Here is a 52568-nt window from a genome sequence, read left to right on the forward strand (position 1 = left end):
GTGGCGCCTTTACGGCGATCCTGAAGTGGCGCCATTACGGCGATCATCCGCTGGCTCCTTTACGCCGATCCTGAGGTGGCTCCAATACGCCGATCCCGGTTTGGCTCCATAGCGGCGATCATTGACAGCGGTCGCCCCACAGTACGCGGAGCCAACAAGTGGCGATACCGCCTCGCTAACCTTCGCGAAGAGCGACCATTTCTTAGTTTTGCCCAGCATTTTCGGCAATGCATCGGAATGCACGGACCGAAATCGCCTGCCGGCGATACCTGACGACGGTGAGTTGACTCGAAAGGTGGTCGCAGGGCAGCCGCTCTCGATTTCACTTTTACGCGCCCGGGATTACTTCTCCGAAGCCTGTACTCGCATCGTGACGTTTACGCCGGTGTCGGGCCATCACTATACCGCTCTGATAAAAGGACACCGAAACGAGTGCCATGTCGAACTGTCGGATGGGGGAAGTTCCAGCGATGGATTAATGCACCAGCCCGTCCAGCATGTCGATCGAAAAGTTCTCCGACCATTCCTCGAAAATGGCGCGTTCTGCACAGAGTGACGCGAGGGCAGCCGTTTCCCTTTGCGCACTTAATATGCCGTGGCTAGATGGTCGGGCACCGCCCGGCCATCTAGCATTTTCACGCTGCTTCGATTCGACTCGCGCGATGCGCGCCCCACCAAGATTCAACGCGCAGCCGTGCACTCATCGAACCGGGTCCAACGCATAGACGTGCGGGAGTCGGTTAGGATAGCCCCGATGCAAGACGTAGCCGGAATGGGAGTGAACGGTATGTACTCCAGGGAGAATCCGGTTGAACAGCCCGGCCTCCTCTATCAATTCGGGCTTGCCGTAGGACAAGACCCAGGTCCACTCTTCGGAGTCCTCGCATACAACCTCGTGAACCGAGTCTTGGCTGCTGTCATTCCCAAGCATGTTGCTTTCATTTGCCACCCGCGACCTGCAGTCATACAAGTCGAAGGACCTGCCTCCAACTATAGAGATCACTAGCTGACCCGCGGCCGGCGAAGCAATTTCTAACGTGCGTCCTCGCACTCCACTATAGCCGGAGACCTCCGTCACAAGGAAGCGTCCCAGGAATTCGCCGGAAAAGTCGACGCCCGGGGTTGTATTTGTTACGCAGCCGCATAAGGATATAGTTGCTGCAAAACAAGTCGCTGCTAACGGCTGGCGCAGAAAGGACAGCTGCTTAGAATTCATCGCTTTTCGATTCCTAGACCGGATTTCATTACTGGCAAGCTGCTTCTCCTCTCTCTATTGTGGAAGTTTGTGCCCGGCGCCGACCGTGGTATCCGGCTGCTTCCAGATTCACATGTAGCGGTAGCATTCTTGCTGCGGCAATCACCGCTGAGCGTGATATCGGCGGCCCAGGGCGAAAATTGAGAGGCACTTGATGAGAAGCGCCATCGATCCGCGGCTCCTTTCATTGCGAACCACGATTTCCGTTGCAAGAAGGCTCAACCGTATGTGGCGAAGTGGTGACTGATGGACCTTGAAGGCGGTCGCTGACGTCGCCGCGACCTGAACGACGGCAACGGGTCGAGGCCGTGTGGAAACTCCATTTTTTACGGTAGAAGGTTGAACTACCCCGCGAGGTCGAACGACTTCAGTCGATCGACCGGCGCAAATCGAGAATCAGGATCAACTGGAGGCCAGTGCCCGGAATGGCTACGGGAGTGCCTAATGTTTGATCTGCCGCCCAAGCAAAACTTGAAATTGCGAGCAGCGACAGCAAAACGATTCGGATACCTTTGATAGTCACCCGTGACGCAAATCGGCTGCGGGCTTCTCCCTCCGCGTGGCCGATCCGCAATCCTTTCCATAAATTGCCCTTCATATTCCTCCGCCTTGCGCGAATTTTGTTCAGCTCCACTAAAGTTTCGCGCGAATTTGCCGTTAAAAGTTTACCCAAGCCTTTCACTGCACCACACCATGACGAACCAACCGCAGAATACGGAGGCGTTGAAAAAACCAGCCTTCATAACAGGGATCGCGTACGTCTACGCGCTAACGCTATGGAGCATGATAAAGACGTTCGACACGCCGCTCGTCAACCGAGCGCCGCTATATCTAGGTTCCTGGGCATCGCCCCATCTCCAATGGGACTACTACACCATCGCGACGCTGATCGTCGCCTTCGTCACAATCGGCTTGTTTCTCGGGCACGGTTGGCCGCGCTGGCTCGCTTTGGCGGGAACCGTCGCGGGTTGGGCCGTTTCGCTACCGCTGCACGATACGCGGGGCATCGGCCTATACACGGTGTCCGTCGCGGCTGGCGCAATCGTCTTGGGCTTACTCTTTCTGGCCCCCTCGGCCAGAGCGTATTTTTCTCGAAAGAGCCAAGCTAACGTTTCGCCGTCAATGCGACTGCGCGCACGAGCGTTCGTGGCGACACTCTTTTACGTGGTCGGGGCGCTGGCTATTTACAGCGCCGTGCTCGACGGCTTCATCCATACAGGTAAGCTTTGGCTAACCTTCGCGGCGATATTGGTGATCTCGCTGCCCTGTCTCCTATTGGGAATGGTTGCGCGCTGGAACATCGCCTCGGCATACCGCGACAGCGCCACCGTACTCGTTGCTACAGCGCTCGCTTCGCTGCTTGCACTTTTCGCCAGCGTCGTCTTCATTCACTCGACGCGACCCGCGTCGCTCGCGCTCGTAGACTTTAGTCAGCCGATCGTTGCAGCGGGCATCGCCTTGATCGGATACGTCTTGGCACGCATGTCGAAACGCCGAACCTCGAGCGTCGCCGCAACCGTCAGTTAACCACCGCATCGCCACACCCTATAGCGCTTTCGCCTGCTCCGCGATAAAACCCCGAAGCCACTGCTGAGCCGGATTGGCATCGCTACGGCGATGCCAAATCAAGTCGAGTTCCACTGCCGCGAGCGCGACCGGCGGATCGAACAACACAAGCTTCCGGCTCACAGCCGACTTGAGCGCGATGCGTTTCAACACGGTTGCCGTCGCCTGTGTTCGCGCAACGATATCAGGCACTGCGAACATATGCGGCAGCGCGACCGCAACCGTGCGGCGCAGCCCCTGCTGCATGAGCGCTTGATCGACGAGCCCATACCGATCTCCCTCGGGCGAGACCAAAACGTGCTTGAGCGCCAGATAAGTCTTCATACTCATCCCCCGTCGCGCTGCCGCATTGTCCTTCGATACGATCGTCACGAATTCGTCGCTGAGAATATGGCGCGTGAAAATGCGCTGATCCATCTGCGTCGGCGCGATACCGATGGCCGCATCGATTTCGCCCGAGTCGAGCAGATCCACCGCCGCGTCGCGATCGGTGAACGCGCGCACCCCGATCGAAATACCCGGCGCCTCGCGCTCGAGCGCGGCGAGCAACGCAGGCAACAGCACGAAAGCCGGGTAATCCGATAGCCCAAGATTGAACGTCACCGCGGCCTCGCCGGGCTCGAAGCGAGGCTCGGCCACCAGGGTTCGTTCGAGTTGACGCAACGCCTGCCCGATAGGGCCCGCCAATTCACGCGCACGCGGCGTCGGCAACAGCCCTTCCGCGCTACGCAGAAACAGCGGGTCGCCCAGCAAATTGCGCAAACGCGACAGCGCCGCGCTCATCGCAGGCTGGCTCACGCCGACCTGCGCGGCGGCCCGTGTGACGTTTCGTTCGCTCATCAAGGCGTCGAAGGCCACGAGCAGGTTCAAGTCGATTCCATGAAAATCCATGATTCGAATAATCGTTCATATCGGTTATTTGTTGGACGGATTTTAGGTCGATCGACACAATCACGCCATGTTCATCGCAACGAGGCGACCCTCACCATGTATGCATCCGACGTTCAATCCTCCCCGGCGCTCGCTGCCGAGCTCGAAGCGGTCAAAACGCTTTATCGCGCGTTCAGCGAGAAAAACCCCGATCTAGTCGACTCGATTCTTGCCGACGACTGGGACGACATTCCGCTCGGGCCCGGCCAGGAGCCCGGACCCCAAGGCATCAAGCCAATCATCTCGAGCTTCGGCGAAGCGTTTCCCGACCTTCACATCGCCATCCACGACGTCGTGCAGACGCCGGGCAAAGTAGCCGTGCGTGCCGAGATCACCGGCACCCATCGAGGGGAATTGTTCGGCATTGCGGCCACGGGCAAGCGAGTCAGCGTACGCATGCATGAATTCCACGAGATCGCGGACGGCCGCATCAAAACGACCTGGCACATGGAAGACTGGTTCGGTCTGTTCATGCAACTCGGTCAATTTCCCGCTCAAGCGTAACGAGTACGCATAAGAGAAACGAATGAGAGCATCGATTATCAATACGTTTGGAAGTGCAGACGTCATCTCCGAGGCCGATATCCCGTCGCGTTCCATCGCAGCCGATGAGGCCAGTGTGCGGGTTGAAGCGGTAGGTTTGAACCCACTCGACCTCAAGATCATGTCGGGTGTCATGCAGCAAGTGTTCCCCATCGAATTCCCTTACGTGCCGGGCACCGACTTCAGCGGCGTGGTGACGGCGGTCGGCGATGCGGTAACCGGTCTTCGCCCCGGCGACCGCGTGGTCGGACGCGCCGCACCCACTGCCGGCGGCGCAATCGCCCAACACCTAGCGATCGCGGCCGGCGATCTCTCCGTGATCCCGCAACAGATGAGCTTCGAGCAAGCGGCGGCGCTTCCCACTGCCTTCGGCACGGCGTGGCAAAGCCTGTTCGACGCAGGCGGCTTGCAACGCGATGAGCGCGTCCTGATCCACGCGGCAGCGGGCGGCGTCGGCTTAATGGCGGTGCAACTGGCCCGGCAGGCCGGCGCGCATGTCGTTGCCACCGCGTCGGCACGCAACCACGACTTGCTCAAAAGCCTGGGCGCGCACGAGGTCATCGATTACCGCGTCGAAGACTTCACGCAAGCTCGCGATATCGACCTCGTACTCGACACCGTCGGCGGCGAGACGCTCGAGAAGTCATGGTCTGTCTTGCGCACCGGCGGTCGCATCGCAAGCATCGCGGAGTTCGGCATCGAGCCTCGGAACGGCAACGGCGGGCAATTCGTGTTCTTCGCTGAGGCCAAGCAGTATCTACCGGATGCCATCCGCCTGTTCGAGGCCGGACAACTCCAGATCGTCATCGACGGAATCTACGCACAGGACGAAACGCGCGCAGCGTTCGAAAAACTGGCCACAGGACATGCGCGGGGAAAAATCGTCGTTCGACTGAACAGCGGACACACCGCTCGAGTCGACGCCATCGCATAACACGCGAAGCGTTGGACGTTACTGAGGCCGCGCATCGGCATGCGCGGCCTCGAGGCATGACTGAAATAGCAATGCCGCGCGCGACGGCCTAGGCGAGCGGCGCGTAAGCCCCACGTACCGGCATTCGTAATGAAAACGCTGCGGCACCACGACGCGCAGCAATCCCTTTTGCTCGAAGCTCTCCGCGTAGTGATCGGGCAGAAAACCGAGAAACCGCCCCGACAGAATCAACGTCGCGATCGCCTCCTGATCGAACGCCGTCGCTCGCCGCGTGAGTTTCGCCCGGTGGCTCAATTCCATATTCGGCGAGTGAAAGCCGAGCCCGGCGAACGCATGCTTGCGGATGGCGCTCCAAGTCAAACGTGCATGCGACGCATCGTAAAGCGGATGCTCGCGCCCGCAGTAGAGCAGCATCTGTTCGTCGAACAGGTTCGTGTAGACAAGGCTCTTGGACGCACGATGCGCCGGGATGATGCCTACTTGATAGCTGCCGTCGATCACGCCGCGCTCCACCTCGTTGATGGAAGCCACGTGTACGTTCAAGGCGACGTCGGGGGCGTGATCGACGAATTGCCGGATCGCATCGCCGATTTTGGCGTGCGGGTTCGTGGCGGTTTTGTCGAACACGGCGAGGTGAAGCTCTCCGCCCATCTTGTCGTGGATGCCGTCGATTCGGCTGCGGAATGCCTCGATCGAGGCGAGCACCACGAGCGTTTCCTCATAAACCGTGTGCCCCTCCGCGGTCAGCGTAAACCCGGCCCGCCCACGCCGGCACAGCACGAGACCAAGCCGTGTTTCCAGGTCTTTCACATGCCGGCTGATCGTCGAAATGCCAATATTGAGCTCGAGTTCGGCCGCAGCCATGCCCCCGCATTGGACGACGGCCTTGAACACGCGCAGCAGGCGCAAATCCATGTCGCTGAGCTGGCCCAGCAGCGCGCGGCTCTTCGCTTTGTTTACTTGCACGGATTGGAAAGTAAAGATTGATATTGCGATATCGAAGAGACTAATCGTCCGGCCGAAAATACGCAACGTACCGACACCGAGGGGCGCGCCGCGCCGAACGACATGACCGATATGACTGACATCAAGACCGGATTGAAGGCTAGCGAGGACGCTGTCCGAACGGATCGCGCCTGGCTGGAGGCGCATTGGATGCCGTTCACCGCGAACCGGCAGTTCAAGGCCGACCCGCGCATGATCGTCGGCGGCAAAGGCGCCTACTACACCGACGCCGACGGCCGCCAAATCTTCGACGGCCTCTCGGGCCTATGGTGCTGCGGCCTCGGTCACGGGCGCAGCGAAATCACCGAAGCGGTGAGCCGGCAAGCCGCCCAGCTCGACTATGCACCGGCATTCCAATTCGGCCACCCGAAGTCGTTCGAACTCGCCAATAAGATCAAGGCGCTCACACCCAACGGCCTCGACTACGTCTTCTTCACGGGCTCGGGCTCCGAATCGGCCGACACGTCCCTCAAAATGGCGCGTGCTTACTGGCGCGCGAAGGGCAAGGGAACGAAAACCCGATTGATCGGCCGCGAAAAGGGTTACCACGGCGTGAACTTCGGCGGCATCTCGGTAGGCGGGATCGGCCCGAATCGCAAGCTGTTCGGTCAAGGGATCGAGGCCGACTTCCTGCCCCACACGCAATTGCCGGAAAACAAGTTCTCGCGCGGTCTGCCTGAACACGGCGCGCATTTGGCGGACCGGCTGCTCGAACTCATCGCCTTGCACGATGCGTCGAACATCGCGGCGGTCATCGTGGAGCCGTTCTCCGGCTCGGGGGGTGTCGTTGTCCCACCGAAAGGCTATTTGCAGCGGCTCCGGGAAATCTGCACGGCGCACGACATTCTGCTGATTTTCGACGAAGTCATCACGGGCTTCGGCCGCACGGGCGCGATGACGAGCGCGGAGTTCTTCGGCGTCACGCCCGATATCGCGAACTTCGCGAAGCAAGTCACGAACGGCGTTCAGCCGCTCGGCGCGGTGGTGGCGAGCAAGGAAATCTACGACACGTTCATGGCGGCCGGCGGGCCCGACTACATGCTCGAATTTCCGCACGGCTACACGTATTCGGCGCACCCGGTAGCCTGCGCGGCCGGCGTGGCCGCGCTCGACCTGCTGGAAAAAGAGGCAGCGGTCAGCCGTGTGCGCGATCTGGCGCCGCGTTTCGAAGCGGCCGTGCACGGGCTGAAAGGACAACGCCATATCGCCGATATCCGCAATTGCGGCCTAGCGGCCGGTATCACGATCGAGCCCAAGCCGGGCGAGCCCGCCCGCCGTCCGTTCGAGATTGCGATGCACTGCTGGAAAAACGGCTTCTATGTGCGCTTCGGAGGCGACACGATTCAACTTGCGCCGCCGTTCATCTCCGAGCCGCGCGAAATCGACGACCTCGTCAACGCGCTCTCCGATGCGTTGAACGCCGTCGATTGAACGGCGTGTCCGGCGGACGGTTACGCCGCCCGCCGGTTACTCCTCGAATTTCTCGCTCGCGTCGGCGCGCCCTTTGATCCAATACCCCGACGCCTTCACCGACGTGGGCGGATACTTCAGTTCACCACGCACGTAGTCGCGTACCGAACGCGTGACGTGCGCCTCCGCCGCAATCCACACGAAACCGTCGCCCTCGGGCAGCACCAGCTTCGCGAGCGCGTCGAGCACCGGTTGCGGATCGTCGGCGCGCTCGGCCGGGCGATACACCCACTGGGCTTCGTGTTGCGCGCGCGTCTCGAAGCGTTGCTCGTTCGCCTCGTTCGTGACGGCAACGAGGCTAATCACCCGCGCGTCCGCCGGCGCTTCCTCGATACACCGGCCGATCGCCGGCAACGCGGTTTCGTCGCCGATCAAAAGCCGCCAGGCGGGCTCGCCTTCCATCACCCTCGAGCCTCGCGGGCCACCTATTTCGAGCATGTCGCCCGGCTTCGCGCCGAGTGCCCAGCGCGTGGCCGGACCGGCGTCATGCAAGGCGAAATCGATATCGAGCGTACCCGCGTTCGTATCGAAGCGGCGCGGCGTGTAATCCCGCGACACCACCTCGCCCGTCTCATCGACGACAAACAGTTTGATATGGTCGTCGGGCGCGGCGCTGGCGAAGTCACGCAGGTCATCGCTCGCGAACGTGACGCGCAACATCTCCGGCGTCACACGTTGCGTTGCGCGAACCGTCAGCTTACGCCTGCGCAACTCATGCATGACTCGTTTGAATGTGAAACTCATATTAGGCTCCTGGTTTCAATCCCGCTCCATTTCGGATCGCCCCTTCACGTCGAACGCCAATCCACTCACATCAGCGGATGCGCCAATAGATAGTGGAGCAGCGCCGATGCCAAAAGTCCTGCCGCGCCGACGACAGAAAGGGTCTTCAAGATAGTCATGTGATTTTCGTACGATGCATTTTTCGGGTATCGTCGTTGCTCGGATCGAGATTGGAATACCCGTCGGTATCTCAATACTATCACGGATGCCGTTAGCGATTATTCGCCTTCCCGGCGTTTTGGAACCTTGCTAGCATTCGGCAGATCTCTCTGTCTAGGAGGAGTACGAATGACGAGGATGACCCGCGAGCAGAGCCGAGCGCACACACGGGCTCGGCTGCTGACGGTGGCTCGGCAGCATTTCACGCGCTATGGCTATGCCGCCTCCTCGCTAGACCGGATCGCGGATGAAGCAGGCTTCAGTAAGGGCGCGGTCTATTCGAACTTCGCCGGAAAAGACGCGTTGTTTCTAGGCGTACTGGAGGAGCACGCGCGCGTCACATTGGCCGAAGTCCTCGCCGAAGTCGAAGACGCCCCGGATATCGAAGAGGCGATCGAACGTATCGCGGCATGGGCAACCCGCAGTTCGCGCCTCGGCAACTGGCCCATGCTGGTGCTCGAATATGCACGAGTCGCCGAGACCGAAGACACATTCCGAAAACAGCAGGAAAAAATCTTGCGCGCGCAGTGGAAAGCGCTGGGGCGGCTCTTGCTTGCGCTCGACGACGCGCCGGACGTCAAACCGGAAGTGCTCGGCGCTCTCATCTTCGAACTCACCTACGCCCCTGCGATGAGCTTCGTCAGCAAGCCGAGATCGGGCGATCTCGTGCGCATCGCGCTGCGCGCTCTGTTCGGCAAATGAGTCATCAAGCTTGCCGAGTGCCCGGATAAGCCGAGCCTTTGGTCGTTGTCTCCGTTTCGATACAGATGTCGCGAAACGGAGACGAACCTCAACCTCATTGGGCCACCCAGCCTCCGTCCATGTTCCAGATGGCGCCGCGCACTTGCCTAGCCGCATCGCCGCAAAGAAAGGCGACGAGCGCGGCAAGCTCGTCCGCGGCAACGAATTGCCCCGATGGCTGCTTCTCGCGCAGCATCATCTGCGTCGCCTCATCGATGCCGATCCCATCGGCGGCCGCTCTCGCTTCGATTTGCTTTTCGACGAGCGGCGTCAAAACCCAGCCGGGGCATATCGCGTTGCAGGTAATGGGCTGACCGGCCGTTTCGAGCGCGACGGTTTTCGTGAAGCCAACCAAGCCGTGCTTGGCCGCCACATAGGCCGACTTATGCGCCGATGCCACGAGGCCATGGACCGAAGCGACGTTGACGATACGCCCCCAACCGCGCTCGCGCATCGATGGCAAGGCCAGCCTTGTCGTGTGAAAGGCCGAAGTCAAATTGATCGCGAGTATGTCGTCCCACTTGTCGACGGGAAATGCCTCGACCGGCGCCGTGTGTTGAATGCCCGCGTTGTTGACCACGATATCGACGCCGCCGTAGCGCTGCGCGGCCGCCGCCATCATGGCGCCGATCTCCTCGGGCCGGCGCATGTCGGCGGCCGAATGCATCGTGTCCGCGCCCAACGCGCTCACTTGCGCAACGGCGCTCGCGTGATCGCCGAAACCGTTGAGGACGAGATTGGCCCCTTCGCGCGCAAGCGCGCAGGCGATGGCGAGGCCGATGCCGCTGGTGGATCCCGTGACGAGGGCGGTCTTCCCGCTAAGTCGCATTGCTGCTCTCCTGTGTTCGTTCGCGATGGCACGGCGTGTGCCAAGCGGGGCCACAGGAAAGCAAGTCACATACCATGAGGCGTCGATATACCGAGGCCGAGCATCTTCTTGTAAAGCGTGGCGCGCCCGATGCAAAGCCGCTTGGCGGCTTCGGCCACGCGTCCCCCGCATTCGGCCAGGGTGTTTTCGATGAGCGTGCGTTCGAACCCGGCCAACGCCTCGTCGTAACGAGCCGGCCCGAAACGCTGCTTCTCGCGCCGGTCGGCGGCGGGGCTCGTGTGCATGCCGGCCATGATGGCGGTTCGGATGGTGTCGGCATCGAGCGTCGAGCCTTCCACGGCGAGCAGCGCGCGCTCGAGCACATTGCGCAGCTCGCGCACGTTGCCCGGCCAATCGTGGCGGCGCAATGCGGCCAGTGCCTCGGGAGAGAGCGTGGCGTGCTCGTAGCAACCGTGCGTGCACAGTTCGTCGAATATCGCCTCGCAGATCACTTCCATATCGTCGAGGCGGGCACGCAGCGGCGGAACGCTGACGTTCAACACGTTGAGCCGATAAAACAGGTCGGAGCGGAAATGACCGTTGAGCACCGCTTCATGCAGGTTGTGCGACGTCGCGGCGATGACGCGCACATCGGCATGAATGACCTTGTTCGAGCCGAGGGGCTCGAACTCCTTTTCTTGAAGCACGCGCAGCAGTTTCGACTGCAACGCGAGCGGCATGTCGCCGATCTCGTCGAGAAAGAGCGTCCCGCCTTGCGCGGCTTGAAACTTACCCGCTCGGCCCTTCGGACCCGCACCGGTATAGGCGCCCGCGGCCGTACCGAAGAACTCGGCTTCGAGCAACGTATCGGGCAACGCCGCGACGTTCACGCTGACGAACGGTTTGCCCGCGCGCGGCGACGCGGCATGAATCGCATGAGCGAGCAACTCCTTGCCCGTGCCGGTCTCGCCCAAAAGCAGCACGGGCGATTCCGTTGCGGCGGTGCGGCGCGCGTGGCGCTTCAGTTCGAGCGTGGCGGCGCTCGTTCCGGCGAAGTTGGCGAACGAATACTTGGGACGCCGCTCGTTGCGCAGCGATTCGCGGGCCGAGGCGAGTTGCTCTTGCATCAGCCGATAGCGGGCGAGCAACGGCGCAAGCGAATTGAGCCGCTGATGAAGCGCGAACCCGATCGCGCCGATGGTTTCGCCATGCTCGTCCTTGATCGGCAAGCGCATCACGACGAGCGGGCTCGCCTCGCCCTCGAGGATATCGAGCAGCAGCGGTTCGCCGCTTTCCACGACCTCGCGCATCCGGCTGTTCGGGATCACCTCTTCGCATGGCATGCCGATCACCTCATCGGCGCGCTTCGCGCCGAACCTGCGCAGGTATTGCTCATTGACCCATACCACGCGCGCCTGGTCATCGACGATCAGCGTGCCCTCGCTCGAACGCTCCAACACGTCGAGCAGCGATTGCATCGCCGAGAGCCGCATATGGCCGTAGTCGCTGAGATTGCGCGTCGCCTTTTGCTCGCCGCCTTTGTTTACCCGCGCTCGCCCGCCGCTTGCTTTCGTCCTCGCGGCTTTCTTGTTCTCGCTGTCTATCGGCGCGTTCGTCGCGCCCTTTTGTCCTTCGTCGGTCGTTACCGCCATCGAATTTCTCCTGCCCATGCCGGGATGCATGCTGCTCGCGCCGCGCAAGGGTAGCCGAGCGTGAACGCGCCGGCCATCGGTGAAGTCACGAATACGCCGCGCGCCCGAGGCGCGGCGCCGCGCGCGCCTTTCCCGGCGTCGCCCTTGGAACCTGGAGTAGACTTCGCCATATCGATGACGCCAGCGGTTCAAGCGGTAAGCCCAATCGGCACTTGCCCCAGCCGTCTTGTTTTCACGCCCTTTAACCAATAGGTTCAACGCAATGGAAAATGTGCCGGTGCGACTGCGCAGCGACGTTCCGGGTCTCGACGAAATTTGCGGCGGCGGCCTGATCGCGGGTTCGTCGTACATCATCCAGGGCCGCCCGGGAGCGGGCAAGACGATCCTCGCCAATCAGATCGCCTTCGCACAGGCCACGCAGGGTCGTAAAGTCCTTTATGTCACGCTGCTCGCCGAATCCCATGATCGCCTGTTTCAGTCGCTGTCCACACTCGCATTTTTCGACGGCGCGAAGGTCGGCAAGGACATCACGTTCATTAGCCTATTGCGGACGCTGCGCGAAGAAGGCCTGCGCGCGCTCGTCGAAATGCTGCGCGGCGAACTCGCTCGCCAAGGCGCGAGCATTCTCGTGCTCGACGGGCTGCTGACGGCGCGCGAAACGGCGCATAACAATCTCGACGTGAAAACGTTCGTGGCCGAATTGCAAGGCCACGCCGCGTTTACGGGCTGCACCGTGCTCTTTCTGACGAGTGCCCGCATCGACGAGTCGAGCCCCGAACACACCATGGTCGACGGTGTGCTGCAACTCGAGGAAGCCGTGGCGGGCTCGCGCACGGTCCGGCAGATCCGGGTGGCCAAATCGCGCGGCAGCCGCGCGCTGGGCGGCTTCCATCTGTTCGAGATCTCGGGCCGCGGCATCGACGTCTATCCGCGCCTCGAAGCCGCCCTCGCCTCGCCCTCCGGAAAAGACACCGCACCGCCCGAGCGATTGAGCACGGGCGTGCTAGGGCTGGACGAACGTCTCGGCGGCGGCCTGCCCGCCCATTCGGTGTCGGTCGTCGTCGGCCCGGCGGGTAGCGGCAAGACAACGTTCGGTCTCGGCTTTCTTCACGCAGCCACGCCGCAGCAGCCCGCCGTGCATTTCGGTTTTTACGAAACGCCCCAACGGCTCGCGGCCAAGGCTTGCGCACTCGGCATCGACTTGCAGGCAATGATCGAATCGAAGGCGCTCACGATCATGTGGCGGCCGTTGACCGAAAACCTATTGGACAAGCTCGCGCACGAACTGCTGCAAACCGTGCGCGCCACCGGCGCTCGGCGGCTATTTCTCGACGGGCTGGCGGGCTTCGAGCGCGCAACGATCGATCCGCATCGCATGGTGGAATTTTTCGCGGCACTGTCGAATGAATTGCGGGCAATCGGTACGACGACCGTGTGCACGTGGGAGGTCAAGGAACTGTCAGGGCCATGGCTCACGAATCCGTCCCCCGAAATCTTGAGTCAAATCGACAACGTCATTGCCCTGCATCACACACTGACCGACGACACCTTGCGCCGCGGCATGAAAGTGCTCAAGGTGCGCGACAGCATCTTCGACTCGGCCGTTGCCGAATTCGAGATCGCCGGCGGCGGCATGGGGCTCCGGGTGACGGGCTCCGTCCCCGTCACCGCGTCGGTGCGAACCGGGGTGGACGGCCGATAGGCGACGGATCAACGCATGACTACCCTGCTTGTCGTCGACGACGAGTCGCTCGTGACCGATTTCCTTTCGTTTCTTTTATGGCGCGAAGGGTATGTGGTGCACGCGGCCCGAACCGGCAGCGAGGCACTCGAGGCGACCGAACGAGTGCGGCCGGATTTGATCGTGACCGATTTGATGATGCCCGTGATGTCGGGCGTGGAGCTTGCGACAGCACTCCAGCGCGACGAAACGCGGGCGAGTGTACCGATCGTTCTATGTACCGCCGCACCGGGTGCGCTGACGGACGAGGAGCGGCAGCGATTCGTTGCGGTGCTTCGCAAGCCATACTCGCCCGGAACGCTGCTCGACATCATCGCTCGGCACGTCGGTCCGGGGCGGCATCGGGAATAACCGGACCGCCGCGAGCCGGTCGCGCGGGTCGAGCCTGTGCATTTCCGGCGGATGAACACTCGGGTCTTGAGCCAAGTAATGAAGCGTGTCCTCCTAGTTGATGACGAATACGAGTTGCTCGAGGCCCTGAGCTTTGCCCTGCAGTACTCGGGCTACGAGGTCGACTGCGCGCGCGACGGATGCGATGCCCTCGCCCGCATGCAACGCCAAGTGCCCGATTTGGTCGTGACCGATTTGATGATGCCCGATATGGACGGCATATCGTTGTGCCGTTCGTTGCGCGCGCATCCGGATTGGGCGCATATCCCGATCGCGCTGCACACGTCCGCGCACGTGAACGCGAGCATCGCCGGCGCGCCGCTCTGGGACGCATTTTTACGCAAGCCGGCCCGCATGGACGATTTTCTTTCAACGGTGGCGCGGCTGGTGCGATCGCGAGGGACCGATGCAAGCGAAGCCGAACACGAATAGCCGACAGCGTGTCGAGCCGGGCCGCCCATGAGCGACGCTAGAGCGCTAACCGCCGGCGAGCGCGAGACCGGTGCGACCGACGCCGATCTCGCCGCCGCGGGGCTCGGCATCTGGCAGGTCGAGCTCGCCGGCGCCGCCGTGACATGCAGCGAGCAATGCGCAGCCCATTTGGCGGCAGCCGGTACGGCGGCGGTCACGCCCGAGATGGTCTTGGGCGAGGATAGCGCCAGCTTTGCCACGCGCCATGGCTCGACGAACGACACTGCGCCGTTCGAGTTCGAGCGCCTCATCGAGTCGCCCGCAGGCGAGCGTTGGGTGTTGATCCAAGGGGCCCGGCGCTATGACCGGGACGGCCGCCTCCACGCCGTCGCCGGATTCACGATGGATATCACCGTCCGCAAACAGCGCGAGCTTGCATGGCGGGCACGCGCGGACGCCGAACGCGATGCCCGCGAGCGAAGCGAAGCGCTGGCGGCGGCGATGGACCAATTCGTGTCGAGCGTCAGTCACGAGTTGCGCTCTCCGCTCAACGCGATCGTTACCTGGGCCGAAGTGCTGCGTTTCGCGAAGGCACCCGCCGACCTGGAACGCGCGGCCGATGCGATCAAACGCAACGGGCGGCAACTGTCGCATATGGTGGACGACCTCCTCGACAGCGGCGCGATCACGACCGGCAAGCTGTCGGTCCATCGGCATCCGATCGATTTTCGAGCCCTAGTTCTAGCGGTCGCGGAAGATATGCACAAGCAGGCTCAGCACAAGCAGATCGAGTTGCGCATCGGCGAATTGGCGGCTTGCTCGATCTCCGGCGATGAAAGCCGTATGAAGCAAGTCGTTTGGAATTTACTGTCGAATGCGCTGAAATTTACCGATGCGGGCAGCGTCGAAATCGGCTTGAGCGTCGTCGATGGTCAGGCTCGACTCACGGTACGCGATACAGGCCGGGGTATTTCAGCCGAGGCATTGCCGCTCGTATTCGAACGTTTCCATCAAGTCGCCCCGCACGCGAGCGGCCGCATCGGCGGACTCGGCTTAGGGTTATGGCTCGTCAAACACATCGTGGGCTTACACGATGGTGTGGTGAGCGCGAGCAGCGATGGGCCCGGGTGCGGCTCGACCTTCGTCGTGCGCATTCCCTATGTGAGCCGCGGCCCGGCCTTCGATCGCCGGGCCACGGAAGGGCTTTAAGCGCCCTTTACGAGTACCTTGGAAATCGCATCGGCCACCGGTCCGACGTTGCGCGCGTTCAATCCGGCCACGCACATGCGGCCCGAACGCAAGATGTACACGCCGTGCGCTTCGCGCAGACGATCCACCTGCCCAGCGTCGAGCCCCGTATAGGTGAACATGCCGCGCTGCTTGACGTAGCGCGACAGCGCCTCGCCGCCGATATGCCGGCTCAAGCGGTCGTGGATCGCCACGCGCATGTCGGCGATGCGCCGGCACATCGCGGCCAACTCGTCACGCCACATCTGATTCAACGCGGGCGTCGTCAGCACCTTCGTCACGATCTTGGCGCCGTGCGTGGGCGGATTGCTGTAGTTCGAGCGCACCGCGCTCGTCAATTGGCCGACGACACGCTGAGCCTGCTCCGCGCTCTCGCACAGCACGCTGAGCCCGCCGCAGCGCTCGCCGTACAGCGAAAAGTTCTTCGAAAAAGAATTCGCGACCAGCATCGGCGCGTTGCGGCGTGCCAGTTCGCGCACGGCGAACGCATCTTCGTCGAGATTCGAACCGAATCCCTGATAGGCCATATCGACGAACGGCAGCAATTCCCGCTTTTGCAGCACGGCGATCAACTGCTCCCATTGGGCGTCGTTCAGATCGACACCGGTCGGGTTGTGACAGCACGCATGCAAGACGACGATACTGCGCGGCGCCAAGGCGTCGATCGCAGAAAGCATCGCATCGAACTTCAAGCCGCCGGTGGCATCGTCGTAGTACGGATACGTGTTCACCGTGAACCCGGCCCGCTCGAAGATGAAACGATGGTTCTCCCAGGTCGGATCGCTGACCCATACTTGCGCTTGCGGGAAGTAACGTTTCAGAAAATCGGCACCGATCTTCAGCGCACCGGACCCGCCGAGCGTCTGCACGGTCGCGATGCGGCCTTCCGTTCGGGTGGCGCAATCGTCGCCGAACACGAGCGCCTGCACGGCATCGCGATAGGGCGCGAAACCCGCCATCGGCAGATACGGCTTGGGACCGAGGTCGGCCAGCATGGCCGCTTCCGCCTCGCGAACCGCCTTCATGACAGGCAAGCGGCCGTCGTCGTCGAAGTAAATGCCGATGCTCAGATTGATCTTCTCTTGACGCGGATCCTTCTGGAAATTCTCGTTCAGGGTAAGAATGGGATCGCCCGGATAGGCGTCAACATGTTCGAACATGGTCACGGTCGGTTCAATAGAGGGAGGGGATGCCGCGCTCGCTCCCATGCCAGCGCGGACCTGCGGACGATAGTTTACGGGCGAATGGGCGAAATAAAATTTCGCAATCGATGCGGGCAAACGCTAATTTTAGGTCATAAATTGCGCCGCGCCGCCGATAAAGGTCTAACTCCCCGGCTTGGCCGCCGTCATCCAGGCAATCCGTTGCGCGCCGAATTGCTTGCCGCTCTCGACCAACGGTCGCAACCGGGCCTCGAAAAACGCGCGCTCGTCGGGTGTGAATTGCGCGTCGAGGACGGATTGCAGCGACGGCGCCAGCGGATGCGGCGAACTCTCGACGAATGCGTCCCACGGAATCGGATCGGCCGGCACGACGTCGATATGCAGTTCGAGGTGAATGTCGACGAAGCCCGCGTCGATGGCAAAGCGCACCAAATCGCGCTCGCCGTAGTTCGTGATCGGCAGCGCCCTCGCCTTCTCCTCGGTATCGGGAAACTGCGCCGATCGCCAACGCAACAGCAGCGGAAAGAACGCGTCGCCCGTACCGGGCGGGCGCGCATCGACCATCCGCTTCAGCGCGCACACTTCGAATGCCTCGTCGCGCAGGATGGGTTCCGCCATCGAGAGGCGCCCGTCCGGCTTCAGGATTCGATAAAACTCCCGTAACGCCGCGCCCTTGTCGGCTACATATGCCAGCACCGCGCGCATGGTCACCGCGTCCACGCCGGCATCGTCGATTTGCGTCAGCGCATCGGCCGATCCTTGCACGAACCGGCATTGCCGCGCGACGCCTCGCTCCGCGGCAAGCGCTTCGGCATGGCGCAGCAGCGGCGCGGAAACGTCGGTCATCACGACGTTGAGCGATGGACCGAACCGCTCGATGGCGCGGAACCCGACGAGACCGTCACCCGTGCCGATATCGGCCAACGTCATCGCTTCATGCACGCGCGCCCCGTCCAGCACGCGGTCGGCATAGACGGTGACCTCGCCGTGTATCGCTTGGCGGTATTGCATATCGTCGCCGTGTCGACGGCGAAGGACCCATTCGGACCACATGTCCGTGTCTTGTTGGCGCATCGCGCTCTCGGCTCTCAAGTAACCCAACCTATTCATCGTTATTGTGAATTGTGCATCGAAGTGCTGAAGGCACCCTGACGCGACCGGCTAACATCAGGAAGCCTTAATGTTCGTCCGTCATCATGCGCACTGCCCTCTGGCGTCGCCTGCGCGGACTCGTCGCTCGTCGATGCGCTCGTAGCGACGCAACGGCAGATGCACTCCGCAAACACACTAAAGGGTAATCACCCATGACCATCTCATCGATCAGCACGCAAGTCGCCGGCTTGGCAATGCAGTCGGCGCAATACGCTTCGCCCGGGAAAGAAGCGCGGGAAGTCGGCCCCGATCGCGACGGCGACGCCGACGATGCCAGCCGGGCCGTCGCACCGGCCGCGGCCAGCGTCAATCCGCAAGGCCAGACGGTCGGCACGATGATCAACGCGACCGCCTAAATCGCAAACGTCCGACGGCTTTACAGCGATTTTGTCAGACCGGCGCCGGCTTCGCCTTGCGGGACCGGCGCGATAGACTCGGAGCGGCGAACGGTCGCCAGCCGATCCCATCGCAAATCGGCGAAGCACGGCCCTTGCGTGGCTTCGCTGAATTTGATGTCGTTGTGCTCGGCATTCCATTCCATCAGCTTCACGCTCTCATCGTCCGCGATCGCCACATCCCAGCCCACGCAGCGCGCGAAGGGCACTTTCCGATGAAGATCGAGAACGGTCGCCAAACCATTCTCGAAGGCGGGAATTGTCACCCCGGCGAACCGAATCTTACTATCCGGATGCTCGCGCACGACGGTCCAATCCGTCAGATAGCCGTGTTCGGCCAGTTCGCCCGTCGCGCAATCCACGGCGATCCGAACGTGGCTGCTCGACTGAACGTGGGTATCGGCGTCGCGACCCAAACGCAAATAACAAGCACGGACAGAGGGTACGCCTTCGTCGTTGACCGCGGTCGTAATGCGCAGCGTCGCGACCGATCGCGGCGCGAAGCGCCCGAGCATGTCGTGCTGCGAGATGCACGATTGAAAAACGCCGTTGCCAAGGGCTTTGATTTTCTCGATGTCGAACGTCGCCCGGTCGATAAAAAATATCCCTCTGCCCTGCAGCGAGTTGTCGACTTTGAATACCACGCAATCGCTCGTGGCGAACAGACGCCGAGCGAGCGATTCGGGCGGGATCGCCATCCCCTCGGGCTCGATGAAAAGGCCGTTGGCGAAATAGACCAGATCGGGAAAAGCGTCGCTTTGAAAAATCGTGCGCTGCAGCGACTTCAAACTCGATGCGACGCCATAGCCACCCTTGAGTTTCGGTACGACGACATGGCCGTAATAGTTGTCAGGAATCCAACCTTCCTTGAAGCGCCCGGCGACCGCCGTGTAGACATATAACCAAGGTGCATAGCGCGCGTGCCCCAACACGTCGCGCGCATAGGCGTCCGCACGCGCGAGATCGCCCCGAGGGGTTTTTCCTAGGTATTGCTCGAGCGTGCCAAGAACGGCTAAAGCCTGCGAACGGTGAATCCGATGGAAGCGAACATCGAACACGCGGCGCGCCAACTTTCTCGCGATCACTTTTGCATCGATCTTCATGCGACCCTCCTTATTATCGGCACTCGAAGCGCGGTCCCGTTTTATACGCGGCTTCGATTTAAACGGTGTCGGCAAAATCGTGCAGCAGCACGACACGTCGGCTACGAAAACGCAGATGAAGCACGACCAAGGACAGACGCGGGCAGTGCGACGAAATCGACACGGCGCCGCGGCTTCCTCCCCAAACGGTCAGATATCCGTTCTTGAACGCCGAGCGAAACGCCGCGCTCGCAAGAACGTGCGCCGCGATTACCATGCAAACGACGAACGAGACGGCTTCGAGCCTGAAAGCGTTCGAAACGAACACGCGTTCGGGCACGCGGAACAGCAATATGGAAAGCAAGGAAAGAACCTGTACGAGCGATGCCGCCAGCGAGGCAACCCATAAGTTGGCCCGCACCAGGCCGGCCACCGACGGCGCTATGTACACTTCGACTCTCTCCGGCCGCACGTGCAGCATCCACGCGAACGATGCGACCGCTTGCGCGAATCGCGTCACGCCGACGCCCATGATGAAGGTCAATCATCCTATCGTTCAGAGCTTAAGAAAAGCTGAAGAAACCGACAATAAAGCGGTGACCACGGCGCTTCTCGCGTACACTGCCGTGCGATTCGCCTCGTCAAAATCAAAGGCGCGCTGCGCTGCCGCAAGTAATTGAATATGAGAATTCTTCTTGTTGAGGACGACGAACTAATCGGCTCGGGCGTCGAAATCAGTCTTCGTCAAACAGGCTACGCCGTCGATTGGGCACGCGACGGACGCCAAGCCGAACTCGCCCTCGCCACGAATCAGTACGCACTCGTCATCCTCGATCTCGGCTTACCGGGCCGCTCCGGCGGCGAAGTTCTGAAAGCAATGCGCGATGCGGGCAACGACGTCCCGGTGCTCGTACTAACCGCGCGCGGCACCATCGCCGATCGCGTGCGCGGCCTGGACGCCGGCGCCGACGACTATCTCGGCAAACCCTTTGATCTGACGGAATTGCTTGCGCGTGCCCGGGCCCTCGTACGGCGCTCGCAGGGGCGCAGCGTCGAGCAGATCGTTTGGCGCGATCTGTCGATCGATCTGATCGGGCGAACCGTGACGCGAGGCGACACGCGCATTCATCTGACTTCGCGGGAATGGGCCGTGCTGGTTCAACTCATCACGCACCCGGGCATTCCCCAATCGCGCGCCGATCTGGAAGATAGTCTTTACGGCTGGCAAGAGGAAATCGAAAGCAACGCCATCGAGGTCCATATGTCGAAGCTGCGCAAGAAGCTGGGCCAGGAGCTGATCACGACCGTGCGAGGCGTCGGCTACATGATCGAAAAGCCATGACGCAAGGCTCCATTCGCCGGCGTCTCTCGTTGATGGTGCTAGCGAGCGTGGCGCTCGTATGGGTCGCGACGCTGGTCTCCACCTTTCGCCATGCCTCCCAAGAGGTGCAGCGCTGGCAGGATACCCGGCTCGTCGAATTCGCCAAGTTGCTCACCGTGCTGGGCGACGACGATCTGATCCGGCTCGCGCATTCGCACATCGACGCGCGCATCGAGCTGCCGGAGCCCGACGAGCTTGCCTCGGGCACCGCGGACAGCGATATCGCGCCGCGCGAAGTACTCATCGACGTAAAAGACGCGCAAGGCCGCACGATCGCGGCCAGTCCGGCGCTGGCGCAACTCGGGCCCATCGCGCCGCCCCCCGCCCATACCGAAGGACCACGATCGGCCACGCTCGCCGATACGGTGTGGCGCATCGAAACGATCCGCGACGCACAGACCGGGCGCGTCGTCCAGGTCATGGAGACGTCGAATTCGCGCAGCGATCTGGCTCGAGGCGCGGCGCTGCACGTGAGCCGCCCGTTGCTGTTCGCGCTCCCGGCGCTCGCGCTGCTCGTCTGGCTCGCCATCGGTCGCTCGCTCGCGCCGTTACGCACCCTGTCCGAGAAGATCCGCGCGCGCGATGCAACGACGTTCGAGCCCATCGATATCGAGCACGTCCCGACGGAGGTGCGGCCGCTCGTCGATGCGATCGATCAATTGCTGGCTCGGCTCAAACAATCGATCGCCCGCGAACGCGCGTTCACGTCGGACGCCGCGCATGAATTGAAGACGCCGCTGGCGGCGATCAAGGTGCAAGCGCAGGTCGCGTTGGCCGCCGACGATCCGATGCAGCGGCAACTGGCCATCCAGCGGGTGGTGCAAGGCGTGGATCGAAGCTCGCGGCTCGCGGAGCAACTGTTGCTGCTCGCGCGGCTCGACGAACACGATCGCATCCCGACCGTGCCCGTGGCGCTCGACGCGCTCGTGCTCGAAGCCATCGCGCGGCACGCCGAGCGCGCGCGGCAAAAACCCATCGAGATTTCGGCGCTCGACTTGCCCGCGCGCACGGTGCTGGCCGAGCCGTTTTTGATCGGCATATTGCTCGATAACCTTTTTGACAATTCGATCAAGTACGGCAAGCCGGGCGGACACATCGAGGCCGCGTTGTTCGACGATGGCGATGCGGTCAGCTTGGTCATTCGCGACGACGGCCAAGGCGTGGCCGCATCGGAAATGCGGCGGCTCGTCGATCGCTTTTATCGCGGGGGCAATGCGGCCGCTCCGGGCAGCGGGCTCGGCCTGTCCATCGTCAGACGCATCGTCAGCTACTTCAACGGACGCCTGACGTTCGAACCGGGCATGGGTGGCGCCGGCTTGACCGTGATCGTCTCGTTGCGCCGCGCCGGCGAATCGTCGCGGCCTCAGTCGCCCGCCGCCGACGTCGCGGACAGCACATGGAATAGCTCGTCTTCCTGTTCGCAATGAAGACGCACGATCGCGTCGAGCCCGTACAGTAGCCGCTGAAATTCTGCGACGCCATGCGCGTCGGGGCCTTCGGGCGGCAGATCCGCCGTCATGTTCGCCAACAAACGCACGATCCGGAATATTTCTCGATGCATGCCGCTCATGGCCGCCATCGGATCGTCTCCGCCCACGAGGCGCGCCAAGCCGGGATACACGTGCAGATCGTCGCGCTGCTCGTGGGGCACCAATTCGCGAGTCAGCGCTTCGTTCATCCGCGCAAGCGCGCCGGCGACGGACGCGCTCGGCATTCCAGGCAATTCGTCGGCCAACGCCCGGATTCGAGCGATGACGGGAGCGAGCCGCACATGCTCCTGTTTCAAACGGTCCGCGTCCTCGCGCGCGAGCGCACCGGCCGCCATGCGCGGGCTCGTCCGCAAGGCGCGTAACGCATTGGCGATGACGGCCACGTCGATGCACTCTTGAGCGATCGCGCCCGCGATCGGCGGCAAAAAGCCGAATGCGGCGACGAGCATCGCCACGACCGACATCGCCATCCCGGCTACGACGCTTTGCACCGCGATGCCGCGAGCGCGTCGCGCGATCCGCAGCGCATCGAGCAAACGATCGAGGCGATCGACGAGCAGCACGACGTCGGCGGCCTCGGACGAGGCGGCCGCACCGCGCGCGCCCATGGCGATGCCGACATCGGCCGCGGCGAGCGCGGGAGCGTCGTTCACGCCATCGCCCACCATGATGACGACGCCGTCGCGGCGTGCCGCTTGAATCGCGTCGAGCTTGTCGGCCGGTGTCTGCTCGGCGCGCACTTCGGTGACGCCGAGCAGCGCGCCGACCGTCTCGGCAATATCGCGTCTGTCGCCGGTCAGCATCACGAGCCGCTCGATCCCTTCGCGCTTGAGCAGGCGCAGCGCTCGCGGCGTCTCGAGCCGAAGCTGATCGGCCATGCGCACGACCCCGGTCATGATGCCATCGACCCCGACGAAAACAGCCGCTTGCCCTTCGTAGCCCAGGTTGCGCAGCACAGCGGCGCTCCAGGGCGCCGGCTGCGTGACCGCCGAAACAAAGGCGAAGCCGCCGATCGTCACCGTTCGGCCGTCGATTCGGCCCGTCAGGCCCGCGCCCGCGGTTTCCACCACGTCCGAGGGGGACGACAAGCGCACGCCGCGCTCGCGCGCCGCGATCGTCAACGCCTCGGAGATGACGTGTGCCGACGCTTGCGCCAACGAGGCGGCGTCTCTCAACACGGCCTCCTGCGTCGCGCCGGGGCCGCACTCGATCGACACCAAACGCGCGTGCCCCTTGGTGAGCGTGCCCGTCTTGTCGAAAAAGAGAATCGATGCCTGCGCCAGTTGCTCCAGCGCGCCACCGCCTTTGATCAAAATGCCTCGCTTCGCGCAGCCCGACATACCGGCGACGATCGCAACCGGGACGGCGAGGATCAACGGGCACGGCGTCGCCACGACGAGCACGGCCAACGCGCGCGAAATGTGCCCCGCGGCGAGCCAACTCACGCCGGCGAGCGCGAGCGACACCAAGACGAAGAACGCCGCGTAGCGATCCGCCAACCGCGCGGCGGGGCTGCGTTCGCGTTGAGCCGCTTGCACCATGCGCACGATGCCCGCGAACGTACTGTCGGCCGCGAGCGCCGATGCCACCATCTCGAATGGAGCACCGGCATTGAGCACACCGCTGCAGACGGTCTCGCCTGCGCGCCGCCGCACGATGGCGGATTCCCCCGTTAGCGTCGCTTCGTCCAGCTCGGCGACGTTCGCGAGCGCACCATCGACAGGAACGAGTTCGCCGCTGCGAACGAGCAGCCTATCGCCCGGGCGCACGACATCGAGTTCGACCGGATACCACTGCCCGTCTTTCAATACGTTAGCCTGACGCGGAGCACGGCTCAACAATGCGGTCATCTCGCGCCGCGCTCGGCTTCGCGCGAATTGCTCGAGCGCGCGGCCGCTCGCCACCATCAATCCGATGACCGCCCCGGCGAGGGTTTCACCTAGTGCGAGCGCAAGGGCGATTGCCAGCCACGCCAGGATGTCGACCCCGGCCTGGCGCTTCATCAACCCCTGACCGATCGATACGGTCAACGCGGCCCCGATGACGGCGGCACCTGCGAACCAGAGCGCTCCGGCGAGCCGGGGCGTATCGAATGCGACGCATAGACCGCCTGCGGCGAGGGTCGCCGCCGATACGATCAGCAAAACGAAGTCAACGTAACGAAAAGCGCGCGACATGGCAAGAGTGGAGTGGGCGTGGGGATCCTTCATCTTGGTACGTCGCCCCGGCCGCACCGACGTTGATTTCAATCAAATGATCGGAAAGGTTCGGCTAACACAATAGGTCTAAGTACACCGAACCCCACGTTCATGAGGGACCGTCCATGAGCGCATCGATTTCAGACCGCGCAGCGAGCACCCTACCCGATAACATCCTTGTCGCGGTCGATTCCACTGTCGCATCCGAGCGCGCGATTGCCTTTGCGAAGGGTATCGTCGCGCCGGGAGGTTACGTGCGGCTCGTGAGCGTCGCGGAAAATCCGCGGACCTTGATTCCTACCGGTGCCTTCACGGGCGACATGCTCGAATCCGCCCGCGCCGAATTGCTGCGCGACGCCGATGAGGCACTCGCCACGGCTCGCGCGGCGTTCGATCAGAGCCACCTTCGAATCGAAACGGAAGCGATCGATCTGTCGAAGCACGGCAGCGATGTCACGCACGCGTTGATCGATGCGGCTCAACGATCGGGGGCGCAACTACTCGTTGCCGGAGCGCGGCAACACCATGGACTGCTGCGATGGGTGGAGGGCACGGTATCCGCCCCGTTGGCGAGTCTTGCGCCCTGCCCCGTACTGATCGTACCCGAGGCCTACCATGCCGAGCCGCACGCCGAGGCCGGGACGGGCGCCACTCCACGGCGCATCGTCTTTGCCATCGATGCGAGCCCGCAAGCGGAAGAAGCACTGCGATTCGGCTTGCGATTCGCGACGCATGCCACCGCCGGCCGAGCGATCTATGTCGTCGATCGAGCGGTACGTTTGAGCGATTTCGTCCCCATCGATGCACTCGAAGATGCCTTCGTCCTGGAAGGAACACACGCGCTCGCCGCAGTGGAACCGATGCTCGCCGATCGATGCGGCCAGGCAAGCACGACGCTCGTCGAGACGAAACGAACGAGCGACGACGTGGCGCACGCCATCGTGCGCGAAGCGCGGGAATGGCGCGCCGATTTGATCGTGATGGGCACGCACGGCCGGCGTGGCCCTTCGCGTTGGATGCTCGGCAGCGTCGCCGAGCGTGTGGCGCAATTGACCGAAACACCGCTTTTGCTTGTACGCGCGCAAACAAAAGCGGACTGACGTTAAACGTGCGTATGTGCTAAGTCGAACAACCGGGCGCATCGAAATTACACCTTTCGCCCGATTTGTCCTATAAACCGAGAGACATAAAGAAGTATTCAGGGGGGGTGCGATGATTGCCACGCTAAAGCGTATCGTTCGCGCACAGTATGCGGCGCTGCTCATGGCAGCAGCGCTTGGTTTCATGAGTCAGGCCGCGCAAGCGGTGCCCGCGTTCGCCAGGCAAACGGGGCTTGCTTGCGTAGCCTGCCACGTGAGTTTCCCGGAACTGACTCCGTTCGGCCGATTCTTTAAGCTGAGCGGCTATACGTTGACGAACAACAAAACGATTCCGCTCGCCGGGATGGTTCAGTTTTCGCAAACCAATACGCGAAGAATTCAGCAGGACCAATACGATTTCGTGCGCAACGGCGACGTGGCCTTGCAACAAGCCAGCCTTTTCTATGGCGGCCGAATCGCGGGACCCGTCGGGGCATTCGTGCAATGGACTTACGACGGCATCGCCCATCACAGTGGAATAGACAACACCGATATTCGCGCCGCCGGGCAATTCACTCGGGGCGATATCGATTTCATCTACGGCATGACGCTGAACAACAATCCCACGGTGTCGGATGTCTGGAACAGCACGCCCGCGTTCGGCTATCCGTACGCGTCGAGCAGCGTCTCGCTCACGCCGATGGCCAGTACGCTGATCGACGGCGGGCTCGCGCAGCAAGTAGCCGGCGTCACGGCCTATGCATTTTGGCAGCGGAGCATCTATGCGGAATTCGGCTTGTATCGAACCGCCGATCGGATGTTCTCGTTTCTGCGCACAGGGCAGGACACCTCGAGCCCTGGGGGCGTCGCGCGCTTGTCCGGCAGCAATCCTTATTGGCGGCTCGCGTATAACGCCGAGTGGGGACCGCATTCGCTCATGGTCGGCACCTATGGCCTGATCGCGGACAAGTATCCCGACAATACGATTCCGATTTCCCCAACGGATCGCTTTACCGATTATGCGTTCGATACGCAGTACCAATACCTGACCTACACGCACTCGCTCACCGCGCAGGCCACGTGGATTCACGAAAAGCAAAGCTGGGATGCGAGCTTCCCGAGCGGCGGAATCGGCGCGGGCCCGACACCGACGAACCCAACCGATACGCTCAATACGTTCAAGGCGAAAGCATCGTATTACTTCAGGCGGAAATACGGGGGCACGCTAGCGTACTTCCAAACCACGGGCAGCAACGATGCCGGGCTTTATGGCGCTGCACCGGTAACGGGCAGCGCCAACGGGACGCCCAATTCGAACGGCATCATTCTCGAAGCGGATTACTTGCCGGTTCCGCAAGTGAAACTTTCGGTGCAGTACACATGGTTCCTCAAGTTCAACGGGGCACGCTACAACTACGACGGTAACGGGCGCAACGCAAGCGACAACAACACGCTGTACTTGTTGGCTTGGATTGCGTTCTGACACACCGCTATCGAAGATAGAACGAACTCATCGGATGGACCGAAAAATGAAGAATCCGCTCCGCCACGGGATCGCGCATGTCGTACCGGCAATCTTTCCGCTCGTCGTCTGCGCAGCCCTTTTCGGCTCCCCTTCCGCGCAAGCACAAAACGCGGAGCGCCTCGCCACGCAACTTTGCGTCGCCTGTCACGGCATACACGGCGACAGCAAATCGCCGATGTTCCCGAAACTCAATGCGCAAAGCCAGGACTACCTCGTCGCTCAGTTGAAAGGCTTCAGGCAGCACGTTCGCGGTGAATCCGATGCGCGCTCCTACATGTGGGCCATCGCCTCGCAACTCGACGACGCCACCGTCGCCTCGCTAGCCGAGTACTACTCGCAACAACAGCCGACGACGGGCGGCACCGGCGACGCGGCCCTGATCGCGGAAGGCCAAAAGATTTTCGAGCAAGGCTTACCCGACAAAGGGGTACCGGCATGCGCTTCATGTCACGGCGCGCAGGGACAGGGAAACGGGCAGTTTCCTCGACTAGCGGGGCAGCACGCCGACTATCTGCTGCGCCAGATCGAGGTCTTCCAAAACGGTACGCGTGCGAATGCCCCGGTGATGTCGGCCGTGGCCCACACGCTAGGGAAAGACGACGCCAAGGCCGTCGCGACGTTCCTTCAATCTCGATAGGGCAAATACGGCACGCGCGGCTCATCGCCTGACCGCGCGAAGCGCTGTGGCCGCACCGAGCAGCAACAACGTGACGAGACCGAAGAACGCGCCTGCGTAGAACGTCGCCTGCGCGCCGACGCGATCCCAAAGGGCGCCGGCAATGACGCTCGAGGCCACGGTCACCAAGCCGCTCAGCAAATTGAAAAACCCGAACGCCGTTCCGCGCAATTGCGCCGGGGCCGTTTGGGCGACCATCGCCGCGAGCAACCCTTGCGTCATCCCCATGTGCAGCCCCCAAAGCACGACACCGGCGAGCACGACGCTCCAATGCGCGCCGTGCGCGAGCACGATGTCCGCCACAACGAGCACGACCATCCCGGCAACGAGCAACCGGGTGTGACTCATTTGATCGGAGAGCTTGCCGAACGGATACGCCGACAAGGCGTAGACGACGTTCATCGCGACCATCACGAGCGGCACCAGCGCGATCGGCACGCCGCATTTCATCGCGCGCAACACCATGAAGGCTTCGCTAAAGCGTGCGAGCGAGAACGACGCCCCGAGCGCGACGACCCACCAATACGCAAGGCTCAATTGCTTGACGCTATGCCAGCGAATTGGATTGCCGCGTTTGCCTGCGCCTTCGTGCCGCGGCTCCTTGATTCCCAATGCCAGCACCGCCACGGCAAGCAAGCCCGGAATCAGCGCCAGCCAAAACGCGAGGCGAAAGTTGTCGCGCCAAATCAGCATGACCGTCACGCCCAGTAACGGTCCTAAGAATGCGCCAACCGTGTCGAGCGACTGTCGCAAGCCGAACGCCGCGCCGCGTAAATGCGAAGGCGTGACATCGGCGACGAGCGCATCGCGCGGCGCCCCGCGAATGCCTTTTCCGACGCGATCGACGATGCGGGCGCCGGCAACGACGCCGATCGTCGGCGCGATCGCGAAAAACGGCTTGCTGAGCGCCCCCAACGCATAGCCGATCACGGCCAGCCATTTGCGGTTGTTCAGATAGTCGCTCAATGCCCCCGAAAACAGCTTGACGATCGGCGCAGTCGCCTCGGCCACGCCCTCGATCACGCCGATGGTGGCGGCACTCGCGCCGAGGCTCGTCATGAGAAACATCGGCAATAAGCTATGGATCATCTCGGACGATACGTCCATGAGCAGGCTGACACAGCCGAGCACCCAGACGCTTCCGGGTATCTGCCGCAGCACGCCGGCCCGCGAATCGGCACTCATGGCCCTCCCGCCTTCCATGCAAACGATTGAACGGATGCCGTCGATCGATCCGCGTCTTTGGCTTGCGGATTCGAACTTGACGCGTCTACGACAGCCGTCGTAATGTACCGAAATGAACCGATACCGTCTACCCGCCGACGACCTCGAGTATGCGGCTTTGACCGTGCTCTGGGAGCTTGGCACCGCGTCCGTGCGCGCGCTGCACGAGCGCCTCGGCGCCCCGGCCGGCCGCGTCTACACTACCACGGCGAAGGTCGTCGATCGCTTGCGGGACAAAGGGCTCATCACGCGCGAGCGCATCGCGGGCGGATTCGTCTATCGTCCGGCGGTCGATCGGCTCGACGTCGAGCGCGCTCGGGCACGGCAACTCGTCACGCGGTTTCTCGGCTCCACGCCGCGCGCCGCCGTCGCCACGCTCGTCGATGCCGTCGATGAAATCGACCCCGTGCTCCTCGAGGAACTCGAGCAAGCGATCCGCGCCAAGAGGAGTCGCAACGATGGAACGTGAATCGCTACTGACCTTGCTGATGCTGCTGCTCGGCGGTATCGCGCTGCAGCCGCTCGCGATGTTCGCACCGCACTCGAACCCCGACGCCGCCGAGAGGCAAGCATGGATACGCCTTTGGCTGCCGCTCGCGCCGGCCCTCGTCACCGTGGCCTGGTTATGCGGCTGGGCGTTACGCGAGCCTGACCCGGTGGCCGATCGCGTCGATCAATGGGTGTTGATCGGCGCGTGCTTGCCCTTCGCGGCCGTCTTGGTTCGCGCGGCGGCGCGCGCCGCTTGGGCGCTCGCGCGCGATCCATCGCAAGCAGGCGTTTTCACAGCTGGTCTTTTGCGACCGCGGGTGACGTTCTCCCCGTTCCTTGCGAGGACTTTGGACGACGCCGCACTCGAAGCCGCATGGCAACACGAACAGGCACACGCGCGCCATCGCGACCCGCTACGCATTTGGCTCGCCCAGCTTGCAACGGACTTGCAATGGCCATGGCCCGGTGCCGGCGTGCGGTTTGCGGCGTGGCTCGAAGCGCTGGAGTATGCGCGCGACGATGAAGCGCGCCGGCATGGCGCCTCGGGTGAAGCGCTCGCGGCTGCCCTGCTCGCTACGCTGCGGCATACGAACGCGCTATATGCAGCCCACGCCGAATCCGGCGGCCAAGCGATGCGTGCTCAAGCACGACTCGTCGGTAGCCGCCGCGCGCTGCAAAAGCGAATCGCACGTCTGCTCGCTCCTATGCCTGCCGCGCAAACGTCGCGAGCGTCGACGCGCACGTGGCTGGGAGCGCATTTCGCGCTGCTCCTGCTGGTCGCGGGCGTACTCGGCGCCGTCTATGGCGATCCGATCGTGCGGGAGTTGCTCGCATGGATCGCCTGACGCGCAATCCCCCTCGTAGACGTTGGGGCGCGGTGGCACTCGTCGCACTCCCCGCGTCGATTTTCCTGAGCGCCCCGGGCGCGTATGCGGACGGCGCGCGTACGGGCACGAACGAGGACATCGCCACGACCGTGGTCGCGAGGGCGCAGACGTTGCCCGTTCAACTCGCCGCGTACGGCCAAGTGGCGCCGACCACGATCGTCGACGTTCGGGCCGTCGAAGCGGGCACGGTGAGCGACCTGCATGTCGTGCCCGGCAGCAACGTTTCCGCCAACGACGTGCTCGCTCGTTTGAACGGTCCGCAAATGCGCTCGCTGCTGGCCGCTCGCGAAGCGTCGCTACGCAGCGCGCAGGCGCGGCTGAGCGCCGCCACACACGCGCTGGGCATCGCGGGCAGTCAGTTGGCGTTGCAACTGACGACCCGGCAGGCGATCGACGCGGCATCGAGCGAACTCGCCGCCGCGCGCGCGGCGGCGCAAACGGCGCAGGCGCAATTGGACGAAGCGCGCGAGCAACAGATCATCAAGGCCCCGGCCGCGGGTTCCGTCGTCTCGGTGCAAGCGGCCGACGGAAGCCAAGCGCTGGCCGGGCAGACACTGCTCACGATCCAGCCGAAGGGACCGCTGTGGGTACTCGCCAAGTACTACGGCGAGCAAGCGCCGGCGTTGCGGATCGGCATGACCGGACATATCGAACTGGCCGGCGGCGGCACGCCCATCCCAGTCAAAGTCGTTACCATCGGCCCCGCCGCCGGTGCGGACGGCGGCCTGCAAGTGGGCCTTGCCGCCACCGCGCGGGCCGATTGGATCGCCGGTCAATGGGGCAAGGTCACGCTCGACAGCCAGCCCGTCACCTACGCGATGATCCCGACCGCCGCGCTGATTCTCGATCGCGGCCAGTGGTGGGTACTCGTCCATACGGCGAGGGGAAACGAGCCGCGTCGCGTCGTACCCGGCCAAGCTCGCGGATGGGAGACAGGCATCGTCTCCGGATTGCGCGCGGGTGAACGGGTGGTCGCTCAAGACGCGTTCCTCGAATACCACCGGAACATCGCCCAGCGTTACCAACCGCCGGACTAGCCCATGGATCGCGATATATCGATACCGCGCATATTGCGGCGTCCGGTGCTTTGGTTGCTGGTGCTCGGCGCAGTGCTGGTTTATGCGGCTTATGCGTTCGTCCGCACACCCGTCGAAGTGCTTCCTCAGTTCGATTTTCCGCAGATCGGGGTAACCGCGCATCTGCCCGGTACGACGGCGACCGAGCTCGAACGGCTCGTGGTCGCCCCGTTGGAAAGCCAGATCCTCACGTTGACGAATATCGCCGGCGTGCGATCGACGATGGGCAACGGCACCGTCGAGATCGACGTACGGTTTCGCGAAGGCAGCGGTGCGCAAAGCGATCTTCAAGCGGTCAACGGTGCCATCGATCGCGCGCGCGCCGAACTGCCGGCGCAGATCGACCCGGTCGCACAGATCATGGGCAACGCCGTCAACGAGGTGGCCGACTACTCCGCGCGCATTCCCGCCGGCGTTGCACCCGCACAAGTTCAGCGGGCGTTGATGGCCGATGTCGTGCCGGCCCTGCGGGCCATCCCCGGGGTTCAATTCGTCCATGTCTACGGCGCCGGCGACGAAGCGCTCTGGATTCAGCCGAATCTCGGCGCCATGCAGCGCTATGGCGTGCCCGTCACCGCGCTGGCGCAAGCCGTGCGGGAGCAGGTCCTTCTCGAGCCCGCGGGGTTCGTGACGATGGGGCACAGCGACGTGCTCATCGAAGCGCGTAGCCTGCCCGTGCATATCGCCGAGCTCGAACGCATTCCGGTGCCGGCCCCGAGCGGCCCCGTTCCGCTCGGCGCGCTCGCGAAAATCGTGCGATCGGCCGAGCCGACGCATAACGCCGTCGCCCTCGATGCCCATCCGAGCGTCGCGCTGACGATCATCAAGCAATCGGGTGCCTCCACGCTCGCCGTGACGCGAGCCGTGCAAGCGACGCTCGATGCCAGCCTGTCGCAATTGCCGACAGGCGTGAGTTGGATAAGGACCTATAGCCAAGGACATGTCGTTCAACTCGTCGGCGCCGATCTCGGGCGCAATCTCTTGATCGGCGCGGTGCTCGCCGTCCTCGTGCTGCTATGGGTGCTCGGCGCCGGACGGGCGATCGTCACGCTGGCATTGAGCATCCCCTTGTCGCTCGCGCTCGCTATCGCTCTGCTCCACGCCTTCGGAGAAGACCTGAATCTGATGACGCTCGGGGCGCTGACCGTGGCGGTCGGGCTACTCGCCGACGACGCGATCATCGTCCTCGAAAGCATCTATCACCGATGGGAGTGCGGCGACGCGCATTGGGCCGGCATCTGGAACGGCGTGAAGGCGATCGCGGTTCCCGACATCACGGGCACGCTCACGAACGTCGCGATCTACGTGCCCTTGCTTTTCGTCGGCGGGTTGGTCGGGCTGTTCTTCATTCCGTTCTCGCTCGCCATGATTCTGGCGCTGCTCGCCTCGTTGCTCGTCTCCCTAACGCTGACGCCGCTCGGTCTCGGCTTTCTGAACGCGAGAGCCGCCGCGGGCACGCGCAGCGGGCAGCGTTTGCTGCAACACCTGCAAGCGGGCAACGAACGGCTTTTCGCCTGGGTGTCGCGTGCGCCGCGAGCAAGCCTGGCGATCACGTTCGCGGTGCTGCTGCTGAGTCTCGCGGGGCTCGTACTCGTACCGATCAATTTTCTGCCGCTGCCCAACGAAGGGGTTCTGCTCGAATCGTTTACGCTGCCGCCCGGCAGTTCGCTGCTCGATGCGCGGGAGGCCGTCGACACGATCACCGGGCGTCTGTTGCGCGAGCCGACCGTTGCGCATGTATCCGCACGCATCGGCTCCTCGGCATCGACGTCGTATACCGAACCGGCCTATGCCGGCGAAATCCAAGTCGTTTTGAAACCCGGCGTGAGCGTGAACGCGCTCGACGCCATCGGCGAGCGCATACAGCGGGTATCGAAGCTATCCGGCGTGCAGTTCGCAATCGATACGCCCACGATCGAGCGTGTGGGCGAAAGCCTCTCCGGTTTGCCGCAGCCTTTCGTGATTCATGTCTTCGGCAGCAGCGTCGCGCGGTTGCGCGAATTGGCGCAAGAAATCACGGCGAGATTGCAGCGCATTTCCGCGTTGACCGACGTTTTCGACAACGACGGCTATCCGGTCACGCAGCTTCAAATCGAGCCCGATGCGCAAGCGCTAGGCGCGAACGCGATGACGCCGGCGACGCTCTATGCCCAGCTCAATCCGCTCGTGAATGGAGAAGTGGTGACGCGCGTGCCGGAAGGTAACGTGCCGCTCGATCTATACCTGCGCCTGGCCGACGCCTCGCAACGCGGCGTGGACGAACTCGGCGCACTGCCGATCCGAACGCCCGGCGGATGGACACCGCTATCGCAACTCGCGCGCCTTTCGCTCGTCAGTACCCCTAATCAAATGCAGCATGTGGCGGGGGCACGGGCACTCGATATCCTCGCCACGCCGAACGGTGCGCTCGGCAGTACCGACGCGGCCGCGCGACGCGCGCTCGAGGGGTTGCGTCTTCCCCCGGGTTACCGCATTGAATTCGGCGGGTTAGCGGCGCAAATCGAACGCGCGGCGCTGGGCCTCGCGCTCGCCGCGCTGACCGCATTCGCCATCATGATCGGCATTTTGCTGCTCCAATTCGACGGTTTGCTGATTCCTGCCATCCTGCTTCTCGAAATACCGCTGGCGCTGACAGGCGGCACGATCGCGCTGGTCATCAGCGGCGTGGGGCTGAACGCGACGGGCATGATCGGCTTTCTGACCTTGATCGGCGTCGGCCTTCGCCACAGCATCGTGCTGCTCGACCGCGTGCGCCACAACGAAACCGCGGGGATGCCGGTGGAACACGCCGTGCGTGAAGCGATCAGCGTGCGCTTTCGTCCCATCGTGCTGACCGCCGTCACGGCGATGCTCGGCATGCTGCCGACGGCACTCGGTCTCGGACAAGGCGCGGCGCCGGAGCAAGGGCTCGCGGTCGTGATCCTGGGCGGCCTGCTCTGGAGCGCGGTGCGCAGCACCAACCTCATTCCCGCGCTCTATTTGTACTGGCGCCGCAAGCAGCTTGCGCGCCTTGCCTCAGAGCAAGCCGCGCCATGAAAACGACACGCACATCGGCGCCACCGAGCAAGCGTAGGGGCAACCTGGCACTCGGCCTCGGCGTACTCGCCGCCGTTCTCGCGGCGGGCGGATGCGCATCGTATCGTCCGCTCCCGCTGCCCGATCACGCCCAGCTCGCCGGCCGGCTCGACGATATCAGGCATACGCTTGCGCTGGGCGGCGCGCCGCATGTCATCGACACGAGCCAACCCTTGGGCGTCGACGATATCGGCTTGCTCGCGATATTGAACGATCCCGAGTTGCGTGCCGAACGCGGGGAGTTCGAGCTCGCGCAAGCCGACCTCACGCAGAGCAAGGCGTTGCCGAATCCATCCGTCGGCCTCGGGTACGCCGCGTTGCTCGGCGGCGAAGGGACGACAGGCGCGCTTAGCGCATCGCTGACGCAGGACGTCAAATCGATCCTGACGTATCGCCGGCGTGTGGCCGCGGCCCGCGCGCATGTATTGGAAATCGATGCGCAACTGCTTTGGAAGGAATGGCAAGTCGCGCAGAAGGCGCGGCTTCTAGCCATCGATCTGTACTGGGACGAGCGCTCGATACAAAGCAGCGAGACGGCGGCGCACACCCTCGCGCGGACGGCTTCGCGCGTGCGCGAGCAAGTCGGCGCGGGCCGTATGAGCCAGTCGGATCTTGCCCCGCTGTTGTCGTCGCAAGCGACGCTCGAACGATCGATCGCGTCGTTGCGGCTAACGACGTCGAAAAACTGGGCCGATCTCGACGCACTGCTGGGCATGACGCCCGACGCACGCTTCGCGCTGGCGCGACCACGAGCCCCTGCGATCCCGACGGACATCGACGCAGGCATCGCCGAGGCAACCGAGCGGCGCCCCGACTTGATCGCGCTCAGGCTCGGCTACCGTAGCGCGGATGAAAACGTACGGGCCGCGATTCTGGGGCAATTCCCCGCGCTCGCGCTCGGCGGCTCGTGGAACTCCGACACCTCCAACGTGCGATCGGGCGGCCCCACGGTCACGTTCGACTTGCCGATATTCGATCGCAATCAAGGCCGGATCGCTCAAACCCGGGCAACGCGGCGCTTGCTTTACGAGCAATATCAAAGCCGGCTCGACGAAGTCGATACGACGATTCGCGCGCTCGATGTCCGCAGCCGGCAGATCGCCCAGGCACTCGACGCCGCGCGCGACGACGCGGCATCCACGCAAACGCAAGCGGATCGCGCGAGGCAGGCCTTTCGACAAGGAATACTCGATCGACGCGCGCTGACCGACTATGACATGACCGCGCTGAACCGGCGCCTAGACGCTTACAATCTCGAGCGCGCGCTGGCCGAGGCGCATACCGCGCTCGCCTTGGAACTTGGCTCGGGGCTGCCCCGAACCCGGCTCGCCCCGCAAGATACGGGAATGTGAGAGATCGACGGAATTCGCATGCAAACCAAATTCAACGCGGCCTTCACCGCATTGCTCGCCGCCGCCCTGTTCGGCGCGACTACCCCCTTGGCGAAGCTCTTGTTGGGCACGCTATCGCCATTCATGCTGGCGGGGCTTTTTTATCTGGGCAGCGGCGTCGGCCTCGGTCTGACGATGCTCGTGCGCCGACTCGTGCGGCCGAAGCAAACACAGCACTCGGACGCACGGATCCACCGCACCGAGATCACATGGCTTGCCGGCGCGATCGCGGCCGGGGGCGTGGCCGGCCCCGCGCTGTTGATGCTGGGGCTCACGAGCACGCCGGCCGCCACCGGCTCGCTGTTGCTCAATCTCGAAGGCGTGTTCACCGCGGTCATCGCTTGGGTGGTGTTTCGCGAGAACGTGGACCTTCAAGTTTTTCTCGGCATGGTCGCGATCGTGGCGGGCGGCGTCTTGCTGTCGTGGACCGGCGGCGCCGCCGGCATTCCCGTCGGCGCCCTCTTGGTTGCGGGCGCGTGCCTATGTTGGGCCATCGACAACAACCTGACGCGCAAGGTATCGACCAACGACGCCATGGTGATCGCGTGCCTGAAGGGGCTCGTCGCCGGGCCGGTCAATCTCGCGATCGCGCATGGGACCGGGGCCGCAATGCCCGGATCCGGGCAAGCGGCCGCGGCGATGGCAACGGGATTCGCCGGATACGGCGTCAGCCTCGTGCTGTTCGTTATCGCACTACGCAACCTCGGCACGGCGCGGACGGGGGCGTATTTTTCCGTCGCCCCGTTGTTCGGGGTGGCCATTTCGCTCGCACTATGGCCGGCGATGCCGCCGCTCGCGTTCTGGGGCGCTGCGGTGCTGATGGCGATCGGCGTGTGGTTGCATCTGCGGGAACGCCATGAGCATGCCCATACGCACGAGCCGCTTACGCACACGCATCGTCATCGGCACGACGAACATCATCGACACGAGCACGATTTCGAGTGGGACGGCGCTGAGCCCCATACGCATCCGCATCGGCATTCGGCCATCACGCACACGCATGCCCACTTCCCCGACATCCATCACCGTCACTCGCATTGAGCGCTTGGCTTGACCGATTGAACTAGCCGCTTGCGGGCGCGGCTATTTTCTTCGGGCCGTTGAAACTGAAGCTTCGGTGGGCGGCTGTTCGGCTCGGGCTCCTCCCGGCACCATCGGCATGGATTTCCTCCCTAGTCATTTTGCCGATGCCCGCGCCATGCCCGATACGCTTCCCGTCGTTAAACTCGCCACGATCGACCTTTCGTTCCATCACGCCGCCGCCGGCATCGTGCGCGCCGTACTCGCGCGTCATGGAATCGAGGTGGAAGAAATCCGCCGTCCGCATGAAGCGGCGTTCGATCTCCTAAAAAGCGGCGAGGCCGACATGCTCTGCTCGGCCTGGTTGCCGGGCAGCCACGGCGTGTATTTCGACGCGATCGCCGACGAATTCGATTCGCTTTGCGTGCTCTATACACCGTACGCGCTGTGGGGCGTTCCCGATTACGTGCCGGCCGCTGCCGTATCGAGCGTCGCGGATCTCCAGCGACCCGACGTTGCCGCCCGCATGACCCCGCTGATTCAAGGCATCGGCCCCGGCGCGGGTATCTCTCGCTTCTCGCGAGAAATTTTCGACGCATACGCTCTCGAGCGTCACGGCTATCGATTCGCGAACGGGACGCTCGAACAATGCGTCGCGGCGTTCGAGAACGCGGTGCGGGACCGGCGCTGGTGCGTGGTGCCTTTATGGCAGCCTCAATACCTGCATTGGCAGCACACGATTCGAGCATTGCGCGAGCCGTTGGGTCTGCTACGCGGCACCGACGCCGCCACCCTCGTCCTGCGCAAATCGACGCGCGATAAGTTGCCTGGCGCGGCACTTGCCGCGCTGCGCGCACTCGCCCCGGGCAACGGCGAAATCACGCGGCTCGATCATTGGATTTCGCGCCAAAGGCTTGCGCCGGAGATGGTGGGCGAGCGCTACCTTATCGAGCGCGACGACTGTCCACCTGCTCCGTACTGCTAATTAACCCATCATCTGTACCGGTACTGTTCCACGTGCCGCACGTAGACTGTCTCGACTCTCTCTACTGCCGGACCTACGAAGCGATGCTGCCCACGTTGCCTTATGCCGCCCTTTCCGCCGCGATGACGTTCGCGTTGGTGATGTCGATCACGCCCGGCCCGAACAATACGATGTTGCTCGCCTCGGGCGTGAACTTCGGTCTTCGCCGCACGGTCCCGCACATGCTCGGCATTACTTGCGGCTGCATCATCATGCTGATCGCGATCGCACTGGGCCTCGGGCAAGTCTTCGCCCGGTTTCCGAGCTTGTACACGGTGATGGAGGCCGTCAGCGCGGCCTACTTGCTGTATCTCGCTTGGAAGATCGCGCGCTCCGGCGGCTTGTCGGCCGGCGCCGCCAATGAGCGTCCTTTCACGTTCTTGCAAGCCGCCGCGTTCCAATGGGTCAATCCAAAGGCTTGGATGATGGCGGTAACCGGCGCGACCGCATTCCGGCTGAACGACGACCTTTTGACGAATGCCTTTCTCCTGGCGGTGGCGTTCGCCATCGTCAATCTGCCGAGCATCACGGTGTGGGCCGCATTCGGCCTCGGCGTGAGGCGATTTCTCTCCGGGCCGACGATGCTGCGCATCTTCAACTGGACGATGGCGGCACTGTTGATCGCCTCCATCGTGCCGATGATGGGCCATGCATCGCCTCGATGAGAGCGTCAAACGGCGCCGATCGCGTCGTCTAACCCCAGCGATCGAGTACGCCGTACCTCGCTCGGCGTCTTTCCTGTCCATCGTTTGAACGCGTGCCGAAATCCAACCGAGTCGCTGAACCCCAACGTCTGCGCGATATCGTCGATGCCGAGCGAAGTCGTCGTCAGATAGTCGATCGCCAGCGCCTTGCGCACGCTCGTGAATAGCTCGCTGTACGACGTGCCTTCGGCTTCGAGCTTGCGTCGAAGCGTGCGCGAGGTCATGCACAGGCATTCCGCGATCTGTTCGATGTCGGGAAACTGCCCCGGCGTACGCGTCAACTCTTGATAGACCCGTCGCGTGATACCGGCCTGCCAGCGCAGTTGTTCGAGCTGATGCGCGCAGTGCTTGGACACCTGCGCCGCCGTAATGGAATTGGCGAGCCGTGGCGAGCGCGATAGCCACGACGCGGGATAGCTCAGCACGTTTTGCGGCTGATCGAACGCAAGCGGGCACTCCAAGGCTTCGGCGAGCGCGGGCGCATGCGGCGGCTGTGCGCGCATGAAACCGGCCCTCGCCGGCACGCACCAACTGCCCATGATGTCCTTGGTCAACGTCACGTGCACCGTGAACTGCAAATCGATCAGGAAGTCGTAGAGCGGCACATCCAGGTCCGGCAACGGGATTTCCTCGCGCTCGGGAAATACCCACACCAAAGCGTCGTCTCGCTCGAGCCAACGTATATCGAGCATCGGGTTGGCCAACTGATGATATTTGACGGCGGTATCGAACGCGCGCCGCAGCGTCTCCGAACACAGCAAGGCATAACCGTACATACCGTAATCGGATACGTGCATGCGGCGGCCGACGCGCACGCCTAGGTCGGGCTCCCGATAGAGCCGCACGGCATTGCGCGCGGCCTCGAGAAACTGCATCGACGAAGTCAACGTGAAAGGATCGGCAATCGATTCGGGCGTGAGTCCCGTCCCGTCGAGCACCGCATGCGGATCCAACCCGAGTTCTCGGCCCACCGCGACGAGGGCGGCGAGCTTGGACGGCGAAAAGCAATGCTCGCGCAATTGAACGCCGAGGGCGTGCCGAGGCAGCCGCTCGCGGCGCGGCTCCTCAAGCGCCGCTTGCGCGGAAACGGCAGTAGTGCCGGCACGGTCCATGTCCGAAAAGATGCGTGTTGTCACGGGCCGAATTTTGCGCGTTCGGACGGCGGCCGGCCATAGGGTGCACTCCCGACAGCCGCCTGCGAATGCGTCATGGCTCCACGCCACGCCCCAAATCGTCCGACCTTCCCACGCCGCGCGCGGCTCACGTCTGCCCCCACCTGTCCGTTCCGATCATCGTTTTGGCCGCGACGATCATTTGCACCGGGCGGCTGGCGAGCGATAGTCGCCACGCGGAACCCCACCCAACCCATAAGGAGAGACATTGAGCAGGAGACATTGGACCCGATCGTACGGATCGATTCCGCTCGAGATCGATGCGGATCGCCATCCGTCCTTGAATGCGATCTTGGAACAGGCAATGCGGCAATTCGCCGCCAAGCCCGCGTTTCATGCGTTCGGCACGACCTTGACCTATGCCGACGTCGATCGGATGTCATGCGCGTTCGCCGCGTTTCTACAAAATATCGCCGGCGTGAAAGCGGGCGATCGCGTGGCCGTCATGTTGCCGAACTTACTCGCCTTCCCGATCGTCGCGATCGCGGTTTGGAAGATCGGCGCAGTACTGGTCAACGTCAACCCGCTCTATACGACGCGGGAACTCGAACATCAACTCAATGATGCCGGGGTGGAGTCGATCGTCGTATGCAATGCGTCGGCGGCCGCCACGCTCGCCGCCGTCATCGGCAACACGGGGGTCGAGACGGTCGTCACGGTCGACCAAAACGACTGCGGCGGAATCGGCCCAGCGCTAACCGATATCGACCGCGCGGCGCTGCGCGACGCGGTAAGCCTTTCGGCGGCCATCGCGCGAGGCGAAGCGCTTCGGTGCGATCCCGCGGACGCGACCGGCAACGATCTATTGCTGCTCCAATATACGGGCGGTACGACCGGTGTCTCCAAAGGCGCGGCGCTATCGCATCGCAATTTGATCGCCAATATCGAGCAGTTCAAGGCGTTCATGACGGGCGCGCTCGAGCCCGGCGCCGAGGTGGTGGTTACCGCGATCCCGCTTTATCACATCTTCGCGCTGGCGGTGAATTTCCTCACGTACTTCTCCATCGGCGCGGAAAATTGGCTCGTGGCCAACCCGCGTAACGTCGATGCGCTATTCGAGGTACTCGGAGCCGCGCGGCCCACGGTGCTAACGGGCGTCAATACGTTGTACGCCACGCTCGCCTCGCATCCGCGCATGGTCACGACGGACTGGTCACGGCTGAAGCTATCGGCGGGCGGCGGCGCGGCCGTCATGCGCGTCGTATCCGAGCGCTGGGAAGCCGCCACCGGGCAATTCATCCGCGAGGGATACGGTTTATCGGAAACCTCGCCTGTGATTTCGTTCAATCCGCAGTTCACTGCCGAGTTCACCGGTACGACGGGGCTGCCCGTGCCCTCCACCGACGTCAAGCTGCTCGACGACGCCGACCACGAAGCCGGCATAGGCGAATGCGGCGAGGTCTGCGTGAAAGGGCCACAGGTGACAGCCGGCTATTGGAACGCGCCCGAAGCCAACGCGAAGGCATTCACGTCCGACGGTTATTTCCGAACCGGCGATATCGGCGTATTCAACGAGCACGGCTTCTTGAAGATCGTCGATCGCAAGAAAGACATGATCATCGTGTCGGGCTTTAACGTCTACCCGAACGAAATCGAAGCGGTCGCCGCCGCGTTCGCGGGTGTCGCCGAATGCGCATGCATCGGCGTACCCGATCCCAAAACGGGCGAAGCCGTCGAACTCTTCGTCGTGCGCCGCGCGGCAATGGACGTGAGCGAAACCGAACTTATCGCCCACTGCCGGTCCGCGTTGGCCCCCTATAAGATTCCGAAGGCGGTGCGCTTCGTCGACGCGCTGCCCAAATCGACGGTCGGCAAGATCCTCAGGCGCGAATTGCATCGAATGGGATAACGGGAAAGCAGCGGCGCGGGCCGAGTGTCGCGCCGCGCGTTTGATACGGATCAATCCCAAACGATGGGCAACGTCCAAGCTTCAAGTGTGTGTCGCTCGGCGGCCGGCCGCGATGGCGACACGACGCGCGAGGTGACTTGGCATGGCGCCGATCAACGATGTCTTCAGTTTCGCCGACGAATTGGGACCCACCAAAGTCGTCCACGTCCACAATCCGGCAATCGGGTTGCGGGCAGTGCTCGTCGTCGACAACGTCGCCGCCGGTCCTTCGATCGGCGGCGTGCGCATGGCCCCCGACGTCAGCACCGAGGAATGCTTTCGTCTCGCGCGGGCGATGACGTTCAAAAACGCGGCGGCGGGTCTCGCGCACGGCGGCGGAAAAGTCGTGCTCTACGGCGACCCGAAGATGCCGACCGATCGCAAGGAGCGATTGATCCGAGGACTCGCCTGCGCGCTCGCCGATATCCGCGACTACATTTTCGGTCCGGACATGGGCACGGATGAAACGTGCATGGCGTGGGTCAAGGACGAAATCGGACGCGCCGTCGGTCTGCCGCGCGAGTTAGGCGGTATTCCGCTCGACGAGATCGGCGCCACCGGCTGGGGTGTCGTGCACGCCGCCGAAATCGCCGCGTCTTATTGCAAGTTCGATCTCGCCGGCGCACGCGTCGTCATTCAAGGCTATGGCGCGGTTGGGCGCCACGCGGCGCGATTTCTCGCGCGCAAAGGCGCGGTCGTCATCGCGGCCGCCGACTCGGCCGGTACGATCGTGGATCGCGCGGGCTTGGACCTCGCACTACTCGATCGGGTCAAAGCCGAAGGCAAATCGGTGCTCGAGTATCCGCGCGGCGAGAAACGCGAGCGCGATGCCGTCGTCGATATCGAGTGCGAGATTTGGATTCCCGCTGCCCGGCCCGATGTCGTTCATGAAGGCAACGTCGCGCGACTGAAAACCCGCTTGGTCGTTCAAGGGGCGAACATTCCGTTCACGCACGGGGCCGAGCAATACCTCCATACGAAAGGCGTGCTGTGCGTGCCCGACTTCATCGCGAATGCGGGCGGCGTGATCTGCGCGGCGGTCGAATACGATGGCGGCCGGCAAAGCGCGGCCCTGGATACGATCGCGGAAAAAGTACGTGAGAACACCCGCGCCGTGCTCGACGCCGCGGCGCAGCATGGCAAGTTGCCGCGCGATGCGGCGACCGGCCTCGCCCTCGAACGGGTGAAGAAGGCGATGTCGCTGCGCCGGTGGGGAACGTACTAGTGCGACTGCCGCGACGTCCGTGATTCGAGCGGCCGCCACCGGCCGCTCACCTCAAAATATGAGCCTCGCCGCCGACGGAGTACTCCGTCGCAACAGACTTTACACACTGTTACCCCGCGCCCGCGTACAGTCGATTCGGCTTTCCCTATACTCCGGTCCGCAACTGATTCGTTTGCGCCTTGCAAGCGCTCAATCGATACCGAGAAATGCAATGAAACGGCCCACGCTGACCCAGTCCGCTTTGCTCGTAACGCTCTTGGCGACCTCCGCACTCTCGCTCACGGGATGCGTGGCGCCGGGACCCTACGGAATGTACGGCTCGCAGCCGCAATTCGGACAGCCGCAGTACGCACAGCCCGCCTACGCCCAACCGAGCTACGCCGAACCCAGCTATGCGCAGCCCGCCTATACGCCGCCGCCTCAGCCCGCGTACGTGCAGCCAGGCAATTACGGTACGCAGTACGGCACCGTGGCTGCGATTCGTCCGATCGGCGGCGCAACGAGTCCTTCCGGCGTGGCCGGTTCGCTCGTCGGCGCATTGGTGGGTGGTGTGCTGGGCAACCAGATCGGCCGCGGACACGGGCGCGATGCCGCCACCGTCATCGGCGCCCTCGGCGGTGCGGTGGCCGGCAATCAGATCGGCCAAAACATGGGGCAACCTTCGGGCTACCGTGTCGACATCCAGTTGAACGACGGCACGATGCGCTCGTTCGATATGCAAACGCCGGGCGATCTGCGTCCGGGACAACGTGTGCGCATCGACGGCAATCAAATCTCCGGCGACCGGTGAAATAGCTCTGTGTTCGCGCGACGCGCATGACGCGGCGCGCGAAACATTCAACCGAACGAAATCAGAAGCGATGGACCAACCCGACGCCGACGCCGATCTGACTACGCGTGGAAGACGGGTTGCCGCTGAAGCCGTCGCCGATCGAGGCCGTGGCATCGACGATCGCCCCGTTGTTCATCGTCTGTCCGCTCGCATGCTGATAAGCCTGCGCCGCATATAAGCCGGTGCGCTTGGACAGCGCGTAATACTGCGTCAACGTGAACTGCTGGTACTGGGCGCCCTTCGCCACGCCGTTGGACTTTGTCGCGCGCGTATAGGCGTAGCCCGCACCGAAGTCCCAGGCCGCTGCCGGCTTGAAGTGAAGGGCCGCGCCCACCGTATTGAAGATCGCCGTATTACGGAACGTGGAGTTCACGCCCGGAACGTATTGGACGTTCGAATACGATGCGCTTACATCCCAAGCCGCCGAGAATTTATAACCTGCCGTAACAGCCACACGCTGCTGGGCTTGTGCCGTGACATACCCGTTGTTGATGGCCGACACCGCCGTTTGCGCGCCACCGTTCGACGTCGTCGAGTTCGCCCCCCAAGCGCCGCCGCCGGACGTGGAGTTGTTGATGCGCTGGAACGCCGCCGCGATCCCGAACGGCCCTTGCATGAACTGCACGCCCGCGCTCCACGTCGAGCCCGCATTGACGCTGCCGGGTTCGCCGCCGAACGAGTAGGAGCCGCCGAACGTGAGCCCGTGCAGCGACGGCGACATATAGACGAGGGAATTGTTCGCGCGGTACAGCGTATCGAGCGAATCGAGATCGCCCGGATGCGCGCCGAAGTACCCCGTCAGCCAGTTCGTGGGGCTATACGGTGCGAGCAGCGTGTAGTACGCCGTGTACTGCCGCCCTGCGGTCAGCGTGCCGTACGCCGGATTCGTCATCCCCACCCAGGCTTGGCGTGTGAACAGGCCGTTCGTGTATTGCGACGCGCCGTTCGCCGCCGAGAAGCCCGATTCGAGCGTAAAGATCGCCTTCGAGCCGCCGCCGATATCCTCCGAACCCTTGAGCCCGAAGCGGTCGCCCAACCAAACACCGGTAGACATCTTGACGAGCGAGTGGCCGGCGGCCGACGAGCCAAGCGTCGTGCCGTTGTTCTGATAAGCGATCCCGTTATCGACCACTCCGTAGAGGGTTACGCTCCCCTGCGCGCAGGCCAATTGCGACATCAATCCGGCGCAGGCCGCAACGGCCATCGTTGTCTTTTTCATCGTTTCTCCGTCTCTTATTAGGACTACTAATTAATTCGTTGCCGTCGTCGACGTGATGTTCGTTTCGTCGAAGGACGCGCGGTAAGGAGGAAGGCAGAGCCGGGCGGGTACGAGACTCGCCCGGCGAGAGGATTAGGCCAAGGAGGCGCTGCGACGGCTCGTCGCTTCGCCGGGTTCGGCGATCGGTTCGATTCGCCCCATGACGAACACGAACGAGACGATACCGACCAACAGGATCACGCCTGCGATGAGGAACGCGTTGGTGAACGAGTTCGTGGCGCCGACGATGAAGCCCGTCACGACCGGCGCCGCGACGCCCATCAGGTTGTTCGCGAAGTTCATGATGCCGCCGATGGTCCCCACTCCGCCTTTCGGCGCGATCAGCGAGGGCAGCGACCAGCCCACGGGTGCCGCCGAGGCAAGCCCGCCGAGCGCAATCGAAATCCAGACGATCGCCCACATCGGATTGGTCGTCAGCGTTGCGCCGAACACCGCTAGACCCAGCACCATCCCGCAGACGAGGACAGCCTTGCGCACACGCGTCTCGTCGCGGCCGCGTGCGATCAGATGATCGATGAGCCAACCGCCCACGATCAAATCGGCGAGCGTCGCTACCGCCCAAGGAATCGCGGCGAAACCCGCGGACTTGAGGATGCTCATATGCATCGTCTGCACGAGGTAGCCCGGCAGCCACGTGAGGAACAAATAGAACGAGTAGCCGTACGCAGCGAAGCCGATCGTGAGCCCCCAGACCTTCGACTTCTTCAGCAGGTAGCCGAGCATCGACACCGCGCTTCCCGTCGGCGCACCCTCGGGCGTCGCGCCGCCTTCCACGATATAGCGGCGTTCGGCTGCGGAGAGTTTCGGATCCCGGCTCGGATCGCGGTAGATCACGAGGAACGCGACGAAGTACGCGAAGCTGAGCAAAGCGGTCACGCCGAAGCCCCAGCGCCAGCCCAAGCCGACCACCACCACCGCCACGAGCGGCACGCCGATCACGTTGGAGAACTTCGCCGCCGCGTCGAAAATCGCGGTGGCCATCGCGCGTTCATTGCGCGGGAACCAGTAGCCCGTTGCCTTCGCGCTCACCGGAAAGCCCGGCGCTTCGGCGATGCCGAGCATCGCACGCGCGGCGAAGATGCCGCCGAAGCCGCTGGCAAAGGCCGTCACCGCCGATGCGGCCGCCCAAAGAAATGCCCCCCATCGCCCGAGGCGCGTCACGCCGAAGCGGTCGAGAACGATGCCCGCCGGGACCTGCAATAGCGCATATGGCCAAAAGAACGCGCTGAAGAGCAGGCCCATTTCGGCCGGAGAAAGATTGAACGCCGCCTTCAATTGCGGTGCCGCCACGGACAAGTTGATGCGGTCGAAATAATTGATGAGCACGCCCACGCCCAACAACACCCCCATCACCCACCGCCGTTTCGCGACTTTTTGCGTTGCCGTCGATGCCATCATCGTCTCCTCGAATATTGTCGGATTGGCTTCATGAATCTTTGAAGGTCGGGCGAACGCCCCTTTGGCGTGCCCGCGTTTGATCTATCGCCGGACCGGCGGCGCAGCGGCTACGGCCAACCGATTGCCCGTGTTCGACCGCCCCGAACCGATGCAGACAGCGCTATCTTTCGAAATCGAACCGTATCCTTGCGCCAATGCGGCATGCCGGTGCCAGTCGAGCGCCTCATCGACGATCGCATCGAGCGGACGCGTCGCATCGACGGTCAGCGTCAGGCTTTCATTTACGGGCGCTTCCAAATCGGCGAACTGGCTGGCAACCAGCGAATCCGGCATGAAATGGCCAGTGCGCGTCCCTACCCGTTTCGCCGCTTCTTCCGGCGGCAGATCGAGAAAGACGAAACCGGCAGCCGGGCTGCCGAGCCGCAACCGTTCGCGATAGCGGCGCTTGAGCGCGGAGCACGCGAGCACCACGCGCTCGCCGCGTTCGCACGCCTGCTTCAGCTCGGCCGCGAGGCGGTCGAGCCAACCCCAGCGGTCGGCGTCCGCGAGCCCTATGCCGCGTCGCATCTTTTCGACGTTGGCGGCCGGATGAAACGCGTCGCCTTCGATGAAGCGCCCGCCGAGACGAGTCGCCACGGCATGCGCGACGCTAGATTTGCCGCAGCCCGCGACGCCCATGACGACGATAGCCGATACAGTCTGGTCCATCGATTCGAGTTCCTTGCATTGAGATAGCGCTATCTCTTCCTATCGAAAGAAAGGCGGTATCGAACCGCCTCTCGCTCTGATCCGTCCCCGTTCGCATACAATATCGAACGTTTGTACGACGGTTGAGACAGCGCTATCCTAGTTGAATCATGACGCCCCCGACACCCAGGAAAACCCGCGGCACCGGCCGCCCGACTCTCGAGGAAGTGGCTCGCCGCGCCGGCGTGAGCACGATTACCGCCTCGCGTGCCCTGCGCGGCCTGAGCTCGGTCGGCGCGGAGTACGTCGACCGGGTGCAAGAGGCCGCGCGGGAACTGAACTATGTCGCCAATGCGGCCGCCCGCGCGCTTGCGCGCGCGCAGAGCGATACCGTGGCCGTACTCGTCCCGTCGCTAACGAACAACGTGTTTACGGATGTCGTCGAGGCGATTCATACCGTGCTGCGGCCGCATGGAATCGAAATCCTGATCGGCAACTCGCACTACTTGCGCGACGAGGAAGAGGCCCTCGTGCGTCATTACCTCGCTTCGCCTCCGATGGGGATGATCGTGACGGGCTTCGACCGCAGCGAAGCCGCGCGCCGTCTTATCGACGCGAGCGGCGTGCCGTGCGTCTATATGATGGAGCTGACCCGCGCGGAAAACGTCTATTGCGTCGGGTTTTCTCAGCAGGACGCGGGCGAAGCGGTCGCGCGGCATCTGCTCGCGCGCGGTTGCCGCCGCAACGCATTCATCGCCGCGCAGTTGGACCCGCGGATGCTGCAACGAGGCGAAGGTTTTCGCCGCGCGTTGCAACGTGCGGGCATGCATGAACCCGAACTAGAAATTCTGACGCCCGCGCCATCGTCGATCGGACTCGGTTGCGAACTCTTTCGCCAACTCCTGACGCGCCGGCCCGAGGTGGACGGCATCTTTCTCGGCAACGACGACCTTGCGCAAGGCGCGCTGTTCGAAGCGCGCCGAATGAATATCCGCGTGCCGGAAGACGTGGCGATCGTCGGCTTCAACGATTTGGCTGGCTCCGCGGATTGCGTGCCGAGGCTCACGACGGTACGCACGCCGCGGGCGGAAATGGGCCGCACGGCCGCCGAACTCTTGCTGTCGATCATGCGGGGAGAGGCCGTCGGCGCCCCGATGATCGACCTCGGGTTTGAACTCGTGGTGCGGGAGAGCGCGTGAAGGCTGCCGGGTTGCGTGCCGCTTAGGATTTATGATTCGCAGAAGCGCCCGAGCGCGAGCATGTCGGAGCGAGCAGAGCAAGCACGCCGGTCAATTGGCCAACGACACGTGCAACTCCATATCGCGAGCCTGCTCGCCTCCCCCGCTCGGCAGCATCGGATAGATTTCGAACGCGCCCGCCGTCCCGAACGCTTCCTTGGATTGCTGGAACCACGAAAGCACACGCGGGCGCAAGCGAGCGTGCCCCTCCATGTACGCGCACCGCAACGAGAACACGACGAAACGCGAAGGCTGCGCCGCCAACTCTATCCATCCCTCGGGTAACGCATCCGAAGGCAGCGGCGCCTCTATCGCGCAAACGCATCGGATCTGATGGGCAGGCGTGTTGTCCGGGTCGTCGAAGATCACGCCGTAGAACGGTCCTTCGGATCGAATAGCCAACGAATCGAGCCGCGTGGAAAAATCGGCCCAATGCGCGAGCACTTGGCTGTAGGAGCCGACATAACGCCACATCCATGAGCGCCGGGGTTCGACCGCGCCTTCGATGTGCGCGGTCGAACCAATCTACCACGCCCCATGCTGCGCTCACCATGACGGTTTCATCAGGAAAAGCGGCCGTCGTGTCCTTGACCCAGGTCAAGGCCAATCGACATGCGCTTCGTCACACTGCCCAACATGCGAGATCCCGCGGACACGCACCGCGATCTTTCGGAACGCCACCGAAGATCCGTCTCTATTCGTTTAAAAACAGATGGCCCCGGAAAACAAATCAGCGTTGGAGACGCGATGAACGAAAGGCAAGAGCCCGAAGGCCTTGAATCGCTGGAGCCGCCCGAGCGGCAAGCGCAATCGTCATCGATCGGACACTCGCACCCCTATGGCCCCGGGGCTCGGACGCTACTGCTTGCCATTGAAGACGTACTACAACGGGCAATCCCGGAGGCGATCGATCTCTTTTACCTGCGGCTCAATAGTCTTGAAGTACCGAAGCAATTGCTCGGCACGCTATCAGGGGACGAGCATTCGCATTTGCGCATGGCGCAAAGAGACAACCTAAAGCTAATCTCGGACCCAGCGCTGACCGAGGAAGCACACCGTGCCTCGGCGCTCAAGATCGGACGCATCCATGCGATCGTCGGCTTGGATAGGCAGCATTTGGCGCGAAGCCGCGGCATCTTGCTCGGCGCGCTGTCCGATTGCGTCGACATAGCGGCCTTCGGCGAATCGCTATCGATCCTCTCGCGGCGGCTCAACCGTGATTTGGCTTGGCAGTTGGAGGCATACGAAGCGCTGCAAGAGGCTCGACAGCAAGCCGTGCTCGATGTCACCGCGCTCGCATGGTCGGCCAACAGCTATACGGATCTCATCGCGCAAATCGTTCGCATTCTCGGTTCATTGGACGAAGTCACCGCCTGCGGCATCGGCCGTCCCGATCACCACGGCATCTTGCGCTTCGAGGCAGTGTCCGACGAGCGCATGCAACGGTATCTGGAGGCAATGGAAGAATCGGACTGCTGCATTTCGATTCACATCGACAAGCGCACGGGCCAAGGTCCGGCCGGGACCGCATGGCGCAGCGGCAAACCGGAGCGCGTGCTGAACTTCCAAACCGATCCTGCGGTGGCGGCATGGCGCGAGATCGCGCGCACCGCCGGCTTTCGCTCGAGCGTCGCGATTCCTATTCGCGCCCCCGGCCACTTGCCGCTCGCGATCCTATCGTTGTATAGCGCGCTGCCCGGTGGATTCGGCGGAAGGAGCCAGCGCATATTCGTGGATCTGCTTCAGACGTTGCTTGGGTTCGCGCTAGCGCGGCTGCAAACGATCGAAGGCGAGGGCCATACCGTTCCGTTCGGCGTGCGCCAGCGGTGGGTGACGCTGCTACGTTCCGATGCGTTGCAAATGCACTATCAACCCATCGTCGACTTGGCGAGCGGGGAGGTTAAGAAAGTCGAAGTCTTGGCTCGCCTCTACGATGGCGACCAGATGCTCACACCCGGCGATTTCCTGAGCGTGCTGTCGATCGAAGACTACTTCGCGCTCTATGTGCGTGCGCTCGTGCGGGCGCTGGAGCAACGCAATGTCTGGCTCGAGGCGGGCTTCGACCTTGGCATCTCCATCAACCTGCCGCCGATGGCGCTCCACGACAATCGCTACCTTCAGGCAACCCAAGAAGCGATGAGCACATTTCGCTGCCCCTCGGGCCGGCTCATCCTCGAAGTGCTAGAAACGGAGCGCGTGCCGCAGAGCCTCGAAAGCCGCGACGAGTTCGGCAAGTTCAAGGCCATCGGCGTTTTGCTGGCGGAAGACGATCTCGGTTCGGGGCATAGCAGTCTAGCTCGTCTTCATCAATTTCCGTTCGATCTCGTCAAGATCGATCGCTCGATCGTCGGCGAGATCAATCGCGATGCGTCCGATCCGCTGCGCTTCGTCTATCAGTTGACCAGGCTCGGGCATTCGCTGGGCATGTCGGTTGTCGCCGAGGGTATCGAAGACCCCGATCTGTTGCCTGCCCTGCGCATTCTCGGCGTGGACGCAGCGCAGGGGTACGCGATTTCACGTCCGCTGCCGGCAGACGATTTTTTTGCGTGGCTGCGTAGCCGATCGGGTGTTCCCGCGAATGAGCTTCGCACGAACCGGTTCGTTCAGCTTGCTCAATTTTTGTTGTGGGAGGAAAAGCTGTCGCTCGTGATCAACGATCCGCACGGTAGGGAGCGGCTCATCGATAGCGAATCAGCGGATGTAGAGCGCTGTCCGCCCGAGGGAGAAAGCGGTGATCGGGCGCTCGTGGATGCCTTACTGGGTATTGAATGTGATGCCAGCGAAAGGTTTTTCGTCACCGCACGGCAACGCAGCTTGATACACGCTGCCCTCGAACATGGAATGCGAAGCAAGCAATATCGTTCGCTTCGCGAGCGTGCGACATCGGAAATTGGATAGCGCGCAGAGGTTGTACATACGGAATGTCGTGACCGCGCACCCGCTCGAGGCTAGCCATACGATGATGAATATTTGGTTGCGCGCGCACGGAAGGGTCTTCGCCACGTTGCGGTGTGCGGGCGTGGATGACAAACCAGAATTGGGGATTTCAACATGGGCGCCTCCGACGATCGGCTCGGTTCTGAGGTCTTTCGTCGACTGACGATGCGCCGGCCCGAGGTTGAGAGCATCTTTGTCGGTAATGACGACCTCGAGCAAGGTGCGCTGTTCGAAGCGCCAAATGATGTTCGGTGACGCCTACAAGCGGTTTTTCATGTAAAAGGAATCCACGAAGACAAGGGCGCTTTTTTCCGCTTCGTTCAGCTTGAATTTTTCCGGGCTGCAACTCAGCCTAAATTTTCTATCGATCCCCAGAATCGTGCTGTAGACCTCCACAGGGAGTGGCTCAATAGAGTCAATCGTACATGTCACTTGATCATTGTTCGAGCCGCTCAATCCAGTTCGCCTATCAAATAGATACTGCACCTGAGTAGTTACGGTTCTTGCATATATACTTATCTCATCAACTTGAGTTACCAAACAAATCAAACTCGCCCCATTTGGACTTTCAGCATGGAAGACGTCCCCAACAACCAGATTCCGAAGCACTGCTTCGCGAGCAATCATTGTTTGCCTCCCGAAAATAAAAACGATTTTAAAATTGCCACTTTATCTGCAGCTAATTCGATTTTAATTCAAAGCAACTTGGCCGCACAATCCAGGCAGACATTACGACCACTATCGCAATATATTGCGGTCATGCCGTAACTGCCACCGCTTTGACACCCACCGCCGCTAAAGCCTTCGCACCGCAGATCGCCCGCCGCCTGGCCGGAAGAGTCGGACAGCACAATCGGATTTTGCCACGCATAGGCGTAGGCGTTAACGCCGCCAAGTAACCCGACCGGGTCGCGTTGCACGTATCGACCAGCAGTGGGATCATAATCGCTGCCCCCGGAAACCGAAAGTTGCTGAGCGACAGCATCGTCCGGCGTCACCGCCCATAATGATGATCAAATGAACCCGGCGCGCCTCCACCGTTTCCCCAGTATGACTTTCATATCCGCCCATTGATCGTCGAGAAAATCGACAGCCTCGGCGCACCCTTGCGACTTGGCTAGCAGGCTGTTGAAGTATCGCCGTCGTGGCGCAGCGGTGGCTTTCCACAGCGCTGCCGTGCCGATTCGGGTCATGTCGTTTTGATGCTGGATTTCTTTAATTCTGACCGATTCGATGTCATTTGCT

Annotated in this window: 49 protein-coding genes; 29 read left to right on the forward strand and 20 right to left on the reverse strand. The window is 62.8% G+C overall.

The features are described 5' to 3' along the window. Nucleotides 1-1622: 1622 nt before the first annotated feature. The gene (locus C0Z18_RS32850) at nt 1623-1937 is read right to left on the reverse strand and encodes a hypothetical protein (RefSeq protein ID WP_146014140.1); all 315 of its coding nucleotides are present in this window, start codon (nt 1935-1937) and stop codon (nt 1623-1625) included. Nucleotides 1938-2038: 101 nt separating this feature from the next. Between C0Z18_RS32850 and C0Z18_RS30910 the strand changes: the two genes are divergently transcribed. Next, nucleotides 2039-2782: a hypothetical protein gene (locus tag C0Z18_RS30910; protein ID WP_146014141.1), complete on the forward strand. Its 744-nt coding sequence runs from the start codon at nt 2039-2041 to the stop codon at nt 2780-2782. Nucleotides 2783-2800: 18 nt separating this feature from the next. Here C0Z18_RS30910 and C0Z18_RS30915 read toward each other — a convergent pair whose 3' ends face one another. Further along, nucleotides 2801-3712 (reverse strand): LysR family transcriptional regulator, encoded by a 912-nt coding sequence (locus C0Z18_RS30915; RefSeq protein ID WP_102649265.1) that lies wholly within the window; start codon nt 3710-3712, stop codon nt 2801-2803. 96 nt (nt 3713-3808) lie between these two features. On the opposite strand from C0Z18_RS30915, the gene C0Z18_RS30920 reads away from it, so the two are divergent. Next, nucleotides 3809-4255, forward strand: coding sequence for an ester cyclase (locus C0Z18_RS30920; protein WP_102649266.1), 447 nt, complete (start codon nt 3809-3811; stop codon nt 4253-4255). Nucleotides 4256-4277: 22 nt separating this feature from the next. Beyond that, complete coding sequence (locus C0Z18_RS30925) at nt 4278-5228, forward strand: NADP-dependent oxidoreductase (RefSeq protein ID WP_102649267.1); 951 nt, start codon at nt 4278-4280, stop codon at nt 5226-5228. Between the two features lie 18 nt (nt 5229-5246). Here C0Z18_RS30925 and C0Z18_RS30930 read toward each other — a convergent pair whose 3' ends face one another. Next, complete coding sequence (locus C0Z18_RS30930) at nt 5247-6194, reverse strand: LysR family transcriptional regulator (protein ID WP_199189594.1); 948 nt, start codon at nt 6192-6194, stop codon at nt 5247-5249. Nucleotides 6195-6305: 111 nt separating this feature from the next. On the opposite strand from C0Z18_RS30930, the gene C0Z18_RS30935 reads away from it, so the two are divergent. After that, complete coding sequence (locus C0Z18_RS30935; RefSeq protein WP_102649302.1) at nt 6306-7664, forward strand: aspartate aminotransferase family protein; 1359 nt, start codon at nt 6306-6308, stop codon at nt 7662-7664. 36 nt (nt 7665-7700) lie between these two features. Here C0Z18_RS30935 and C0Z18_RS30940 read toward each other — a convergent pair whose 3' ends face one another. Next, nucleotides 7701-8447: a siderophore-interacting protein gene (locus C0Z18_RS30940; RefSeq protein WP_199189595.1), complete on the reverse strand. Its 747-nt coding sequence runs from the start codon at nt 8445-8447 to the stop codon at nt 7701-7703. A 327-nt stretch (nt 8448-8774) separates the two neighbouring features. Between C0Z18_RS30940 and C0Z18_RS30945 the strand changes: the two genes are divergently transcribed. Continuing rightward, on the forward strand, nt 8775-9347 hold the full coding sequence (locus C0Z18_RS30945; RefSeq protein ID WP_102649268.1) for a TetR/AcrR family transcriptional regulator: 573 nt from the start codon (nt 8775-8777) through the stop codon (nt 9345-9347). A gap of 94 nt (nt 9348-9441) precedes the next feature. Here C0Z18_RS30945 and C0Z18_RS30950 read toward each other — a convergent pair whose 3' ends face one another. Together C0Z18_RS30950 and C0Z18_RS30955 are read right to left on the reverse strand one after the other, a co-directional pair. Continuing rightward, nucleotides 9442-10215: a 3-hydroxybutyrate dehydrogenase gene (locus tag C0Z18_RS30950; protein ID WP_102649269.1), complete on the reverse strand. Its 774-nt coding sequence runs from the start codon at nt 10213-10215 to the stop codon at nt 9442-9444. Between the two features lie 65 nt (nt 10216-10280). Continuing rightward, nucleotides 10281-11798 carry a sigma-54 interaction domain-containing protein gene (locus C0Z18_RS30955; RefSeq protein WP_408647210.1) on the reverse strand — a complete coding sequence of 506 codons (1518 nt, stop codon included), beginning with the start codon at nt 11796-11798 and terminating at the stop codon, nt 10281-10283. A 310-nt stretch (nt 11799-12108) separates the two neighbouring features. Here C0Z18_RS30955 and C0Z18_RS30960 point away from each other — a divergent pair, with 310 nt between their 5' ends. From C0Z18_RS30960 to C0Z18_RS30975, 4 genes are all read left to right on the forward strand, one after another. Beyond that, nucleotides 12109-13548 carry an RAD55 family ATPase gene (locus C0Z18_RS30960; protein WP_102649270.1) on the forward strand — a complete coding sequence of 480 codons (1440 nt, stop codon included), beginning with the start codon at nt 12109-12111 and terminating at the stop codon, nt 13546-13548. Nucleotides 13549-13563: 15 nt separating this feature from the next. Continuing rightward, nucleotides 13564-13938: a response regulator gene (locus tag C0Z18_RS30965; protein WP_102649271.1), complete on the forward strand. Its 375-nt coding sequence runs from the start codon at nt 13564-13566 to the stop codon at nt 13936-13938. A 78-nt stretch (nt 13939-14016) separates the two neighbouring features. Then, nucleotides 14017-14409 (forward strand): response regulator, encoded by a 393-nt coding sequence (locus C0Z18_RS30970; protein ID WP_102649272.1) that lies wholly within the window; start codon nt 14017-14019, stop codon nt 14407-14409. 27 nt (nt 14410-14436) lie between these two features. Further along, the gene (locus C0Z18_RS30975) at nt 14437-15597 is read left to right on the forward strand and encodes a sensor histidine kinase (RefSeq protein WP_102649273.1); all 1161 of its coding nucleotides are present in this window, start codon (nt 14437-14439) and stop codon (nt 15595-15597) included. Here the strand turns inward: C0Z18_RS30975 and C0Z18_RS30980 are convergent. Together C0Z18_RS30980 and C0Z18_RS30985 are read right to left on the reverse strand one after the other, a co-directional pair. Continuing rightward, entirely contained in the window at nt 15594-16796 is a 1203-nt protein-coding gene (locus C0Z18_RS30980; RefSeq protein ID WP_102649274.1) for an amino acid aminotransferase, read from the reverse strand. The genes C0Z18_RS30975 and C0Z18_RS30980 overlap by 4 nt on opposite strands. A gap of 165 nt (nt 16797-16961) precedes the next feature. After that, nucleotides 16962-17873 (reverse strand): class I SAM-dependent methyltransferase, encoded by a 912-nt coding sequence (locus C0Z18_RS30985; RefSeq protein WP_158244338.1) that lies wholly within the window; start codon nt 17871-17873, stop codon nt 16962-16964. Nucleotides 17874-18103: 230 nt separating this feature from the next. Between C0Z18_RS30985 and C0Z18_RS30990 the strand changes: the two genes are divergently transcribed. Continuing rightward, nucleotides 18104-18307: a hypothetical protein gene (locus tag C0Z18_RS30990; protein ID WP_102649276.1), complete on the forward strand. Its 204-nt coding sequence runs from the start codon at nt 18104-18106 to the stop codon at nt 18305-18307. A 20-nt stretch (nt 18308-18327) separates the two neighbouring features. Here C0Z18_RS30990 and C0Z18_RS30995 read toward each other — a convergent pair whose 3' ends face one another. Beyond that, entirely contained in the window at nt 18328-19449 is a 1122-nt protein-coding gene (locus C0Z18_RS30995; RefSeq protein ID WP_102649277.1) for a sugar-transfer associated ATP-grasp domain-containing protein, read from the reverse strand. A 58-nt stretch (nt 19450-19507) separates the two neighbouring features. Next, nucleotides 19508-19972 carry a hypothetical protein gene (locus tag C0Z18_RS31000; protein ID WP_146014142.1) on the reverse strand — a complete coding sequence of 155 codons (465 nt, stop codon included), beginning with the start codon at nt 19970-19972 and terminating at the stop codon, nt 19508-19510. A gap of 138 nt (nt 19973-20110) precedes the next feature. Between C0Z18_RS31000 and C0Z18_RS31005 the strand changes: the two genes are divergently transcribed. Then, on the forward strand, nt 20111-20770 hold the full coding sequence (locus tag C0Z18_RS31005; RefSeq protein ID WP_102649279.1) for a response regulator: 660 nt from the start codon (nt 20111-20113) through the stop codon (nt 20768-20770). Then, a complete protein-coding gene (locus tag C0Z18_RS31010) occupies nt 20767-22236 on the forward strand; it encodes an ATP-binding protein (protein ID WP_102649280.1) in 1470 nt (489 codons plus the stop codon). The genes C0Z18_RS31005 and C0Z18_RS31010 overlap by 4 nt, the downstream gene beginning before the upstream one ends. On the opposite strand, the gene C0Z18_RS31015 is transcribed toward C0Z18_RS31010, so the two are convergent. Beyond that, entirely contained in the window at nt 22173-24476 is a 2304-nt protein-coding gene (locus C0Z18_RS31015) for a heavy metal translocating P-type ATPase (RefSeq protein WP_102649281.1), read from the reverse strand. The genes C0Z18_RS31010 and C0Z18_RS31015 overlap by 64 nt on opposite strands. Nucleotides 24477-24622: 146 nt before the next feature. Here C0Z18_RS31015 and C0Z18_RS31020 point away from each other — a divergent pair, with 146 nt between their 5' ends. From C0Z18_RS31020 to C0Z18_RS31030, 3 genes are all read left to right on the forward strand, one after another. Next, on the forward strand, nt 24623-25597 hold the full coding sequence (locus C0Z18_RS31020) for a universal stress protein (protein WP_102649282.1): 975 nt from the start codon (nt 24623-24625) through the stop codon (nt 25595-25597). Between the two features lie 253 nt (nt 25598-25850). Then, nucleotides 25851-27059 (forward strand): cytochrome C, encoded by a 1209-nt coding sequence (locus C0Z18_RS31025; protein ID WP_102649305.1) that lies wholly within the window; start codon nt 25851-25853, stop codon nt 27057-27059. A gap of 46 nt (nt 27060-27105) precedes the next feature. Next, nucleotides 27106-27738 carry a c-type cytochrome gene (locus tag C0Z18_RS31030; RefSeq protein WP_102649306.1) on the forward strand — a complete coding sequence of 211 codons (633 nt, stop codon included), beginning with the start codon at nt 27106-27108 and terminating at the stop codon, nt 27736-27738. A gap of 21 nt (nt 27739-27759) precedes the next feature. On the opposite strand, the gene C0Z18_RS31035 is transcribed toward C0Z18_RS31030, so the two are convergent. After that, nucleotides 27760-28962, reverse strand: a complete 1203-nt coding sequence (locus C0Z18_RS31035; RefSeq protein ID WP_102649307.1) for an MFS transporter — start codon at nt 28960-28962, stop codon at nt 27760-27762. A gap of 112 nt (nt 28963-29074) precedes the next feature. Here C0Z18_RS31035 and C0Z18_RS31040 point away from each other — a divergent pair, with 112 nt between their 5' ends. From C0Z18_RS31040 to C0Z18_RS31075, 8 genes are all read left to right on the forward strand, one after another. Beyond that, nucleotides 29075-29470 (forward strand): BlaI/MecI/CopY family transcriptional regulator, encoded by a 396-nt coding sequence (locus tag C0Z18_RS31040; RefSeq protein ID WP_102649283.1) that lies wholly within the window; start codon nt 29075-29077, stop codon nt 29468-29470. Continuing rightward, on the forward strand, nt 29460-30335 hold the full coding sequence (locus C0Z18_RS31045; protein WP_102649284.1) for a M48 family metalloprotease: 876 nt from the start codon (nt 29460-29462) through the stop codon (nt 30333-30335). Before C0Z18_RS31040 ends, C0Z18_RS31045 begins: the two co-directional genes overlap by 11 nt. Beyond that, on the forward strand, nt 30323-31414 hold the full coding sequence (locus C0Z18_RS31050) for an efflux RND transporter periplasmic adaptor subunit (RefSeq protein ID WP_102649285.1): 1092 nt from the start codon (nt 30323-30325) through the stop codon (nt 31412-31414). Before C0Z18_RS31045 ends, C0Z18_RS31050 begins: the two co-directional genes overlap by 13 nt. 3 nt (nt 31415-31417) lie before the next feature. Then, nucleotides 31418-34489, forward strand: coding sequence for an efflux RND transporter permease subunit (locus tag C0Z18_RS31055; protein ID WP_102649286.1), 3072 nt, complete (start codon nt 31418-31420; stop codon nt 34487-34489). Beyond that, nucleotides 34486-35880: a TolC family protein gene (locus C0Z18_RS31060; protein ID WP_102649287.1), complete on the forward strand. Its 1395-nt coding sequence runs from the start codon at nt 34486-34488 to the stop codon at nt 35878-35880. The genes C0Z18_RS31055 and C0Z18_RS31060 overlap by 4 nt, the downstream gene beginning before the upstream one ends. 18 nt (nt 35881-35898) lie before the next feature. Further along, the gene (locus C0Z18_RS31065; protein WP_102649288.1) at nt 35899-36960 is read left to right on the forward strand and encodes a DMT family transporter; all 1062 of its coding nucleotides are present in this window, start codon (nt 35899-35901) and stop codon (nt 36958-36960) included. A 157-nt stretch (nt 36961-37117) separates the two neighbouring features. After that, nucleotides 37118-37924, forward strand: coding sequence for a glycine betaine ABC transporter substrate-binding protein (locus C0Z18_RS31070; protein ID WP_102649289.1), 807 nt, complete (start codon nt 37118-37120; stop codon nt 37922-37924). Between the two features lie 86 nt (nt 37925-38010). After that, entirely contained in the window at nt 38011-38628 is a 618-nt protein-coding gene (locus C0Z18_RS31075; protein ID WP_408647212.1) for a LysE family translocator, read from the forward strand. Nucleotides 38629-38633: 5 nt separating this feature from the next. On the opposite strand, the gene C0Z18_RS31080 is transcribed toward C0Z18_RS31075, so the two are convergent. Then, nucleotides 38634-39779 (reverse strand): AraC family transcriptional regulator, encoded by a 1146-nt coding sequence (locus tag C0Z18_RS31080; protein WP_102649291.1) that lies wholly within the window; start codon nt 39777-39779, stop codon nt 38634-38636. 268 nt (nt 39780-40047) lie between these two features. On the opposite strand from C0Z18_RS31080, the gene C0Z18_RS31085 reads away from it, so the two are divergent. The 3 genes from C0Z18_RS31085 to C0Z18_RS31095 all read left to right on the forward strand — a co-directional run bounded on the left by C0Z18_RS31085 (nt 40048) and on the right by C0Z18_RS31095 (nt 43742). Then, a complete protein-coding gene (locus tag C0Z18_RS31085; protein WP_102649292.1) occupies nt 40048-41688 on the forward strand; it encodes an AMP-binding protein in 1641 nt (546 codons plus the stop codon). A gap of 142 nt (nt 41689-41830) precedes the next feature. Beyond that, the gene (locus tag C0Z18_RS31090) at nt 41831-42952 is read left to right on the forward strand and encodes a Glu/Leu/Phe/Val family dehydrogenase (RefSeq protein WP_102649293.1); all 1122 of its coding nucleotides are present in this window, start codon (nt 41831-41833) and stop codon (nt 42950-42952) included. Between the two features lie 211 nt (nt 42953-43163). Then, a complete protein-coding gene (locus tag C0Z18_RS31095; RefSeq protein ID WP_102649294.1) occupies nt 43164-43742 on the forward strand; it encodes an outer membrane lipoprotein in 579 nt (192 codons plus the stop codon). Nucleotides 43743-43803: 61 nt separating this feature from the next. On the opposite strand, the gene C0Z18_RS31100 is transcribed toward C0Z18_RS31095, so the two are convergent. The 3 genes from C0Z18_RS31100 to C0Z18_RS31110 form a co-directional block, all read right to left on the reverse strand. Then, entirely contained in the window at nt 43804-45003 is a 1200-nt protein-coding gene (locus C0Z18_RS31100; RefSeq protein ID WP_102649295.1) for a porin, read from the reverse strand. 132 nt (nt 45004-45135) lie between these two features. Continuing rightward, a complete protein-coding gene (locus C0Z18_RS31105) occupies nt 45136-46461 on the reverse strand; it encodes an MFS transporter (protein WP_233217564.1) in 1326 nt (441 codons plus the stop codon). 81 nt (nt 46462-46542) lie between these two features. Further along, nucleotides 46543-47169 (reverse strand): gluconokinase, encoded by a 627-nt coding sequence (locus C0Z18_RS31110; RefSeq protein ID WP_102649296.1) that lies wholly within the window; start codon nt 47167-47169, stop codon nt 46543-46545. 149 nt (nt 47170-47318) lie between these two features. Between C0Z18_RS31110 and gntR the strand changes: the two genes are divergently transcribed. Further along, nucleotides 47319-48347, forward strand: coding sequence for an HTH-type transcriptional regulator GntR (gene gntR / locus C0Z18_RS31115; RefSeq protein WP_102649297.1), 1029 nt, complete (start codon nt 47319-47321; stop codon nt 48345-48347). 90 nt (nt 48348-48437) lie between these two features. Here gntR and C0Z18_RS31120 read toward each other — a convergent pair whose 3' ends face one another. Beyond that, the gene (locus C0Z18_RS31120; protein ID WP_102649298.1) at nt 48438-48860 is read right to left on the reverse strand and encodes a GyrI-like domain-containing protein; all 423 of its coding nucleotides are present in this window, start codon (nt 48858-48860) and stop codon (nt 48438-48440) included. Between the two features lie 273 nt (nt 48861-49133). Here C0Z18_RS31120 and C0Z18_RS31125 point away from each other — a divergent pair, with 273 nt between their 5' ends. Both C0Z18_RS31125 and C0Z18_RS33085 read left to right on the forward strand, forming a co-directional pair. Continuing rightward, nucleotides 49134-51284 (forward strand): EAL domain-containing protein, encoded by a 2151-nt coding sequence (locus C0Z18_RS31125; protein ID WP_158244339.1) that lies wholly within the window; start codon nt 49134-49136, stop codon nt 51282-51284. Between the two features lie 153 nt (nt 51285-51437). After that, nucleotides 51438-51578, forward strand: a complete 141-nt coding sequence (locus C0Z18_RS33085; RefSeq protein WP_158244340.1) for a hypothetical protein — start codon at nt 51438-51440, stop codon at nt 51576-51578. A gap of 3 nt (nt 51579-51581) precedes the next feature. On the opposite strand, the gene C0Z18_RS32855 is transcribed toward C0Z18_RS33085, so the two are convergent. From C0Z18_RS32855 to C0Z18_RS33090, 3 genes are all read right to left on the reverse strand, one after another. Then, nucleotides 51582-51950, reverse strand: coding sequence for a hypothetical protein (locus tag C0Z18_RS32855; RefSeq protein WP_146014143.1), 369 nt, complete (start codon nt 51948-51950; stop codon nt 51582-51584). Nucleotides 51951-52018: 68 nt separating this feature from the next. Continuing rightward, nucleotides 52019-52321, reverse strand: a complete 303-nt coding sequence (locus C0Z18_RS31135; protein ID WP_102649301.1) for an RHS repeat-associated core domain-containing protein — start codon at nt 52319-52321, stop codon at nt 52019-52021. Between the two features lie 15 nt (nt 52322-52336). Then, the coding region (locus tag C0Z18_RS33090) for a hypothetical protein (protein ID WP_158244341.1) at nt 52337-52568 on the reverse strand (232 nt) is incomplete at its 5' end.

Origin of the sequence: Trinickia dabaoshanensis (assembly GCF_002879885.1) — a bacterium.
Lineage (GTDB): Bacteria > Pseudomonadota > Gammaproteobacteria > Burkholderiales > Burkholderiaceae > Trinickia > Trinickia dabaoshanensis.

Coding starts and splice junctions, on each gene's coding strand:
- C0Z18_RS30910 (WP_146014141.1), top strand. CDS start 2,039: ATGATAAAGACGTTCGACACGCCGCTCGTCAACCGAGCGCCGCTATAT.
- C0Z18_RS30915 (WP_102649265.1), bottom strand. CDS start 3,712: ATGGATTTTCATGGAATCGACTTGAACCTGCTCGTGGCCTTCGACGCC.
- C0Z18_RS30920 (WP_102649266.1), top strand. CDS start 3,809: ATGTATGCATCCGACGTTCAATCCTCCCCGGCGCTCGCTGCCGAGCTC.
- C0Z18_RS30925 (WP_102649267.1), top strand. CDS start 4,278: ATGAGAGCATCGATTATCAATACGTTTGGAAGTGCAGACGTCATCTCC.
- C0Z18_RS30935 (WP_102649302.1), top strand. CDS start 6,306: ATGACTGACATCAAGACCGGATTGAAGGCTAGCGAGGACGCTGTCCGA.
- C0Z18_RS30940 (WP_199189595.1), bottom strand. CDS start 8,447: ATGAGTTTCACATTCAAACGAGTCATGCATGAGTTGCGCAGGCGTAAG.
- C0Z18_RS30945 (WP_102649268.1), top strand. CDS start 8,775: ATGACGAGGATGACCCGCGAGCAGAGCCGAGCGCACACACGGGCTCGG.
- C0Z18_RS30950 (WP_102649269.1), bottom strand. CDS start 10,215: ATGCGACTTAGCGGGAAGACCGCCCTCGTCACGGGATCCACCAGCGGC.
- C0Z18_RS30960 (WP_102649270.1), top strand. CDS start 12,109: ATGGAAAATGTGCCGGTGCGACTGCGCAGCGACGTTCCGGGTCTCGAC.
- C0Z18_RS30965 (WP_102649271.1), top strand. CDS start 13,564: ATGACTACCCTGCTTGTCGTCGACGACGAGTCGCTCGTGACCGATTTC.
- C0Z18_RS30970 (WP_102649272.1), top strand. CDS start 14,017: ATGAAGCGTGTCCTCCTAGTTGATGACGAATACGAGTTGCTCGAGGCC.
- C0Z18_RS30975 (WP_102649273.1), top strand. CDS start 14,437: ATGAGCGACGCTAGAGCGCTAACCGCCGGCGAGCGCGAGACCGGTGCG.
- C0Z18_RS30980 (WP_102649274.1), bottom strand. CDS start 16,796: ATGTTCGAACATGTTGACGCCTATCCGGGCGATCCCATTCTTACCCTG.
- C0Z18_RS30985 (WP_158244338.1), bottom strand. CDS start 17,873: ATGCGCCAACAAGACACGGACATGTGGTCCGAATGGGTCCTTCGCCGT.
- C0Z18_RS30990 (WP_102649276.1), top strand. CDS start 18,104: ATGACCATCTCATCGATCAGCACGCAAGTCGCCGGCTTGGCAATGCAG.
- C0Z18_RS30995 (WP_102649277.1), bottom strand. CDS start 19,449: ATGAAGATCGATGCAAAAGTGATCGCGAGAAAGTTGGCGCGCCGCGTG.
- C0Z18_RS31005 (WP_102649279.1), top strand. CDS start 20,111: ATGAGAATTCTTCTTGTTGAGGACGACGAACTAATCGGCTCGGGCGTC.
- C0Z18_RS31010 (WP_102649280.1), top strand. CDS start 20,767: ATGACGCAAGGCTCCATTCGCCGGCGTCTCTCGTTGATGGTGCTAGCG.
- C0Z18_RS31015 (WP_102649281.1), bottom strand. CDS start 24,476: ATGTCGCGCGCTTTTCGTTACGTTGACTTCGTTTTGCTGATCGTATCG.
- C0Z18_RS31020 (WP_102649282.1), top strand. CDS start 24,623: ATGAGCGCATCGATTTCAGACCGCGCAGCGAGCACCCTACCCGATAAC.
- C0Z18_RS31030 (WP_102649306.1), top strand. CDS start 27,106: ATGAAGAATCCGCTCCGCCACGGGATCGCGCATGTCGTACCGGCAATC.
- C0Z18_RS31035 (WP_102649307.1), bottom strand. CDS start 28,962: ATGAGTGCCGATTCGCGGGCCGGCGTGCTGCGGCAGATACCCGGAAGC.
- C0Z18_RS31040 (WP_102649283.1), top strand. CDS start 29,075: ATGAACCGATACCGTCTACCCGCCGACGACCTCGAGTATGCGGCTTTG.
- C0Z18_RS31045 (WP_102649284.1), top strand. CDS start 29,460: ATGGAACGTGAATCGCTACTGACCTTGCTGATGCTGCTGCTCGGCGGT.
- C0Z18_RS31050 (WP_102649285.1), top strand. CDS start 30,323: ATGGATCGCCTGACGCGCAATCCCCCTCGTAGACGTTGGGGCGCGGTG.
- C0Z18_RS31055 (WP_102649286.1), top strand. CDS start 31,418: ATGGATCGCGATATATCGATACCGCGCATATTGCGGCGTCCGGTGCTT.
- C0Z18_RS31060 (WP_102649287.1), top strand. CDS start 34,486: ATGAAAACGACACGCACATCGGCGCCACCGAGCAAGCGTAGGGGCAAC.
- C0Z18_RS31065 (WP_102649288.1), top strand. CDS start 35,899: ATGCAAACCAAATTCAACGCGGCCTTCACCGCATTGCTCGCCGCCGCC.
- C0Z18_RS31070 (WP_102649289.1), top strand. CDS start 37,118: ATGCCCGATACGCTTCCCGTCGTTAAACTCGCCACGATCGACCTTTCG.
- C0Z18_RS31080 (WP_102649291.1), bottom strand. CDS start 39,779: ATGGACCGTGCCGGCACTACTGCCGTTTCCGCGCAAGCGGCGCTTGAG.
- C0Z18_RS31090 (WP_102649293.1), top strand. CDS start 41,831: ATGGCGCCGATCAACGATGTCTTCAGTTTCGCCGACGAATTGGGACCC.
- C0Z18_RS31095 (WP_102649294.1), top strand. CDS start 43,164: ATGAAACGGCCCACGCTGACCCAGTCCGCTTTGCTCGTAACGCTCTTG.
- C0Z18_RS31100 (WP_102649295.1), bottom strand. CDS start 45,003: ATGAAAAAGACAACGATGGCCGTTGCGGCCTGCGCCGGATTGATGTCG.
- C0Z18_RS31105 (WP_233217564.1), bottom strand. CDS start 46,461: ATGATGGCATCGACGGCAACGCAAAAAGTCGCGAAACGGCGGTGGGTG.
- C0Z18_RS31110 (WP_102649296.1), bottom strand. CDS start 47,169: ATGGACCAGACTGTATCGGCTATCGTCGTCATGGGCGTCGCGGGCTGC.
- gntR (WP_102649297.1), top strand. CDS start 47,319: ATGACGCCCCCGACACCCAGGAAAACCCGCGGCACCGGCCGCCCGACT.
- C0Z18_RS31120 (WP_102649298.1), bottom strand. CDS start 48,860: ATGTGGCGTTATGTCGGCTCCTACAGCCAAGTGCTCGCGCATTGGGCC.
- C0Z18_RS31125 (WP_158244339.1), top strand. CDS start 49,134: ATGAACGAAAGGCAAGAGCCCGAAGGCCTTGAATCGCTGGAGCCGCCC.
- C0Z18_RS33085 (WP_158244340.1), top strand. CDS start 51,438: ATGGGCGCCTCCGACGATCGGCTCGGTTCTGAGGTCTTTCGTCGACTG.
- C0Z18_RS32855 (WP_146014143.1), bottom strand. CDS start 51,950: ATGATTGCTCGCGAAGCAGTGCTTCGGAATCTGGTTGTTGGGGACGTC.